This window comes from Synechococcus sp. RS9902 (genome assembly GCF_014279635.1).
In the GTDB taxonomy this organism is placed as follows: domain Bacteria; phylum Cyanobacteriota; class Cyanobacteriia; order PCC-6307; family Cyanobiaceae; genus Parasynechococcus.
In genome coordinates, this window is record NZ_CP047949.1 from 1,319,113 (window position 1) to 1,375,444 (window position 56,332).

Consider the following 56,332-nt stretch of genomic DNA (forward strand, 5'->3'; position numbering starts at 1 on the left):
TCCGGTGGACCTGTTCAGATCAACCAGCAGCATTATCAAGGCGATGTATCACTGCTGAAAGGCCAAGGTGATTGGCTGCCGGTGGTCTCGCTTGATCTGGAGACCTACGTGGCCTCAGTGGTTGGCGCCGAAATGCCCAGCAGTTGGCATGGGGAAGCTCTCAAGGCGCAAGCCGTTGCAGCCCGCTCCTATGCGATGGCCCATCTCGCCCGACCGGCAACGACGGCGTATCACCTGGGGGATACAACCCGTTGGCAGGTATTTGCAGGGGAGCAAAGCACCACCCCGGCCAGTCGTTCAGCAACACGGGAAACCCGCGGGATCATCCTGAGCTACAGCGGCGGCATTGTGGAAAGCCTTTATGCGTCAGATGCGCAGGTGAGTGCTGAAACCCATGGCCATCTCGGCGCCAGCATGAGTCAATCAGGGGCACAGCAACTTGCCCATCAGGGACTCCCCTTCAATGCCATTCTCGGCAGGTACTACGCAGGAGCTTCGCTGGCACGGTTGACATGGCATGAACAGTGAACTGCTTCGAAAAGCGATGGAGGTCACGGTTGCATCGACCGCATCCGGAGCTCTTGTTCCGCTCGACACCTCATTGAGCCATCTGGTCGGTGAAAGAGGCTGTCGCTTTGAGTTGCGCCACCTCCTCAGCGCCACACCAAAACACCTTCGAGCATCGGGTCCAAAGCCAAATCCGTTTCTTCCCTGGGACCAACGTCTGGAGGTTGACCGGATCGGTGAATCCCACGTCGTAATCCTGAACAAATATCCCGTTCAGACCTCCCACATGTTGCTCATCACCCAGGACTGGCAACCCCAGACCGGTTGGTTGTCCCTGGAGGATTGGCACTCCCTCGCCAGGATTGATGCCACGACGACGGGGCTGTGGTTCTTCAACAGCGGGCCTGATGCCGGCGCCAGTCAGCCCCATCGACATCTGCAGTTGTTACCGCGGTCAGAAGGGGAGCGGATCTGTGCTCGGGACGATTGGTTCCGTTGCTGTGCGGCTGGCACAACCACGTCTGCTCAGGATCCTCTGTTGCGCAGTGCACGGGTCGCAGCGATCAGTTCAACCCTGACGGGTGAAATGCTTCAAGCGTTGTATCTCGCCCTAGCTGAAGACCTCGGTCTGGGGCACCCCTGCACCGATGAATGTCCTCGAGGGGCTTACAACCTGCTGATCACACGGCAGTGGATGGCCATGGTTCGCCGCAGCAGGGAGGGAATTCGAGGCTTCAGTGTCAACGCCCTCGGCTTCGCCGGATCCTTATTGAGCACCGAAGTCTCCGATCGAGAGTGGATTCATCGTTCTGGACCGGAGGCCCTGCTTCAAGCTGTTGTTGACACGCAGGACTGAAAAGTTCGGTGATGGCACGGATGTCTTGACTTGCTTCTCTCTGCCAAGGCTGGAGATGCAACTCACAACCATCCATTGGACAAGACCTGCCTCAAGCGTCGGAACCGTCAAATTCAGGACAACCTGCATCTGGTTCAACCCATTGCCCGTCATTACGCCCAACAGACAGGCCTAGAAAGCGACGATCTCCTGCAAGTGGGGTGCCTTGGCCTGGATCAAGGCCTACAACCGCTACGACGCCCAGCGGGGGGCTCCCTTTCCAAGCTTCGCCAAACCGCACATTCGGGGAGCGATTCTCCACTTCCTTCGCGACAGAGTCGGATTGATACGACTCCCCAGGGCCGTTGAAGAACGGGCCATGCAGATGATGCGCAGTTCGGAGGGCTCTGCTCTGAGCCCAGCCGATGCCCTCGTGGTTGACCACTACCGCAGCAAGCAGCACTGGGTGGAATTCAACGACGACGTTCTCGACGACACAGCGCAAGGGATGGATCTGGTCGAACGCTCAGAGACCTGCAGGGTGAACAAGCTCTTCCGCAACCTTGAAAACGACGACCAATGTGCGCTGCAGATGGTCGTCATTGATGGGATGAGTCTGAGGAAGACAGCGCGACTGCTTGGGGTTTCAGCGATGACAGTTCAGAGGCGCGTGAAACGCGGCCTCAACACCATCGCAAAGCAGTTGAACGCCGCTCAGCCGGACGCCTGAGCATCGCGATCCATCTGTTCCTGAAGAGTTTTGATGGCGGCATTCAGGGCCGACAGCTGCCGTTCAGCACCATCACGCCAGAACCGCAGCATCGACAACTTCCGTTCCTGATGCTGGCGACGCAGGCTTGTGTGATCGGTGCTGGGGCTACAGCAGAACGGAGGAAGCATTTCAGCGTCGACGCTGAGCCCATGCTGACCGATTTTCAGGCACGGTGTGACTCATCAATCTGTTGGCTGTCTCAGAAGGTGGAACTACGTTGTGAATTGAGAGCATCCACATCGTGGTGTCGACGTTGCTCCGAACACCACAACAGCAAGCCGCATGAGTCTCAGGCAAATCCAAATCTTGGTCTTGACCTGCGTCTCGCTTGCGGGTTTTGAGTGCGTGCCTCAGCGCAACGCTGAGGCCTACGTCGCGCTCATGGCAGGTCAAAAGGCACGACCTCTCAACGGCACCTTCAACAATGTTCCGGTTCTTCATTCCAATCAACCGGAGATCGTCACCGGGCCCGGAATCCTGGTGAACACGGCTGCGGGCTCAGCCATCACTGCGGAGTCGAACCAGCCGCTTCGCAATGCCGCCCACACCTTCAACGGTGAGTTCGGCGTTCATATGCATCACAAGTACTACCCCAAAGACCAAGTCAAGTTGGGGGGGCGTCGATCCAGAGGCTTGATGACCCTGGCACTGATCGCGACGAATCCCGGGTCAAGCCCGATCACACTGAAGTTCGATCGAGGCTCCGTCAAAAACAGTTTTGAAGCGCCATATCACCCGGGTCGTTTGATGGGGGTCAAACCCCTTGGGAAGCGTCCTTGGAACACAGGGCCAGGCGATGCCACCGCCGTTCAACTGCTGCGCGGTGAACTGGACCGGAAATTACCCGAACAGGTCGTGATTCCGGCAGGAGGGCAGAGGGTTGTGGTGCGCACGGTGCTCCCTGCCCGTGGCATCGCCAACGGGCTGCTGAGGGGACGCAGCAATGGTCCTTTCACGATGGCTGTCGTTGCCGCCGAGCAATCAGCACAGGATGCCGATCTGTTCGCGGTGCTGCAGTCGGGGCGACTGGCACCGGGAAGGATTTATCTCAACCGGATTCGCGAGATCCAGCTGGGTCGTGTTTTTTCCAGGGTGGCCGGCGTTGCCCTGGGAGATGCCTACAAAGCTGAGATCAGCCATGACCTCAACCAGGGGCCACTCCACGTGCCCCTGACCAGCACGAAGCGGCATCACTTCGGCACCAGCGATGTTCAGGTCAATCCGTTGACCACACGGATGGTTGATTCCGCTTTGAACAACGTCGGCACCTATGGGGTTCGCTACGACGTGACCCTCAATGTGGCTGGTGCAGGGCCCCATCAACTGGTGCTCAGTCATCCGGTTGTGTCTGGCAAGAAGACGTTCACAGCCTTCCGTGGATCGCTGCAGATTCGTCAGGACCGGACCCTTCAAGAGGTTCACGTGGGCATGCGCTCAGGGGAGAGCCTGGCCCTGGCTGATCTCAACCTGGTTCCTGGAACGCGCAAGGCAGTGAAGGTGAGCTTGGTTTATCCGGCTGATGCCACCCCAGGCCATCTCCTCAGTGTGGTTCCCGTTCAGCAGCTGGCCATGCTTCATCGCCGCAAGCAACAACAGCGGGACGCCCAGGTCAAAATCGCGGACAGTAAATCCCGCATGGTGGGGCCGAAGACCGCTCCTCCTCCACCTGAAGCCAAGCCTGTTGTTGTGAAACCTGCAGCTGCGAGGCCAGCATCTGTGAGGCCGGCTCCTGTGATTCCTGCTGTGGTGCCTGTCGCCCGACCCGGTTACGGCGATGTGATTCGATCTCAGCAGCAGTGGTTGCTCCAGCTTCAGGGTCGATAACCTGCCCAAAGGTGGATTGAACTTTTGAGCGGCGAGGACTCAAAACGTCAACGCATCTCTGTGGAGATGTCGGAGCCCATGGTCGCGTTGATTGACCAGCTCAAGGGTGAATACGGAGCACGTTCCCGGGGCCGGGTGCTCGAAATGCTCCTCCAGGATCTGCTCGACCCTGGGGATGCAGCTTCGGATGCTGAGGTCACCCCTCCCAAGGACGATGCTGATCCGGCGGTCGCCAGTGGGCCCGATGAGGTCACCAGTCTCGTTCTGATCTCAACGGGGAACCAACAGCAAGGGCGTGAAGACGCTCCAACCTCGGCCTCTGGGCTTCCTTCGGGAGGTGGCTCCTCAGGCATCGACCTGCCGGGGTTCGTCAGCAAGCGCACCAGTCAGCTGAAAGCGACGCTGCGCTCTCCGCAGCAACGCGATTCCCCTCAGAACGACCCCCTTGTCTCAACGGTGGACCTCGCCGATCTAAGAGAGGCCAGTGCTGCAGCAGAAGAACACTGGAGGTCTCTCTATGGCCAACCACCGGGCCCAACCGTGATTGAAGCGGCCATGACCTGGCTGGCCCGAGATGTCTGGTCCAGCACCGATGCCAGTGATGGGCGTCCATTCACCTGGTCTGCTGCCAATGCAGCCGTTGAGACACTCTGTGCCAGCTGGGAGTCAAACGATCCATCGCTGGGTCGGGTGATGGTCGTGGCTGGCGCTCTTGAGGACCCCTTCGCCACGTCCTCATTGGCTGAACGGATGCCGACCCTGATCCGCCGCTTTGTGAACCGTTTCCGCCGCAGCAGACAGGTCACATCCTTCGAAACCCTTGAGTCGACCATGACGGTGCATGGGGCTCTCAAGCTGTTGGGTTTATCAACCCAAGCAGGGACTTCGGTCACACTGAGCTCCATTCGGGAGGCTTACAAGCAACGGGCGCTTGAAGAACATCCTGATGCGGGTGGATCCACCGATGCAATGCGCCGACTCAATGAGGCCTATCGGCTGCTGCGTGAGCTGTACAGAAACCGTTGACCGCTTGTCTCAGCTGAGACTCATTGCAAGTCCAAGTTTGTGTCTTGCCTGAGCCGGCTGCTTTGTCAACCATGACCAGCTCCGTGGCTTCGAACAATCAACCAAGCACTGAGCGCCAACATGGCCACGGAGCCACACAGCGCCAATAGATCAATGGCGTTGTTCACCTCGAAGCCGATGGTCTTTTTGAACGCCGCAACAATCAGTCCCACAACAATCACATTGGACAGATTGTTCTTCAGGCTTTGGAGGCTGTTCACCGAGAGGATGTTGGTGTGCTGTTCTTCGCCACCCTCCAGGCGTGGATCAAGGTCTGAAATCACCAGTTCATAGATGCCATAGCCAAAGATCAGCAGGGCGATGCCGATCACGAACTAATCAACCCTTCCCACCATCTGGGCGATGGTTTTGGCCGCAACGCTCTTGGCCGTGAAGGGCAGGCGCATGATCACAAGGAAAGCGTTGAAGACCTCAACCGCTCCAATTACGAAGCAGCCAACGCTTCCGAGCAGGCTCAGCACCACCGGAACGATGCTGATCAGCCGAAATTTCCAGATCAGCCGTTCAAACCGACGTTCAATTCATCGCGCCGCCATGGTGCAATCAGATCATCCGTTCGCAGTCTGATCAACAGAATCTCAGGTCTTGGTTGCGACACGCTTCAGGACCCAACAAAAGTCTTATTTGCAACGAGCACTAATTCTCAAGATTCAAAAAATGGTGGTTTTTATTTGCTGCGCAGTCGAGATTGTCGCAGCGCCCTTCCTTCTGCAAAAACCATTGTCTTGATGGCTTTGTCTGTAGTCCACGCCCAGTCCAGAGGTGGCCTGTGATCGGCAAAACCGTTTGAAAACGTGGGTTTTCAGTCCTGCGTACCTGCTTTAGACACAGGTACGCAATATTGGCTCACTCTCTTGGGCCTCGAAACCTCGCATCCCGACCAGTGTCCGGCTGTTCATGCGGAATCGCTTCACAACTTCAATCACATGTTCCTCGATCAGCCGGAAGCCAAAGACATGTACCAAGTGACTCAATATAGACTTGTCATGAGTCTTGATTAGTGTCTCATTCTCGACGAATTGACACCTCGAAGCTTCATCGGTCGGCTGCTCAAGGATGTCGACCCATGGACTAGCCAGAGGCCTCACACCCTCAATAAGGCGATCGAATCAACATGAGGATGTCTGGCGCAGCTTCAACGGATGGCTGGCAGGAAAGCGGGAAACTGATCTCCACTCCATCAATATCTTTTGAGACGCACTTCTGGTCTAGAAAGCGGTCTCACTAAAGACAAATTGACAATAAAAAACCGGGCTCGAGGACCCGGCTCTCTTGAAAGCGTTCAACGTTGAATCAGGTGGACGTCTGCATGCCCTGAATCAAGAAGTCGAAATAAGGAGACGTGAGCTTCACCTGCTGTTCCGACAACAACGACAGGGACGCTTCCTTCATGCACTTCATGGCTTCAACCATTCCGGGCATCGGAACACCGAGGCTGTTGTACATCTCGCGAGCACCCACCAGACCGATCTCCTGAATCATTTCGGTGCTGCCGGCCAGAACTCCGTAGGTGATCAGACGGAGGTACCAGCTGTAGTCGCGAAGGCACTGGGCCCGCTGGCGCTGACCGTAGGCATTGCCGCCAGGGGCGACGTACTCAGGTTTGCGACCAAACAGTTGCTTGGCGGATTCGTCGACGATCTTTTTTTCGTTCTCGGTCAGAACCTTGACCACAGAAACGCGCATGGCGCCTTGGTCGAGGAAATCCACCATGGTGCGGAGTTCTCCGCTGGTGGGATACCGCAGATCGTCATCGGCCTGGAGGATGAGATCCCGGACAACGCTCATGGAACTGGGCAGGCTTCGTGGAGTTTAGTGGTCTCGACCCGTTCACCTGACCCATCACCGCCCGGGTGTTACGCCATTGCAATGGCAGGGAATCGAGAGCATGACCAAAGTCGACAGGCCGAACAGCAGTGAACCGCGGCCCGGGCTCACAATCGAGCTCGAGGCTGTTGACCTGGATCGCGACGGCAAGGGTCTGGCCCGTTGGAACAACTGGGTAATCGTCGTTCCTGATCTCTTGCCGGGGGAGCGTGCCAAGGTCCAGCTGCAGCAACGCCAGAAGTCGCGCTGGTTGAGCCGTCGGGTGGATCAGATCACGTACTCCGCAGATCGGCGCCGCCCTCCCTGCATCCTTGCCGATGACTGCGGGGGTTGCACCCTGCAACGCCTGGATGACCCCGCCCAAACCCGTTGGAAAGCCCAGCAGATTCAACAGACCATGCAGCGCATCGGGGGAATTGACGTTGCCCCTGAGCCCACGCTTGTTGATGCGGAACGCTGCTTCGGTTACCGCAACAGGGGCTTGATCCCGCTGAAGCGAGACCAGAACGGACGCTTGAAGGCCGGCTACTACCGACCGAAGACCCACAAGATCGTCAACCTGAACCACTGCCCGGTGCTCGATCCACGCCTGGACGCGTTGGTGGAGCCTCTCAAGCAGGACCTGGATGCAGGGGGGTGGCCGGCCGACCATGACCTGCTCGAAGCCCAGGGGCTGCGCCATCTCGGCCTTCGTCTGGCCAGCGCCACCGGAGACGTGTTGATCACGCTGATCAGCAGCCATGCTCAACTTCGAGGCCTTGAGGACCTCGCACAGAGCTGGGTGGAGCGTTGGCCCGCGGTGAAAGGGGTCTGCCTCAACCTTCAACCCAAGGCCAACAACCTGGTGCTCGGTCGCACCACCCATTGTCTCGCCGGTGTTCCCACCATTGAGGAACAGTTCTGCGGCATCAAGCTCGCCCTCAGCAGCACCACTTTTGTTCAGGTGAATACGCCGCAGGCGGAACGGATCGTTCAACGCCTCACAGACTGGCTTTTGACTCAGTGCGCCGGCGCACGGGTGGTCGACGCCTATTGCGGCGTCGGAACCATTGCCCTGCCCCTGGCCAAGGCCGGTTTTGATGTTCAAGGTCTGGAACTCAACCCCGACTCGGTGGAGCAGGCCCGGCTGAATGCCATGCACAACGGCCTTTCCTCCCGCTGTGCCTTTGATGCCGGCGATGTGGCCGATCTTCTCGCTGCTCAGCTGGACGACTGTCAGGCGCTGGTGTTGGATCCCCCGCGCCGGGGGCTCGATCGACGCGTGGTGGACAGCATCCTTGAGCGGCCACCTGCCGTGCTGGCTTACCTCAGTTGTGACCCCGCGACGCAAGCACGGGATCTCAAAGCACTGCTCGCCCCATCAGGCCCCTACGAGCTGGAGATGCTCCAGCCCGTGGACTTCTTCCCCCAGACAACGCACCTCGAATCGTTGGCGCTGCTGAAACGGATCAGCTCCTGAGCTCAGCCTGAAACTGCTTGCTCAAGGCGGCACGCACCTTGTCGTGAACAGGCTGAATTTTGTCGTCTGTGAGGGTTTCGTTCTTGCCGCGGTAGCGCAGACGGAAGGCCTGGCTCACTTTGTTCTCGCCCAGCTGTTCGCCCTCAAAGCGATCCACAAGTTCCACCTGCTCCAGAAGGGGTTTGCCCGCCTTGCGGATGGCTTGGATCAGATCAGCAGCTGCACTGGATCGGTCGACGATGACGGCAAGGTCCCGCTCGCTGAAAGGCACGGTTGGGTACGGCTTGAAGGATGGCGTCCAGCGGTTGCTGCGCGTGGCGGCATCCAGCAGTCGCGCAAGGTCGAGTTCGAACAGATAGGTGGCTTCTGGGAGATCGAGCTCCTCCGCCAGGGCTGGGTGAAGCTGACCGAAACAACCCAAAGGCCGTCCTTCCAACACCAGGGTGGCGGCACGACCCGGATGCAGTCGTGCGTCGTCCGTGAGGCGACGGTCAGACAGCTCCATCTGCAGGGCCTCCATCACCCTTGTGAGTACGCCACGGGCCTGGAAATAGTCGGGCGCCTGCGGCTTGCCGCTGGTGGCCCAGGTGGAGAGGCGTCGATCTCCGCAGATCACGCCACCCAGAATTCCGGTCTGCCTGACGGCCTCCGCAGATCCGCTGTAGGTGTTGCCGATCTCGAAGACAGAGCACCCCCGCTGCGACGCCTTCAGATTGCGAACACAGATCTGCAGGTGTTCTTCCCAGAGGTTTGTGCGCAGATGGCTTGTGTCGGCCAACAACGGATTGCTGATGGCGATGCGCTGTTCCTGCTCCGAAGCCGGGACGAGGGACAGGGTGGTGACCTCCTGCAGCCCTGTGGAACAGAACAGCTGCCGCAGGCGCCGTTCCGCCTGCTGGCGCGGGGTGAGGGCACCGGGCTCCAGCGGATCCGGCAAGTGAGCCTCAAACCGATCGAAGCCCACAAGACGAGCCACCTCCTCGATCAGATCAACTTCACGCTGGAGGTCTTGCCGTCTCGAGGGCGGTGCAATCACCTGCCATCCCTGCTCATGGGCTGAGAGCTGGCAACCGAGGGCTGTCAGGCAGTTTTCGATGCTGGTGTCATCGAGATTCTCCGGGCCATCGGCAGCATCAAGGGGGCCAAGCAGTTGATGGAGGGCACTGCGCCTCAACAGCACCGGTTCCGCTTCTGCGGGACCGTTACCGCCCACCCAACGGCCGCTCTCAGAGCAGGAAAACTCCTGACTCAACAAGGCCGAGGCACGCGCCGAACAGGGCAGGGTCATTTCCACAGGCAACCCTTTTTCGAAACGGCTGCTGGCATCCGTGCGCAAGCCCAGGGCCCGGGCGGACTGGCGAACCCGCGGCGGAGCAAACAGAGCGGATTCGAGCCAGATGTTCCGGGTATTGGCAGTCACCCCACTCTCGAGACTCCCCATCACACCAGCGACGGCGACGGGCCGGTCATGGCAGGTGACGACCTGCACACGGCTGTTGAGGTTTCGCTTCTGATCATCCAGACCCACGAAGATTTCCCCATCGCGAGCGGAACGGACCGCAAAACTCTTGGCGTCCACCGGTTGCCCGGTCAGTTGTTCCAGCGCATCGGCATCAAAGGCGTGGAGGGGCTGCCCCTGCTCCAGCATCACCAGATTGGTGACGTCAACCACCGCATTGACGCTGTTCACGCCACCACGCTCAAGGCGCTGCTGCAACCAGGTGGGTGAGGGCTTGGACCCGTCCACACCCTCGATCCTGGTGATCGAATAGAAGCACCCGTCCAGTTCTGCGTTCAGCGGAGTGGTGCTGGGATTGAGATCCAGCTCGGGCAGGCTCAAGCGGCCACCGGTCAGGGCCGCCACCTCGCGAGCGATACCCACCATCGAGAGGCCGTCGGGGCGATTGGCGGTGATGCCCAGCTCAAGAACGGTGTCGTCCAGTCCCAGCAGCGGGGCCACAGGCGACCCGTTGGGCGGCAAGGATTCACCTAGTTCATCCAGGATGGCGATGCCGTCGGATTGCTCCGTCAGACCCAGCTCGGTCAGGGAGCAGATCATTCCGTTGCTGGCCACACCCCGCAATTCACCGGCTTTGATCGTCAAGCCAACGGCGGGGAGGGTGGCTCCGACCATGGCCACCGGAACATGGATCCCGGCACGCACGTTGCTGGCTCCACACACGATCTGGATGGGGTCCTGAGCTCCCACATCCACCGTGCAGACACTGAGCTTGTCGGCATTGGGGTGTTTCTCCCGTTCCAGCACGTGGCCAACCACCACGCCCTGGGCCCTAGCGCTGAGGTCATCAACGTCGTCCACCTCAAAGCCCGCCATCGACAGGCGCTCGGAGAGATCGTCCACGGACTCATTCACCTGGACCAGCTGCTTCAGCCAGGAGATGGATACCCGCATCGGATCTAAGCCAGACAGCGCGCGATCTTAGGAAGTCCCCCCGGGGGGGTGCTGCTCTGAACCTGTCGGGTCAGGGGGTAAGCTCGATGTTTGTCAATTCGCTTCGCACCTGCGGCGCAACGTCCTTTATGGCCAAGAACAAGGGCGTCCGGATCGTGATCACTCTCGAGTGCACCGAATGCCGGTCCAATCCCGCCAAGCGTTCACCCGGCGTGTCTCGTTACACGACGGAAAAGAACCGCCGGAACACCACCGAACGGCTGGAGATCAAAAAGTTCTGTCCCCACTGCAACAAGTCAACGCTCCACAAGGAGATCAAGTGACCTTGCAGGTCCGTCTTTCCTCCATCCGTTCCTGAGTCATGTCCAGCTCCTTCTTCAAGAAGCGTCTTTCGCCGATCAAGCCCGGTGATCCCATCGATTACAAGGATGTGGATCTTCTCAAGAAGTTCATCACCGAACGCGGCAAGATCCTCCCCCGTCGCCTCACCGGCCTTACCGCCAAGCAGCAGCGCGATCTCACCAACGCCGTCAAGCGTGCCCGCATCGTTGCCCTTCTGCCGTTCGTGAACCCCGAAGGTTGATCCTCGGGCGTTGAACAACTCAATCCAACCCGGAGACACCGTCGCGGTTGTTCTCAAGGGTTCCCCTCTCTTCGGCCGTCTTCTGTCCATCAAGGGCAGTAAGGCGGTTCTTTCTTTTGGTGGTCAACGTCGCGACCAGGGCCTGCCCCTACGCGATTTGATTGCCATCGATCCCGAGCATCTGTTCGATGCCAGTGAACTGCCTGCCCCTGAGCAGGTGCAGGACAGCGCTCCATCAGCGCGGGCCGTCGTGGAGGCCTGGCAGCTGCTGGAAATGGATCAACCGGGGGGCATGGCTCGACTGAGCCTCTGCGAGCTGGGGGAGTTGGTATTGACCCCGTTCAACCTCGCTGGTCTGGCAGCGCTGTGGGCCTGGCTGCATGGGGACCAACAGTTGTTCCGCTGGCGTCGTGACCGTTTGATCCAGCCACTCTCCCGCGAAGAGAGGGCCACCCTCCGGCGCCAACGCCGAGTTGAGCGGCAGGCGCAACAACATGAACAACGGCAGCTCGTATTGCTGCGGGCAGAGCGAGGCCTCAGCGACGATGAACGCCTGGAGCTGGACCCGGTTTGGGACGAGCGCTTCAGCCACTGGATTCAGTTGCTGAAAGACAATCCCGCTGCGGTGGGTTCCGACCTGGATCTCCAGCAGTGGTCGGCAGCGTTGTCGATTGGATCAGATGCCGCCGATCTGCGGCAGTGGTTGATCGTGCGTGGGTTGCTCGATCCCAATGAGCCCATTGGCCTGAGGGGCAGCGTCTGGTCCCGCTGTTTTCCCTCTGATCTGGTGGAGGAAGCGAATCGTCTTGTTGCTCTTTCGAATGAAGAGCGACCTGGGGATGAGCAACGCATCGACCTCACTCACCTGGCCACCTACAGCCTGGACGATGCGGGCACTCGAGAAATTGATGACGCGCTCTCGCTGGAGCGTCGTGATGGCGTCGATTGGATCTGGATCCACATCGCTGATCCCAGCCGTCTGATCGACATTGACTCCCCCCTTGATCAGGAAGCCAGACGTCGAGCCACCAGTTTGTATCTGGCGGAGGGTGTAATGCCCATGCTCCCTCTGGAGCTGGCGGCCGGTCCCCTCAGTCTTCGGGCTGGCCAGCGTTGTGCAGCCCTGAGTGTGGCCGTTCGCCTTGATGACGATGGTGCCGTCGCGGAACAACGGATTGCACGCAGCTGGATCCGACCCCGCTATGGCCTTACCTACACCGATGGTGATGAGCTGATCGAGTTGGCACCACCAGGGGATGAAGCTCTCTCGGATCTCTCCGGACTCTTGATGTTGCGCATGCGCTGGCGCCTATCCAAAGGAGCCGTGATGTTCGACCGGCCTGAAGGACGCTTCCGTTGCAGCGATGGGGCCTTGACGCTTCAAGTGATTGACCCTTCACCCTCTCGCCTGATGGTGAGTGAAGCGATGCTGCTGATGGGGGCTGTTGTGGCCGGCTTCGGGCAAGAGCACAGCCTGCCGTTGCCCTTCCGCAGTCAGCCTGCGGCGGAGCTGCCCTCCAGCGATGAACTCGATCGAATCCCCGAGGGACCAGCCCGTGATGCGGCGATCAAGCGCTGCTTGAGCCGAGGTATGCAGGGCACGCGAGCCATCCCCCATTTCAGCCTCGGGCTTGAGGCCTATGTGCAGGCAACGTCACCGATTCGACGCTACGCCGATCTCATCGCCCACCGGCAGATCATTGCCCAGCTCTCGGAGCTTACGCCGATGGACGAAGAACGTCTGAGGGAAGTGATCGATGACCTCTACGATCCATTGCGCCAATCCATTCAGATCAGCCGTGAGGATCAGCGCCACTGGCAGCAGGTGTGGTTCGCCGAGCATCACAACATCGTTTGGTCAGCCGTATTCCTCCGCTGGCTGCGCCCGCAGGATCGCTTGGCCCTGGTTCATGTGAGCGAGCTGGCCATGGATCTGGTCGGTTGTGTGTCTGCAGCAGACCCTGCTCCTGGCGACGCTCTTGAACTCAGGGTGGGGCGTGCTGACCCGGTACGCGGTGAGCTGCAGCTTCAGTTGGCTTGATCCAGAACTCCGGTGATCCGCACCCAGGGCCCCCAGGGATTTTTGACGCCGCGGAGGTTCAGGGTTCGGCCCGAATGATCCTCGTCGGATAGCCAGCGATGGATTGCCGGTTCCAGGGTGATCAGGGGCCAGACCCGTTCAGCGGTTCCCAATTGGTAGCCCTCCTTGAGGTTGCCGGTGAGCACGCCACTGAGGACAACCTCATGGGCCTGATTTGGCGCCTGGTTCACATCAGGTGGAATCAGCATGCTGGCGCGTGGGCCTGAAAGGCGGCCCATGGCGTCCAGGTGTTCAGGCTGAGCCAAGCCCTGCTCCTGTGCCTTGACCCAGTGCGGATGCCAGAGGGGCCAGTCCCAGATTGGGAGGACTGCTGCAGGGGCCTGCGGCTCGTGGACCAGGGCTGACTGGATGGCCTCAACTTGCAGATCAGCAGGGTTACAGCCCTGGCGAACCGCCATGGCCGCCGCCAGACCCGCCACCTGGCCCAGATTGAGGATCAAAGGCTGCAGGCGCGTGGCCCCATTGGCCATGTGGCTGACGCTGAAGCCTTTCTCGGCCATCACGAGGTTGGGGATCGAGTCTGAGATCAGGGCATCGAAGGGGATGCAGAAGGGTGTACCGCTCCAACGTCCTCCCCAACGCACACTTTTCGGCGCGAGGGGCCAGTCCTCGCCCGGGTAGTGATGGTCATTGGCATAGGTGCCCACAGCGATGCTGGTGCAGCGTCCCTTGGCATCGATGGGGAGCGGTCCTCGCAGGGCTTCTGTGGAGATCGGCAAGAGGTCGCGTTCCGTGACCGTTATGCGCCCCATCAGCCGCCGACTTTCTCGCCAGTACGGCATCAACGCCAGGCTGGGATCGGTTCCCGGGAAGGCGTTGCCGGCAGTGATCCAACCACCGCTGCATTCCTCCAGCGCCGCCAGGAAATCCTTGCTGTGCCGCTGCATCTCCTGGGCCAGTTCCGCACGAACCTCGCCATCAGTACTGAGAGCTCGATCGAGGCCGTTGTGCCAGTCGTTGCCCTCCAGGGGCCAATTGAGCATGACCAGGCCGCTGGGCAGACGGCCATAGGTGATGGTTTTCTCGAGGCCGAAGCTGGCGGTGCTCCGATCGAAAGGAATCTGCGGGATCGCTGCGGCATGGCGCGGAGCGAGTTCCCCATGCAATTGGCCCATCACCACCCAGGTGGGTGACTGAATTGGTTGCTCTTGAAAAAATGCTTCGCTCTCAAGCCGGGATTGCTCTGGGGCGCTGGGTTCATCCCAGATCTCCTTGGCTTCCCACCCCCAGCGGAAGGGGGCGGACGACAGGGCAAGCAGATCACCCAGATCGCTGCCATCCACAAACACGTCGGCGGAAAAGCTTTCGACGCCATTGGCGCTGTGCATCTCCACAGACTGGAGGCGACCCTGCTGGCCGTGAACCTGTTCCAGCCTGCAGTGGGGACGCCAGTCCAGCCTGGGCTCAGCCGCCACCCAGCGTTGCAGGATCCGTTCGGCTGTTTGCGGCCTGTATCCGAAACAACTCACCCAGTTGTGGTCGAGCCCGCTCGGCTCCTCCAACTCCAACTGCCGCAGAAAGGCGCCCCAGATCCCGGTTTGCCAACAGGTCAGTTCATGGCCATCCGGGGCACAGACTCCTGCTGAACTCACCATGCCCCCCAGCCAGGGGCCAGGGGTGAACAGTGTCGTGTCTGCTCCTGATCTTGCGCTCTGCAGCGCAGCAGCAACGCCGCCGCAGCCACCACCCCAGACCACCACGTCGCGGTGCGTCATGACGAGGGCTGTTTGGCGTGGAGCGAGATGGGCATGCTCGTTAGAGTCTGTCGTCGCTGCGGTGCAGCGGAGTTCGAACTTTTCTGATGCCTTACACCCTTACGACTCCGCTCTATTACGTCAACGATCGTCCCCATCTGGGCAGCACCTACACGACCCTGGCCTGTGATGCCTTGGCTCGCTTTGAGCGGCTGCAGCTGGAGAAGGTGACCTTCGTGACCGGTGTTGATGAGCACGGCCAGAAGATTCAGCGCACGGCAGAACGTCAGCAGCTGAGCCCCCAGGACCACTGCGACAAGGTCAGCAGCCGGTACCGCGATCTCTGGAATCAGTGGGGGATTTCTAACGATCGGTTTGTGCGCACCACCAACCCGCGCCACCTGGAATTGGTGGAACAGTTCTACGAAAGGGTCAAGGCATCCGGCGACATCGTTGTCGGCAAGCAGACCGGCTGGTACTGCGTCGATTGCGAGGAATACAAGGATGATCCGGCCGAAGCGGAATCGCCCTCCTGTTCGATCCATCGCAAGCCTCTCGAATGGCGCGATGAGGAGAATCTGTTCTTTCGGCTCTCCCGCTATCAATCCGCCATTGAGGAGTTGGTTGCTCGGGACGACTTCATCGCCCCTGCCAGCCGACGACAGGAAGTGCGCAATTTCGTCGCTCAAGGTCTGCGCGACTTCTCCATTTCGCGGGTGAATGTGTCCTGGGGACTTCCGGTCCCCGACCATCCAGGCCACACCTTCTACGTCTGGTTTGATGCCCTGCTGGGTTATCTCACAGCGCTTCTTGATGATGGCGAAGCGGTATCGCTCGATCGGCTCGCCTCCTGTGGTTGGCCCGCCTCCGTGCACGTGATCGGCAAGGACATCCTTCGCTTCCACGCTGTGTTCTGGCCTGCCATGTGCATGTCTGCAGGACTGCCGGTGCCGCAAAAGGTGTTCGGCCATGGCTTCCTGACCCGTGAGGGTCAGAAGATGGGCAAATCCCTCGGCAATGTGCTGGACCCGGAACTGTTGCTGGAGCGATGCGGCAGCGATGCCGTTCGTTGGTACCTCCTGCGCGACATCCAATTCGGAGACGACGGCGATTTCCAACAGCAACGCTTTGTTGATCTGGTCAACAACGATCTGGCCAACACCATCGGCAACCTGCTGAATCGCACCTCGTCGATGGCGCGCAAATGGTTCGATGACGGCGTTCCCCCGGCAGGAGCAGCCTCATGTGCTGACCATCCCCTGGCCCTCAAGGCTGCGGAAACCGTCAGCACGGTGATGGAGGCAATGCCGCAGCTCGCGTTCAAGACCGCGGCCGAGTCGATCCTTCAGTTGGCCATTGCCGCGAACGGTCATCTCAATGACACGGCTCCCTGGAGTCGCATGAAGGAGCCCGGTCAAGAGCAGAGCGTGGCCGAGGATTTGTTTGCTGTGCTGGAAACCACCCGCATCGTTGGACTCCTGCTTGCCCCGCTCTTGCCCGACCTCAGCGAGCGGATCCTTTCTCAACTTGGGGAAAACCTGGATCCAGACAACTGGTCGAAACAGCTGAATTGGGGCAGGCTGTGCAGCGGTTCCGCGCTGCCGAAGCCAACACCGGTGATGCAGCGGTTGGAACTGGATGAACCGCTCTGAACAAAGCATGCTGGGTCACTTGTCACGGTGTGGTCTGGCAGCAGCCCTTGTGGCGAGTGCATGGCTCACCGGTTGCACAACGCGGCGACCGATTGCGCTTGAACCCACGCCGTCCTTTGTCTTCCGGTCGCTCGATTTGAGCCAGCGAGCCGACGATGGCAACCGTGACTGGGATCTCACCAGCCCCGAGGCGCGTTACGACCTGAGCAGTCGAACCATCCGTGCACGACGTCCCGAGGGCGTTCTCTATCTGAATGATCAACCGCATTTCAAGATCACCGCCGATCTCGCCACGGTGTTGCGGGATGGAGAGCTCGTCGTTCTTGAAGGATCGGTTCAGCTGCGGCAGTTGAACCAACGGGGGCTGACGATTGAGGGAGACAATCTGATTTGGACGCCATCGCAGTCGCGAATGGTGATCAATCAACGGCCGAAGGCCAACGATGGCAAGACGCAAATCCGCTCACGCGAGCTGGTGTTCCAGCAGGACACCGAGGTGCTGCAGTTCAAGGGCCCCACCCAGCTGAACCGTGTTGATGGCACCAATGCTGCTTCCACAGTGGTGCGGGGTGGACGTGGAACCTGGAATCTGAAGAGTGGTTTGTTTCAAGCGCCTGGTCCGGTGCAGGCCATCCGCAGCGATGGCCGCACGCTCAGTGCTTCAGGACTGGATGGCAACACCCGCAAGGGTTACCTCGACTTACAACAACCGGTCACGCTGGTGCTGGAAAGCGACCGCGGTCGGATCAATGCTGGCCAGACGCGTTGGCTGTTTTCAGCGGAGCAACTTGAATCCGATCAACCCATTCAGGCTGAGTTGAAAAACAGCAAGGTGCAGGGCAGGGGGTTCAAGCTTGATCAGCGCACTGGCACCGTGATCATTCCCAACGCCTGTCGCGTTGAGCAGACGTTGGAAACATTGACGGCCCGACGCTGCGCTTGGAACTGGCGCAGTGAACGGGTTGTGGCCGATGGCGATGTGGTTCTTCGGCGGACCAAACCGGAGCAGATCACGCGAGCCTCACGCATGGAGGCCAAGATTTCGGACGATGGTGCAATCCGCTTCGGCCAAGCCGGAGCGAGGGTTGAATCGACGATCAAGCTGAGTCCGGCGGCACAGGAGAAGCCTCGCCGGCCGCAAGTGTCGTTCTGAGCCGTTGGGTCCAGCCCTCAATCCATCGCTCATCGGAGCGGGAGAAACAACGGGGCGACCATCCCCCCACGATCACGGCCCCTTCCTTCCCCATCGGGCAAACAACGATGGCGGGAAGTGACGGCAGCATCGCGTCGAATTCCGCTCGGCCCGGAAAGAGCGTTGTGTTGACCAAGGAAATGGTTTGCTCACGCTCCATGGCCCGTTGGGTGATCGCTCCTGGCTCGAAAGCCTCCTGACTGATCAGGCCCCGACGCAGCACGACCTGATGGCGCCAGAACACGAGCACGGATGCAGCTGGCGTTGCCGTCAACAGCATGTGGCTGCCCCAGGCCAGCTCCTGTTGTTGGTTTTCGCTGAACTGATCCGCCATCAAAAGTCCCTGTTCCCCCTGCAACGGAACTTTCTCTGCTGACTTGGGGTTCGCCCGTGTCCACAGCACAGCCACCAGCATCAGGCCCACCGCTGCCATCCCCGCCAGAACTTCGGCCCGTTGAAAGTCCGGTGACACGGTCTGCGCTACCCCTGCATTGGTCACGGTCAGACCCAGCAATAGAAGCGCACAGATCAGAACAGCTCGGGCGGGACCTGGCATCAACAGAGGGTGCTGTCAGAACGCAATCATCCTGCTCAAATACGGACATGTGCGTCTCTGCCATGACGACTCCCGAGGCTTTTGCTGCTGTTGCCCTCGCCGCTGTTGCCTGTGATGGAAGGCTGGGACGGGATGAGGCCCATGCCCTGCGCCGTCAGCTGGAGAACCAATCGCTGTACAGCGATAGCTCTGAAGCGGCCATGGGTGAATTGTTTGACCGCCTGCTGTTGTTGTTGCGGGAGCGGGGCGTTCAGGGCTTGATCACCTCCGCCTTGCCTCAGCTCAATCGAATTCAGCAGCAGTCCGCCCTGGCTGTGGCAGCGCATCTGGTGCATGCCGACCGCAAGATCACAGCGGAGGAAACCGATCTCCTCGACCAGCTCACCCGTCAGATGACTTTGCCCGACATCGAAGCCCGCATGGTTATTGAGGCAATTGCAGCTTTGAACCGCGACATGCTGGACAGCTAACGGCAGACTGAGGCAGTCATGACGCTTGAAGGGATGCCCCGTTCCGCCCGACGCCTGTTGGCCAGCCTGCTCAGTTTCGGGGTCTGTCTTCTCCTCTGGACCCCAGCCAGTCTGGCGATCTCACCTGCTGCCCTGGGTGAAAGCCTGCCGGATGCGTTGGTGATCGACGATGCCGATGTGTTCAGCCGCGCCAGCCGTGGTGAATTGGAATCGAAATTACGCAGCTTTGAAGATCAACGGGTCGATGCCCGCCTGATCACGCTGCGGCGTTTGGATTACGGCATCACTTTGAACAGCTTCGGTGAGGAACTCCTCGAGACGTGGAGCTCACCCAGCGGCAATCCCTTGCTGCTGATGTTGATCGAAGCCTCGAACAAGCGTTCCGCCGTGGTGGCCAATCAGGAGCTGGAGGCACAGCTTCCTCCCAGCCTGCTGAAGAGCACCGCCCGTACAACTATGACTGTGCCCCTGAGGGAGGGCGATCGTTATCGCCAGGCATCCGTTGATGGACTCACCCGACTTTCAACCGTTCTCTCGGGTGGCGAGGATCCCGGCCCTCCGAAGGAGATCGAACGGGTCACCCTGCCCACCAACATTCCCACCAAGGCTGAAACCGCTGAAAGCGATGCCACCAAGTGGGTGATCATCCTGTTGGTGCTTGGAACCATCATTCCGATGGCCACCTGGTGGGTGTTCTCGCGCTGATGACCCGACTGCGATGAGCCGACTGCAATGAGCCGCCGTAACTGGATCAACCTGTTCAGCAACAGCCAAGCGATCGAGCTCTCCAGTGATCTTGAGCGTGGCTACGAGGCGGCTCTGCTCATCCAAAGCCTGGAGTTGGAGTACTACGGCGATCGGCAGATCCGGCCGGAGCTGAAGCTCTCCGTCCCGCGCTCTGTTCAGGCCACGATTCTTCGCCGCTTCAAAACGGCGCTGGCCATCTGCCGCAATTCAGCAGCAACTCTCTCGAAACAACGGGGCCAACTGGATTCCCAGGAGTTGCGTCAACTTCAACTGATTGAATCCGTCGTGAGCCGCTATGGATCGCGACGATCCAGCAGTTCGCCGTCGATCAGCCGCTCACCGGATGCCCTCCCCCGGTCGCTTCTGGGTGTCTTCGACAGCATTCGCCTCCTGTTGGATCCCTCAACGGAAGACAGCGTCGTGGCGGGGTATCGACGCCGGCGGGACAGCACGCTGATTTCCCTGAGGGTTCTGCTTCTGCTCGTTCTGGTTCCCCTTCTTGTTCAGCAGATTGCTGGCACCTATCTGATCTCGCCTGCGGTGAATCAGTTTTCCCCCGAACTCCCTTTCCTGAGCTACCCCAAGCCTCAGCTGGAAGAGAAGGCGGCTGAAAAACTTCGGCTCTACAAGCAAGAACTGGAATTCGATGCCTTCCTCAAAGGCGTGCAGCCCCTTGATGATGGTGCGCTGCGCGACAAGCTCACCGAAAAGGCGACTGAGCTCAAGCACGATGCCGATGAGGAAAGTCTCAAGGCGATCAAGAATGTGTTTGCGGATCTGGCGGGTCTGATCGCTTTCGCCGTGATGTGTTTTCTGAGCCGCGATGAACTGCGTGTTCTGCGTGGATTTGTTGATGAGGCGGTTTACGGGCTGAGTGATTCAGCCAAGGCCTTCGCCATCATCCTGTTCACCGACATCTTCGTTGGTTACCACAGCCCGGAAGGTTGGCAGGTCTTGCTGGAAGGGATTGCCGAGCATTTCGGTCTTCCCTCCAGCCAAAGTTTCGTCAACCTCTTCATCGCGACATTCCCGGTGGTTTTGGCGACGATCTTCAAGTATTGGATTTTTAGGTACCTCAACCGTGTGTCTCCGTCTTCCGTCGCGACGCTGAAGGGAATGAATGGCAGTGGTTGACCCCTCCTCCACAGTGGAGCCCCCCGTTGCCGACCAGGCCAGCAGGCTGATCCTGGTGAGTGGGCCAACCCGCAGTGGGAAGAGCCGTTGGGCTGAGCACCTGTTGAAACACCACCCCGTTGTCACCTACATCGCCACGGCGGCTGCCCGGCCGGATGACCGTGATTGGCAAAAGCGTTTGGAGGCCCACCGGCAGCGTCGGCCCGACCATTGGAGCGTTTCTGAATGTGGGGCAGAGCTGGTGAGCGTGATCAACGGCCTGGCTCCCGGGCAATCTGTTCTGATTGATGCCCTCGGTGGCTTTGTTGCCCACCACCTGGATCTCACTGCCCAGGAGTGGGATCACCTCTGTGAACAGCTGATCGCCTCGATCAGGGCATCGCACTGCACGTTTGTTCTGGTGATCGAAGAGACAGGCTGGGGCGTCGTTCCCCCAACACGCATCGGAGGCTTGTTCCGTGATCGTCTCGGAACCCTCGCGCAGGCACTTGACCCCGTTGCTGACGCTGCCTGGCTCGTTCTCCAGGGTCGTGCACTTGATCTTCATGCCCTTGGCCAGGTGGTGCCATGACTGAGATCGCCCCCCTGCGGATTGCCCTGTTCGAACCTCAGATCCCTCCGAACACCGGCAACATCGCCCGCACCTCGGCGGCCTTCAGGGTGCCGTTGACCCTGATTGAACCCCTCGGCTTCAAGGTGGATGATCGGAGCGTTCGTCGTGCCGGTCTTGATTACTGGCCCCACGTTCAGCTTTCCATCGCTTCGAACTTTGCCGAGTTCCAAGCTGAGCTTCGTCCTGAGCAGAGGTTGATCGGCTGCAGCCGCCGTGGTGGTTCATCGCTCTCCTCATTCACGTTTCAACAGGGAGATGTTCTGCTGTTTGGGCGGGAAGACACGGGGCTAACAGAACCAGTTCGTGAAGCCTGCGACAGCATCCTCACAATCCCCATGCCTGGAGCTGCTGATGACGCAGGCCAGGGAGGTGTTCGCAGCCTCAACCTTTCCGTGGCCTGCGCCTTGGTGACCTACGTGGCTGGACAACAGTTGCGGTTGTGGTGATCCCACCACTGCTCCAAACCCCCTTGCACGGGGATGTTCGGCTCGTTACCGTCAACGCGTCTCAGTGGTTTCATGCGCGCAACGCTTGCTCTGGCAGCTGCTGTAACCCCTGTTCTGTCCCTGGGTCTGTGGAGTTCTCTGCCCGGGATTGCCGATAACGCCACTTTTGATCTTGCCGAGCTGCCCCCTCTGCCAGCTCTCTCCCCGAACAATCACGTTGCTGTTGTCAGCAAAGTTGAATCCAGCAGTCAGGTCTGGTTCCAAGTTGTTCGTGCCACGTCCCTGCGGCGTTATGCCGAACTGTTGAAGCTTGATCGTGAGCAGCTGGCCTCGTTGAACAACGTGCCAAGCTCCCACGTTTTTGAAAAAGAGAGTTGGCTTTCCCTGCCGGACTCTGCACGGGTTGTTGCCGTGACGTTGTCGTCACTCAACCGCTCCAGTGAACGTCAGACGCTTCCGTTGGTTGCCCCACCTCCGCTTCGCGCAACGGCCAAAATCAAGACCGGAGATTCTCTGGCGTCATTCCTCAAACGCCACGGCGTGACGCAACAGCAGCTGTTGAGTTGGAATCCAGGCCTTCAGCTCACTGCTTTGACGATTGGCCAGGAACTGCAGATCGCTGAAGCCACTTCGGGTCAGTCGCTCCTGGCTGTACGCCCCCTCAGCAGTGGAGGTGCTGCATGGCCTGAGCGCCCCCTGTCGTCTTCAGCCGATCAGCCCGACAGCCTGAAGCCGCCGATTGTTGGTTACCAGTGGCCCACCAAGGGGGTTTTCACCTCCGGTTATGGCTGGCGCTGGGGACGCATGCACAAAGGCATTGATATCGCCAACAACACTGGCACGCCCGTTGTTGCGGCCCGTGATGGGATCGTTTCATTTTCCGGCTGGAGAGGCGCCTACGGCTATCTGGTTGAAATCGCCCACAGTGATGGCGAATTCACGCGTTATGCCCACAACAGCCGTCTTTTGGTCAAAAAAGGGCAGATTGTTCCCCGTGGGTCTCGCATTTCACTGATGGGAAGCACCGGACGTAGCACCGGACCTCACCTTCACTTTGAAATCCGTCGTGCCGGTGGCGCTGCTCTCAATCCCCTGGTGAAACTACCGGCACGCAAGGCCTGAATCAGGCATGTTCGAACCCAACAAGGGTTCGAACGAGCTGATCAACAGCAAGATCAATGAATGTCAGAGGGGAGACTTGAACTCCCGACCTCAGGGTTATGAATCCTGTGCTCTAACCAGCTGAGCTACTCTGACGCAGGCCCTTCAGGCCAGTGCCCATAATACATCTCAGGGGTTCAGCCTCAGCGCATGTCGATGGCATTGAGGCGATCGCGGAAGGATTTCGGTTGATCGTCCTTGGTGAGTGGGGCTGCCGTCTCAACAACAGGTGTTGGAGCTGGAGCCGGGGCCGGCTCGATGCTCCGCGTTGCCGTTGAACGTCGGGTTGCGCCGCGATTCCCGCCCAGAGTCTTCAGCTGACCAGTGCGCTGGTCTCGATCCAGGGGTTTCTTGCGCAGATCGCCCTTCAGCTGGTTCAACAGACGGAAATGTCCGGTGGAACTGAACTTGCGGAGGAGCGCAGGATCCCAGCTCGTGAGTTGGTCAGTCATCAACTGAGTTTATGGCGACGGATGGCTAGGGTCGTGATAGGTTCAATCCTGAAACTGGAAGTCGAATCGACTACGTGTTACGTCGTCTGCGGCCTTCAGCTCACTCATTCACCTCCCGAACATGACCGACACCGGTTGCTTGCGTGTGGGCCATCAAGCCCCCGATTTCACTGCCACTGCAGTGGTGGACCAGGAATTCAAGGAAATCTCCCTGTCCCAGTACCGCGGCAAGTATGTGGTGCTGTTCTTCTACCCCCTCGATTTCACCTTCGTCTGCCCGACGGAAATCACCGCATTCAGCGATCGCTACACCGACTTCTCGAGCAAGAACTGCGAGATCCTCGGTGTGTCCGTCGACAGCAAGTTCAGCCACTTGGCCTGGATTCAGACCCCCCGTAACCAGGGTGGCATCGGTGATATCAACTACCCCCTCGTTGCCGACCTGAACAAGGAAATCGGCAATGCTTTCAACATCCTCGATGACGAAGGCAAGGCACTGCGTGGCCTGTACTTGATCGACCCCGACGGTGTGATCGTTCATGCCACCATCAACAACCTGCCTGTCGGCCGCAACGTGGATGAAACCCTGCGCTTGCTGCAGGCCTTCCAGTACGTGCAGTCCAACCCCGACGAGGTTTGCCCCGCCAACTGGACTCCTGGCGCCGCCACCATGCTGGAAGATCCCAAGGGTTCCAAGGAGTACTTCTCCGCCATCGGCTGATCGTTCGATCATCCCTATCGGTTACTTCGTTTTGCCCTGCCCGTCAAACGGGTGGGGCTTTTTTCATGAGTTGATCCAAAGCAAGATTGAGGTCGCGGTCCATGGCAACCAATCGGCCGTCACTCACAACAATCCTGGCCAGAGACGGCAGCCCCACCTTCTTGGTGCGCAGATACACCGGTTCCACATAGAGAAGTCCGGAGCCCACGGGAAGCACAAGAAGATTTCCCTGCAGGAGTTCCAGATCCTCCTGATCCCATAGACCGAACTGCTCGCTCACATCTGGATCCTGATGGATCAGAGCCTGAACCTGTTCCGGCCCGGGAATGTATTTGTCTTTGGGAAAGTCGATCAGTTTCAGTTCACCGTAGTGATCGCCATCATTCCGAGCCACCAACCACGCCGTGAGATTCGGTCTTGACAAAGGGGTCAGTGGTTGGAGCAGCAGAAATTCAGAGTTGTCGTTGCTTTGAAGCTGAGCCGTGATGTGATACGGAGCAACATCAACTTTGCGGCCGCCGTAGATCTCGCTTGGCACCTGCCAAACATCATCACCATTGTAGAAAATTCTGGGATTCGAAACGTGGTAACGCTTCAATTGGTTGACCTGAGCATTGAAGAAGTCCTCAGGAACTCTGCGGTGATCAAGAAAAGGCTTTGGCATTGCCTCCATCGGCTCCATCAAGCCTGGAAAAGCCTGAGCCCAGGCCATCACGATTGGATCCTCAGGCTCCGAGATGAAAAACCGAATGCTGCCGTTGTAGGCATCAACGATGGCCTTCACTGAGTTTCTTAAATAGCGATCGGGATCATCTGCTGATACCGCTGCGCTGTAGGGCAGGGTTGAACTGTGGGTGTAACCCTCGACAACCCAATACTGATTCTGGCTGCGTTGTTCTGAAGTTGCCTTGGTGGTGTTGGAGCTGTCTTGCTCAGGGTTTGGAATGGAGATCAGGTAGGGCTCACCACGAAAATCAATGAAGGGAGCGATGGCCTTAACCCGACTGCGCACATCACGCCGGATCAAAAGTTTGGAATCAGCATTGATCGTTGTGGTGATCAGCAGTCGAGGGTCACGCAGATAAACAGCCGCTGCGAATCGCTGAAGCCAGGATCCAATCGGTACTCCGCCAGAACCCTGATAGTGCGTCATCACATTGATGTCGCCTTCGGGGTAGTCGAATTCTTCAATCTGCGTTGGAGCGATGGCATAGGGCGAAGGAAGCATCCCGTAATAGATCGCTGCATCACCAACGGGGATAGCCTTCTGCACCTCCGATCGTTCAATACCCAGTCCAGGATTTCCCGCAATGACTGTTTCTGGGCCAAGACCTTTAATGAAATACGAGGGAAGGCCATCACTGCTTCGGTCATTCACCGGGCTGACGGTGAATCCATAGCCGTGGGTGAAGATGAAGTGACGGTTCTGCCAGGTTTTGGATTGACGCGGTAACGCGGATTGATCCAATTCGCGGGCCGAGAGGATCACTTGCTGCGATGAATCGCTGTTTTCATTCAGCGGGTAGCGATCAACAGCTGCATTGGAAAAGCGGTAGTAAACCCTCAGTTGCTGCAGTTGCCGGTTGGCTTCCAGCAGAGGGCTGCTGTCCCAGAGACGCACATTCTCGAGCGTGCTAACACCTTGTTCGCGATCAGCGGCACTGAACCTTGTCGGGTCGACGACCTGACTCTTGATCTGATCCAACTGGAAGCCCCATTGCGTGGCCTCAATGGCGTTGTTCAGATAGCGCTCTTGCAGTGCAAATTCCCTTGGCCGCACCACCAGCCAGCGCGTTAACGGAGTTGCCACCGTTTCCAACACCACAAGAGACACCAAGACCAGTGCAAGGCCCTGACGGAGGCGTCGCCGGCACGGGACAAGCAGTGCACATGCGATCAGCACCAATAGCAGTGTTGCGAAGCCGCGCAACGGAAGGGTCATGTGGGCTTGGAGCCAGCCCGCCCCTGCCACAAGGCCGTGTTGGGTCCACAGCAGCTGATGCCTCGATAACCACACCTGCCCCGCCGCTCCGAACAGCAGAAGCGCCGAAAGCAACCTGATCAGTTGGATCTGCCGCGCAGAGAAGGCTGGACTGGCCCAGTCAGAAATCGATTTTGAGCTCGCCAGCACCCGCCAGAGCTCAAAGGCGAGGGTGAACGCGGCAGCCAAGAGCAGCAGGTCCAGGGCCAGATGCAATCCGGCAAAACGCCCCAAGCCGAAGCTCAGATCCGCTCCCAGCAAGGGGTCTCTCGTGGATTCATCGGGAATCCATAGCGCCAGCGACCAGATGCCCCACGCCCGGCTGACGACAGCCACCAGCGAACCCGCCACGATCCGAGCCAGCCACAGCCTCAACCGCGGCCAGGCCATCGCAAGCCCTATCGCCACTGCCTGAACGAGTCCTGCAGCTGAGCTGATGCGGTGCTGGAGACCCGCAACTGGCTGCCATTCCCCAAGCTGAAACGGATCGCGGATGGCCAACGCCAACAGATCCAGCGTGAGCAATGCACTGATCAGCACCGCACCACCACTGATCAACAGCGTGAATCCGAAGGACCATCCGGTCAGGCTCATCGCCTTGGATGCACTCGACCTGGGTTGCCTGAATTGCCTCGACCAGGCCTGGGCTGCCAGCAGCGGCAGCATCGCCACACCCGCGAAGAGAAGTTGCAGAAGCCAGCGCTTAAGGAGAACGTTGCTCGAGGCGAACTGATCGAACCAGAGCCACTCGATCTGCATCCGGGCTGCAACAACAACCAGCGGCAGCAGAAGGAGGAGGCGTCTCATGGGAGGCCAGCGATGTCTCTGAATCGATCACCGTTGATCGTTTCCTCGGCAATCAAAACGTCCACCAGTTGATCCATCAACTCACGGCGAGGCTCAAGCAGGGCGATGGCCTGCGCCAGAGCACTCTTGGCGAGCTGGCGGATTTGTGCGTCAATGGCCTTACCAGTGGATTCGGCGTATCCCGGCCGTTGGTTGAACCAATCGCGCCCCAGAAAAACCTCCGTACCAGGACCCTCGAGGGCCATCGGTCCGAGGCTGGAAAAGCCAAAGCGCGTCACCATCTCCCGTGCGAGTTGCGACACCATCTGGAGATCTCCACTGGCTCCCTGGGTGATCTCGAGCGACCCGAAAACAACTTGCTCAGCTGCTCGTCCCCCCAGGGCCACCACCAGATCAGCGAGGCAGGAGGAGCGGGTGATCAACCCGGAATCAAGCACCTCCTCGTCAGGCATGAAGCGGGTGTAACCACCGGCCCCTCCCCGGGGAAGAATCGTGACCTTGTCCACCGCGTTGGCCGCTGGAAGAAGACTGGCCACCAGGGCATGACCCACCTCGTGATAGGCGATGAGCCGTTTTTTGGCGCTGTCCTGCAAGGGACGGTTGCTCAGCCCCATGGTGATCCGCTCCAAGGCCCCCTCCAGCTGGAACTGACCGATGCGGAGCATGTTCTGACGGGCCGTGAGGATGGCCGCTTCGTTGAGTAGATTGGCGAGGTCAGCCCCGGAAAAACCCGGAGTGCGGCTCGCCCAATCCGATAGCGAAACCGCGTCATCGAGGGGGCGAGTTCTCGCATGAACGGCGAGAATTGCCTCGCGACCTCGGCGATCGGGAAGGCCCACATCAATGCGCCGGTCGAAGCGTCCTGGACGCAACAGTGCGGCGTCGAGCACGTCGGCACGGTTTGTGGCCGCCAGCAGAATCACACCGGAGTTCTCCTCAAAGCCGTCCATCTCTGTCAGGAGTTGGTTGAGGGTCTGCTCCCGTTCATCGTTGCCGCCACCGATACCAGCACCCCGCTGGCGACCCACAGCGTCAATTTCGTCAATAAAAACGATGCAGGGGGACTTTTCCTTGGCTTGGCGGAACAGATCGCGAACCCTGCTCGCACCAACACCAACGAACAGCTCAACAAACTCAGAGGCCGCGATGGAGAAGAACGGCACGCCCGCCTCGCCTGCAATCGCCTTGGCAAGAAGCGTTTTCCCGGTTCCAGGGGGGCCGACAAGCAGCACTCCCCGCGGAATCTTGGCGCCCAGGCGGATGAAGGCCTCGGGCTGCTTGAGAAAGGTGACCACCTCCTCAAGTTCCAGCCGCGCATCGTTGATGCCGGCAACATCCTCAAAACGAAGCTGAAGGTCTTCCTGGGGTTTCAACCGAGGTTGACTACGCCCAAAGCCAAGAGCTCTGTTCGCCATTTGGGCTGAACGCTTCAACAGAAACGACAGGCCGACCACCACCAGCAGAACCAACATCAGGGTTCCCGCCAGTTCGCGTCCTGCTTGTTCGCGGCGGATGTCAACAACCGTCAAGGGCGTGCCGGAGCTTTCAGCGGCCCGAAGAATTTGGTTGTCGTTGGCGAAAACAGGAACGATGACCCGTCGGCCATCGTTGTATTGGACTCTTACCTCCCGACGACCGGGCACAAGATCCAACTGTTTGATCTCTTTCGCGTCGATATCTCTCAGCAGGGTGGAGTAACTCACCGTGTCCTGCTTCGTCCAAAAACCCTGAATCGAAGAAGGTTGAGCCTTCTGAGGGGCCGCGGAACCACTGGAGTCGTCCGAACCTGGTGCCACGTCTTCATTGCGCTGCACGGAGCCTAGCGATTTGACGCAAGGGGGTTCCAAACGAGACAATCTCGGTTTGGAAATTCACCAGGCGCAATGGCCGTCCCGAAGAAGAAAACATCCAAGGCCAAGCGCAACCAGCGCAGCGCCACCTGGAAGGCCAAGGCAGCCGTTGCCGCCCAGCGCGCCATGTCCATCGGCAAGTCTGTGCTGAGTGGCCGCGCCCAGGGTTTTGTTTATCCGGTGAGTGAGTCCGAAGACGGCGAATCCTGAGTCGAACTCGGGAGGTGGATCCGCCGCAGAGTTCGATCCGGATCCACCTCCACAACAACATCCGCTCGCATGGTGTGAAAACTGCTCGATGGCAGCGAGCAGATAATCATGCGGATAAAACGATGCAAGTCGGCATTCGGTAGTGACGCACCGCGTTCCGCTTCAAGGGTGGCTTCCTGTTGGCGCTTCCATCGCCAAGGCGCGTTGAAGTCGGTTGCTCGCAGTTGCCAGAGTTGATCGAAACACCTCCAGGTGGGTTCGTAGTGGGCGAGCACGGGTTGCAGCTTCAGGCGCCACTCCAACTCCTGCGCCGTTAGGGGGCTCTCGAGATGGGGCTCATCCGCAGTTGCGTCGGCATTTGGGCTGCAGCCCACAAACCAACCCTCAAAAATCAGCAAGTCGGCATCGCAACGGCGCCAACCGCTTCGATCTCCTCGGCCATGGCGTTTGGCTTTGTCGAAGCAGGGCATCAGAACGTTCTCACCCTGTCGCCATGTCTGAAGACACTCCTGCAGGAGCTCCAGGTCATGGCTGCCAGGAAGCGCGCGAGGCACACCCCAGGGGTTGCCCTGCATCGCCGCATCAAGCCGTTCGGCCTCGAAATAAAAGTCATCGAGCGAAACCACCTGGATCGAGAGGTGAAGTGCCCGTGCGGCAGCTTCAATCCACTGCCCAAGGGTGGTTTTCCCGCAACCTGGCAAAGCACTGAATCCGAGCAGTCGGCGTTGTCCCTGCCATTGCTGGCCCAGGTTCAGAAGCGGCAGACCAACAGACCAGAGCCAATCCGGTGTCGCCTGAGGATGCCAGTGATCGATGGCGACCCGATGCCACCCAGAGTTGCGCTGCAGTGCAGACCAACTCTGAAGGTCGCCCAACTCGAGATGCTGCAGCAACCGCTGCTGATCCTTGCTGGGGATGACGCGGTGGCCCTCAGGATCCAACTTTGAACGCCTCCAGAACAACGGCGTAAACGAATCCAAGACGGAGGTTGTCCAGCCAGGGAAGACGACGGCGCCCAAGAACCATTAATTCACAGGCGATGAGGGCATAGAACGCTGTGTACGTCCTGAGTTCAACAGCATCCAGGATGTAGACGGGAAGGTTGCTGCCGATGAAAAATCCGAACAGCAGCAGCAGCAACGAAGCGCTGCGACGCCACCAGGGGCCAGACCAGGACCGCCGGATCCCAGCGCCCCACGCGTTCTGAAGCCCCGCCAGACGTGTGCGCTGGATTGAGCTCATCGATCCGGCACCGACAGCAGGGACACCAGATACTTCAGCGTTACTGCTCCCTCCTGGCAAGAGGCACCGGAAAGCACGGTTGCTGGCTGTCCAGGGTCCCCCAGGTGATTCAACACCGCAGCAGCCTCGCCTCCGGACTCACGCAGAGCATCGGCATCCCAGGGGGAAGGGGTCAGAAGACAACGCAGACCTGCAGCTCTTGCCGCCGAAAGACCTGCCGCAGAATCTTCGATGGCAAGGCTGGCAGCACTGTTGGCCCCACTGCGTTCGAGAGCGAGTCGGTAGCCGTCCGGTGCTGGCTTTCCCGAAGCAACGTCATCCGATGTCACCACCCCATCGAAGCTGGGGATTTGCTTCTGGATCTGTTCCAGCAGAGCCATCACCGAGGCCGATCCGCTGGAGGTGACGATCCACTGCTGCACGCCGGCCCTGTTCAACTCCTGCAAAAGCCTCTTCACTCCGGGACGGAGATGCACATGCCCTTGGCGGACCCGTTCCAGGTAATGGACGCGTTTGCGATCACGCACCTGGTCCAGTTGGTTCTGGCTGAGATGCACCCCACATGTTTCAGCGTGGAGTTTCACCCTGCGCAGCCCGCCAGGAATCGCCAGCAGCCTGTTGTAGAGCGATTCATCCCAAACAAAGGGAAGATCCAGTTCCTGGAAGGCCAGGTTGAAGGCCGGTCGATGACCGTCCATTTCCGTGTCGGCCAAGGTGCCATCCACATCCCAGAAGACCGCTGAAAGCCTGTTCACCTTGAGGAGCAGCAACGGCACAATGCTGGGACATCACCGCCTGTTGCATTCCCTTGCCGGCTGTTCCGCTGCATTGGTCCTGGTCCCTTCCAGCCGTGGTGGAACCATCGCCATTGCAAGGGCTTGATTTGCCGCTGTCGCTGCGCTGTGTGCTGCGGCGCAGGGGATTCAGCTCAACATCCGAGGCCGAGAGTTTTCTCTCCCCTGGTGATCTACCGCCCACACGTGATCATTTCCCCGATCTCGAGCAGGCCTGTACGCGCTTGGTAGCGGCCTGCCGTTCCCGTGAACGCGTCGCCATCTGTGGTGATTACGACGCCGATGGGATGACCAGCACTGCGTTGTTACTGCGGGCGTTGGCCCCGTTGGGTGCTGAGCCGGAACCCGCTATTCCCTCGCGGATGGAGGAGGGATATGGCCTCAATCCCGCCATGGTGCAGCGGCTCTACGACGATGGCGTGCGATTACTGGTCACCGTTGATAACGGTGTTGCCGCGAGGGAAGCCCTCGAACTGGCCGCAAGTTTGTCGATGCAGGTGATCGTGACCGATCACCACACGATCCCGGCGCAACGGCCGCCCATGACTGCGCTCATTCATCCGGCCACCACCCCGGAGGACTCGCCTTACCGCGGACTCGCCGGTGTGGGGCTGGCCTATGTGCTGGCCCATGCCGTTGCCGATGTGCTGAACAAACCAGAAGCGATCCGCGTGGCCCGGGATCTGTTTTGCATCGGCACGGTGGCCGATATGGCTCCTCTGGTGGGGGCCAACCGCAGTTGGTTGCTGGAGGGGCTGAACCATCTGCATCGCTCCGAGTGCAAGGGCGTGCAAGCGCTTCAGCGCCTGGCGGGTCTCGGGGAACGTGCGCTGACGGCCGAAGACATCGGGTTTCAGCTTGCACCGCGCATCAATGCAGTGGGCCGCCTTGGGGAACCGAGGCTTGTGGTGGATCTGCTCACGGCTGAAGATCCCGATTCAGCCATGGCCCTCGCACGCCGTTGTGATGATTACAACCGCCAGCGACGGGATCTCTGCGACGCGATTGAAGCGGAGGCCGTGGCGCTGGTGGAAGCGGAGTCCAGTGACGCTCTCCCCTCATTCCTGCTGTTGGCGCAAAGCCACTGGCACCACGGGGTGATTGGCATTGTTGCTGCGCGGCTGATGGAGCGCTATCACCGCCCCACCGCTCTTCTGGCCGGTGATGGAGATGGAAGTCTGCGGGCTTCGGTACGGGGACCCATCGGCTTCGCGGTGGATCGTGCCCTCTCCAATTGCAGTAATCTACTGACCCGCTTTGGAGGCCATCCCGCTGCCGGGGGGTTCACCGTTAAAGCGGAATTCGTGCATGCCCTGCATGAGCGCCTCTGCGCCGAAGCCGATGGCTGGTTGATGACCCAGGCCCAGGGGCGTCCTGTGCAGCCTGACGCTCTGCTGCAGTTGAAAGATGTGAACTGGGATCTGTGGCGCCACCTGCAATCCCTGGCCCCCTTCGGCATCGGTCATCCCAAACCCCTGTTCTGGTCGCGGGGGGTGAGCGTCGAGGATCGGCGCGATCTCAAAGGAGGACATCTGGCCCTGACGCTGCGCCAGGGTGAAAATGAGCGTCGCGCCATCGCCTGGCGATGGGATCCAGCGGCGCCTGTTCCCGCATGCTGTGACGTGGCTTACAGCATTTCGATCAACCGTTGGCAGGGTGAACAGCGTCTTCAGCTGGAGCTCAAAGCCATCCGTGCCCATACGGCGTTGGTGTTGATCGACCGCGGCTCACGGCAGTACACCGCCCAATTAACGGAAACCTCAGGTCTGAAGCTCACCAATGGCAAGGGTGAGACGCTTCAGGCGAGCATTCAACAAGAACAATCCCTCACCAGCGACAACGATCTGGCGAGGGATCAGCGGGTGATTCAGTTGATCGAGGAAGCCTGCCTTGGGTTGGGGCTACGTCCTTAAAACGAGGCGATCAGAGTGCGCCGCGGCGGTAGAAGAGGATGAAGATGACAGCGGGACCGGCAATGGTGATCATCGCCAGGGCGGCAAAGTTGGCGATCAGGTGAATGTCAAAGCCCATGGCGATGCAGCGCTGTCCAAAATCGTTACGCCTCCCAGGCTACGAGGCTCTGTCCCAAGAGCGACGGATTGGTTCTGATCTCTGTGATGGCTTGTCACAGCTTCAATCATGAGCCGAGAGACGCCGCAATGGACCTGCATCAAACACTGTGGGGCCTGTTGCCGACTCGCTCCGGAGGAACGGGCTGATGCCCTGGCAGCCTTGGACGAAGAGCAACAACGCACCTATCTGGCCATGGTTGGCCCTGATGGCTGGTGCATCCACTACGACACGGGCAGTCAGCGCTGCAGGATTTATGAGGAGCGTCCTGATTTCTGTCGTGTCAGTGGTCTGGGCCGTCTTTTTGACGTTCCCGATGATCAGTTCGATGCCTTCGCCATCACCTGTTGCCAACAACAGATCCGCAGCACCTATGGCGGCCGCAGTGGCGTGATGCGTAGGTTCAAGCGCGCTCAGACCGCAGGAGGTTCTGTTGACGAGTGAGCAAACAAGCCCTGAGTCGCGCAGTTTTGCTGCCGTGTTGTTCAGCACCTTCACCACAGTGTTTGTGGCTGAACTGGGCGACAAAACCCAGTTGGCAACGCTGTTGCTCTCGGCCCAGTCCGGCTCTCCTGTTCTGGTGTTCATCGGTGCCGCGCTGGCATTGATTTCATCCAGCCTTGTGGGCGTTCTCGTCGGTCAATGGTTGGCCAAAACCCTTCCGCCTGAGCGTCTTGAACTGATGGCTGGGGTGCTGATGGTGGCGCTCGGCATCTGGCTCGGTCTTCAGGCCGCCAGCTCCCTTTGGCTCAATGCAGCGAGCTGACGATGGATTTTCCCCTTCTGATCTCCACGTTCTTGACCGTGTTCCTTGCCGAACTCGGTGACAAGACCCAACTGGCCACCGTTGCCATCAGTGGCACGTCCAATCGCCCCCTGGCCGTGTTTCTCGGCTCATCATCGGCGTTGGTTCTGGCCAGTTTGCTGGGGGCCTTCGCCGGTGGTTCCGTTGCAACCGTGATTCCCAGCGATCTGCTTCAACTGCTGGCTTCCGTTGGTTTCCTCGTGATCGGTGGCCGCTTGCTGGTTCCTCTCGTCCGTGATGGTGAAGCCAACTCGGACGGGGATCCAACTTCTGAGTCCTAAAGTGATCTTTGAAGGGCTGACTCTGCACGGCCTGCTGAAGAGCGTCGACCACCCCTTCCCTCTCTCCCGGCCCTGATGGTCGGTTTCTGCGCACGCCACGATGAAATTTACGGTTGCCGATCTGCTGGATCAGCTCTCAACGGGGCACTCCTCTGAGCCCGACCAACTGGCCAAGATCCTCAAGCTCAGCAACAAGACGGATAAAGCGGCGCTTGAGCTTGCCGTTTCATCACTGATGAAAATCGGTGTGATCGAAAAGACCAGTGAGGGTGGTCTCACACGGCCCCAGGAGAGTGATCTGATTGATGCTCGCCTGCGTTGCAGCAGCAAAGGCTTCTGCTTCGCCATTCGCGACGACGGCGGCGAGGACATCTACATCCGTGACCATCAGCTGAACCACGCCTGGAATGGCGATCGTGTGCTGGTGCGGGTGACGCGGGAGGGCGGACGCCGCCGCTCTCCTGAAGGAGGTGTGCAATGCATCCTGGAACGGGCCACGCAATCTCTCCTGGCTCAGGTGGAGCAGCAGAGCGACCAGCTGCTCGCCTCCCCCTTGGACGACAGAGTGCTTGCCGGCATTGAGCTGCTAGCAGAGGATTCCAAGCATCTGCCCGGTGATGAGGTCTCCAGCGTTGTCGAGGTGCGCATCGATCGCTACCCCGTGGCCCAGCATCCTGCGGCCGGCCACGTTGTGCGATCTCTCCCGCTCAATGGCGGACCAGCAGCCGACCGGGACCTGCTGCTGACCAAGGTTGGTCTCCAGGACCGTCCAACGGCACCCAGGAGCTCTGGCAAAACCCCTGCGTCCAAAGGACGGGTCGACCTCACCGCACAACCGTCGCTGCTGCTCAAAGGATGGAGTCAGGACGATGCACCGGGGTTACCTGCCGTGCACGTTGAAGCCAGGGACGGCGGTTGTCGCCTCTGGGTCCATGCGCCCAGCGTGGGCGAGCGGATCGGTCTGGGCAACAGCCTCGATGCCTGCCTGCGCGACCGCGGTGAAGCCCTTTGCCTCGGTGAAGTCTGGCAACCTCTTCTCACTCCGGCCCTCCAAAAGGCCACCAGCTTCTCGGCCGGGTCCGAGGCTGATGCCATCAGCGTTCGGCTCGACGTCTCTGCCAACGGTGAGGTGAGCGACTGGGAGTTCATGCTCAGCACGGTGCGCCCCGTCGCCGAGGTGAGCGCCGATCAGTTGGTCGCCCTTGCGGAACGCAAACCCAAGGCGCGCAGCGTCCCGACCGCCCTCAAGCCGATCAAAGACCAACTCGGTCAGCTGGAGACCCTGCGCTTCTGCAGCACGCTGTTGTTGGAGCAGGAGCGTGCCAACGGGCTTGTGCAGCTCGATCTCTGCCCTCCACAGCTGGAGGCCCTTGGTGACCTCTGCAGCGCAGATCCCTCCGGGTTGCGGCATCGCTGGGTTGATGCGTTCAACCCTGTCGACCCCCATGCGTTCCTTCAGCCTCTGTTGAGGGCCGCCGACCGTGCGTGGACCGCACAACGACTCGAGCTCCAACTGCCGGGCATCACCGTTGAGGCGGATGAACCCGATGGCAGCGTGCTCACCGATGTGGCAAAGACAGCCATTGCCCTGGATCTTCCCCTTGAACTGGATGACGACGGCTGTCCATCAGCTTCGGAGCTGGTTCAGGTGTTCAAAGACAGCAGTCAGCGCCGGGTGCTGGAACAACAACTCAGTCACGCCCTGCCACCTCTCACCCTTGTGGCATCTACAGAGGCCCCCCCTGCGGCAGCAGATTCCGATGGGGACGAGGTTGCTGCGACATGCCGGAACAGCTCACTGACGCCATGGACCTGTGCCACCCAGCACTACGCCCACCTGGTGAATCAACAGGTGATCGTTGCGCTGCTGACCGATGCCAAGGATCGTCCAACCGTCCGTCACAAGACGCGTCTGAAGCTTGGCCTCAAGGGTGCCGGTGCTGATCTCACGTGGCCCCTGTTCACCGCATCCCAGGACGAGAAGTTGAACGGATTGGTGAACGAGCGCACCGTGCAGCGGCTCAACACACGACGGCGTCAGGTGTTGGAACTGGAAAAGGATCTGCTGTCGATGATCCAGGCCCGTTCAGCCCAACCCCTGATCGGCGAACAGGTGGAAGGGCGCATCAGTGGTGTGCAGAGCTATGGCTTTTTCGTGGAAGTTGGTGAAAGTCGCGTTGAAGGACTGGTGCATGTGAGCTCCCTCAACGATGACTGGTACGAATACAGATCACGCCAGAATCGCTTGGTCGGGCGCAAGAACCGTCAGACCTATCAACTTGGCGACGCCGTACAGGTGCGCGTGATCAATGTGGATGTTCTGCGCAACCAGATCGACCTTGAGGTCATCAGCCAGGGTTCCAATGGCTCCACGGAACCTGAATCCTCAGCGCCTGAATCCTCGGAGCCGCTGCCCGTTGCCCTCAGCGAGCGCTGAGTGATGCATCCCTACGTTCTGGCAGTCACCGGTGCATCCGCTCAACCCCTGGCCGAGCGTGCCCTACAGCTGCTGCTGCAGCGCGGGCGCTCGGTGCATCTTGTGCTCAGCCATGGTGCCCATGAGGTGTTTCGTGCGGAACAGGGCCTGACGATCCCTGTTGATCCCCTGAAACAACGTGCGTTCTGGCGAGAGAGGCTATCGGTGGAGAGTGGCGAGCTCACCTGTCATCGCTGGAATGATCAGGCTGCCTGCATTGCCAGTGGCAGCTACAGAACCCGGGCGATGGTCATCGTTCCCTGCAGCATGGGAACCGTCGGGCGGATCCATGCCGGTATCGCCGCAGATCTGATCGAACGTTGTGCGGATGTGCATCTCAAGGAGCGTCGGCCCCTGGTGATTGCTCCACGGGAGATGCCTTTCAACCTGATTCACCTCCGCAACCTCACCGGCCTCGCTGAAGCTGGAGCCACCATTGCCGCTCCCATTCCAGCCTGGTATACCCGGCCCGATTCCTTGGAGGAGATGGTGGACTTTCTGGTGGTGCGCCTGTTCGACGGCCTGGAGGAGGACCTTGCACCCCTGAAGCGCTGGCAGGGCCCCCTGGAATGAGCATGTTTCAGCGGCTGCTGCTGATTCCCTGCCTGGCGCCACTGCTGGCGTTGCTGGTTCTTTCGGCCACGAATGTCGGAGACAAGACCCGGATCCGTCTGCTGGTTTGGACAACACCTCCGCTCCCCGTTGGGGCGTGGACAGCGCTGGCTGGCGTTGGTGGTGCGGCCGGAGCCGCTGTTGCAGCGGTTTTGGTCTCCCCAGTGGAGCGTCCTCTGAGTCGCCAGAGGCGTTCCCCTGTTCAACCGGAGTTTGAGGAGAGGGGTTACACCGACTACGAACCGACACCCAGATCCAGCACAAACCCAGGCCCCGAACGAGATGTGAGAGAACCGGCTCCAACGGTGTCTGTGGCCTACCGCGTGATTCAACGTTCTTCGTCAGTCCCCCCGCAGTCAGACGCTTCATCAGGCACTTCAGCCGTGGGCTCTCCTTCTCAGGAGTTCACTGATTGGGGAGATGATCCGGAGGCGAACTGGTAAGCAGCGCACCAAGCTGCTTACAGTTGCTCCAGCAATGCTGGATCGGTGAGCGAAACCCCAGTCGAGAAGCAGTCTTCAGGTCAAGAGGCCCCTGCCAAAGCGGCGCCGAAAGCGAAGCCGCCCAAGCCGGAGGACAAGCCCTTCCCTGAATTCATCGACACACTGTTTTTGCCGGCAGTCGCGAAACAGTTGGCCGAACATGACATCACCGCTGATCGGCTCGAGCGCGTGGATGGGCAGCGTCCCGTCGTCGGTGGTGAATGTCCAATGGTGGTTGGTGAGCTTCCAGGGGGCCGCCGCTTCTGGGTCTGCTTCTCCAAGGCCGACATAAATAGTTCCAAAGTGATTGCTCTTGCTGATGCCGGCAGCGAGCCAACGCTGCTGGAGAGCTTTCTGATCGATGAGAAGCGGATGTCTTTGCCCCTGCTCGTTTCCCGTCTCTTGCAACGGCTCAACGGCCAAAAGTGGCTGGGAGGTAACTAACCGCCCGCATCGGCCTCGAGGGTTGGGCTGGCACGCCTACATTGGCAGGATCGTGAACCGCATCTGATGGTCCCTCCCACCGCCGTGGCCGAAGGCAGCGCTGTAGCCATCAAGGATCCTGTCAAGGACACAATCCTGACCCCTCGCTTCTACACCACCGATTTCGAAGCGATGGCGGCAATGGACCTTCAGCCCAATGAGGCTGAACTGGAAGCCATCTGTGAAGAGTTCAGGAAGGATTACAACCGCCACCACTTCGTTCGTAATGAGGAGTTCGAGGGTGCTGCGGACAAGCTGGATCCTGAAACCCGCAAGGTGTTCATCGAATTCCTTGAGCAGAGCTGCACATCGGAATTTTCAGGATTCCTGCTCTACAAGGAACTGAGCCGCCGCATTAAGGCGAAGAACCCCCTTCTGGCCGAGTGCTTTGCTCACATGGCTCGGGATGAAGCTCGCCACGCCGGCTTCCTCAACAAGTCGATGAGTGATTTCGGCATGCAGCTGGATCTCGGCTTCCTGACCGCGAACAAGGACTACACGTTCTTCAAACCGAAATTCATCTTCTACGCCACCTACCTGTCTGAAAAGATCGGCTACTGGCGTTACATCGCCATTTACCGCCACCTCGAAAAGAACCCCGACAGCAAGATCTTCCCAATCTTCAACTTCTTTGAGAACTGGTGTCAGGACGAAAACCGTCATGGTGATTTCTTTGATGCCCTGATGAAGGCCCAACCGGACACTGTTCGTGGCCCCATCGCCAAACTCTGGTGCCGCTTCTTCCTGCTGGCGGTGTTCGCCACCATGTACGTGCGCGACGTGGCTCGCAAGGAGTTCTACGAGGCTCTCGGATTGGACGCTCGCACCTACGACAAGATGGTGATCGAGAAGACCAACGAAACGTCTGCGCGCGTTTTCCCCGTTGTTCTTGATGTGAACAACGACAAGTTCTGGACACGCCTCGAACGGCTGGTGTCCAACAACGCCGCATTGGAAAAGGCTGATGCCAGCGATGCCATCGCTCCTCTGAAAGTGCTCCGCAAGCTGCCCTTCTGGATCGGAAATGGTGCCGAAATGGCCAAGCTGTTCCTGATGCCAGCGATCGACAGCGATCGTTTCCAGCCAGCTGTGCGCTGAGGGGACTCCCCCGGCCCAATCGAGGAGATTTCTTGACCAACGCCTTTTCGAATCAGTGGCAAGGACTCTTGGAGTTTTTGCTGAACTGCAGCATATCTTTACGATCCAGTGGTGGCAGGCGATCTCAGCATTCTGTCATTTCGGAATATGCACCGAGCTATCCACTGGAAAGAGAGACCTCTTGTGTCGGAAGTGAACGACCGAGGACAGAGTCACGGATCAATGAAAGAGCTCACCAAACCATCACGGCATAACCAGTTGAGGGATACAGCAGACGCCGGAAATCACCTCATTGAGGGATGTGCTCACCCCGTCGCTGCAGGGATGGTGAATGCAGTTGCAAACCACTTATGGCTATGTGTGCGCCGGGACATTTCTCCATCAACCCCGATGACCACGAAGGGAGAGAGATGGTCACAACAGTTCGGAGTGCCCATGACGGAGAGGAGCTGAACGTTGAGTTCAAGGCGACGATTCACATGGAAATGTCGGCCTTTCAGAAGCTCGCCAAAAAGCGATTCAAGGGTGTGTATTGGCTGAGCGAGAAGCCAGTGGATGTGGAGGACTGACCAACAGACCGTCTACACCGTGGTGAGGGCTCGCTGACCCAACTTCACGCCTTTGCTTTTGGCTTGCCAACGTAATTGTTCGGATCGAGACGGAGCCCTTGCTGACGATCGCAGGGGCTCTTTTTCTTTGACGAACGGAACCACCGGCAAGTGCCAAGCGATGGTGATTCCGTTGCTCTTGCCCGGTGCAAAACAAGAGCTCCTCTGTCGTAACCCTGCATCGACAGAGCAGAGCGCATCAGCCATTACCAATGCGTATACCTAAGGAATTACCCAAGCAAGAAAAAGCCCGTAATAGTTTGTAGGTATCAGACAAAACATTTACCTCACTTTCTGTAACCCCTGTTACTTCTGAAAAGAGATTTATACCGATATCAATAACTTTATGGACAAAGTTTCACACGTCGCCAGTATTTATCCAACGGATATTTTCCGATGCTGACCACAAAGACAAGGCTGAAACTTCAAGGCATCTTGACTCGTTTATCTAAAAATGAGATTGTCAGCCTTGACGAAAGGATTCTCGTTCAGAAGTATGCAGACAGGAATTCGACTGTTTGGCATTGGTTGCGTAAAGCGAGATCGATCCAAGCAAAGGGGAACCTAGAGCAGAGTTCGATGGGTGGTTTCATGCAGCAGATGAATCTGCCAGGGCAAACAAGCGAGGATCATTTCAACGGGTCAAAAGATGACATTGGTGAATGGTTTCGGGGATCACCACAATGGGTTCGTAGAAGCTGATTTTCAGGTCGAGGCAAAAGGGTTGGTGTTTTGCACAGACCTTGGCGTGAAAAGTCGTCGGCACCGTGCATGAGAAATGGAGGTGCGTCCCTGGGATCGCGAGGTGGCTCTTCCTTCCCTTTGTTCCTCAGGGTGACAACAGTGCCGTTACGGCCATCGGACCCTTGCTGGCCTCCATTCTACCCGGTCCTGAGCGTTCCTCCGTGGAATGGTCACATCCACAAGCAGACACCCAGTGAGTGACTGCAATGGATCTGCATTGTCCACAGTTGTGCGCCGCGCCGATCCATTCTCAACAAGCCCGCTGAATCCACACCTGGTGGGTCACGGAAGAAAGAAGATCCACCCCCTGGCAGGCCTCAAGCCACACATTCCGGACACCCCCATGGGGTCGTTTGTGTCTTTGCACCCTCGACATATGACCTAACAAAATTATGTCAGAAATTTTTTGTTCTACTATTGAGCTTTTCAAGAACGAGCCAAGCAATAAAAGAACCTATATAGACGCAAGCAATTAGCAGATTGTTCAGTGGAAAAAAGATATCCCAGATAACAGACACTGCTACTGTTATTAGCCCTGACCATCCAAAACCAGAAAGCCAGTCCATTATCAGGACACAGCCCCTAAAGGGTCATCAAACTCATTAATTAAAGAAAGAGCCTCCTCAGCAAGTTCCTTGGAGAGAAGGAGTTCAGACCTTGTCTTCAACCAATTAATAGTGTGAAGGGCCTCTAACCTTGGAGCCTCATCAACAGTAAACATCTTAAGATTACTTTCCCAGGCAGACATGATAAATAAAGAATAAGGTTCCAGAAACTATCTGAGACACCCTTGGATTTCTGTTGCCTAGATAACCATTGCCAAAGGGTAATAGGCGTCACGTATCTCCAATAGCCATGAGGCCTATCCTTCATGTAGCACAACTTAGCAGCAATGAATTCACATGAATCAGATACCTACTCAAGAGCACTAAAACTGTTCACAGCATCGGTGATAAAACCTGACCATGATTTACGGAAACTAGCAAGTGACTATCATTGTTATGAGGAGTTAATGGAGATCAGATACCATTGCCTGACCTACCTACAAAGCCTGAAAGAAATTCATGAAATAGATTCTCCTGATGAAAGTGACGAACTTGAAGCAGAAAAAATAGGTCTTGAAAAAGCAGCTGCTACTGGAGACCTCTTAATAAGCCAATGAACAATGCAATCACTCCAATAGAAAAATTGTTGACGGCTCAAATATGGGAAAAAATCAGGCTGTCTTATTTTAAGTCAAAAGGCAATGAAGACAAGGTAATTGAGCTTACCAAGAAGCTGAAGGTCATCAAGAAAGAAATAGAAGATGTCAACTGGGAAAAATGATTACACAGAACTTTCCATATAACAGTAAACATCATCAATAGTTCAGACTAGCTGCTGGCGTTGAGTCCATGCCTTTGCGATCAACCATTTTCATAAGGGCAAACCTTTGTTTCATCTATTAGTTTTTCTGAGTCAATAAGGTCGAGTCCAGCTGCATTGTCATCGCCGAGGCAAGACAATCAAAAGGTTCTTTTCATTTAAACGAGATGCAAGTTAGATATTTAGACTGATAAGGCGGAGCGAAGCGTAGCCATGTTCACTAAATTCTTATAAGAAAGCTAATGACCTCCAAAGAAGCCAGAGCATCGACATTCTTCCTTTGCTAGCAAGTCTATGTATTTGAAGTGTTTATTTAGTAGCTGAGCAAAGTTGCTCCATTCGATCTGGAGTGGTCCATAAGGCCATTTGCTGCTTGTGAACTTCTCTTCTTCTGCCTTTAGAAATGATTCAAACTCAAAATCAACAGGTTCAACAATCGGCTTTACTGTCTTGTGTGGACATAAACCGTAGGGTTCTTCAAGTATCTCAAGCGATTCTCGGACACTGTCTATCTGAGAGGGGTGAATGATTTGAAATTTTCTCTTTTTCTTTCCCTTCTTGGTTGGCATGAAATGGAGTACTCGAATAAAACCATGTTTGATCAAGGTGTTAATTGCCTTCTCCGCTGTTGTATGTCCGATGTGCAGTTGTTTCGCTATGCCGTCGATACTCCAGTGTGTTGTTCCACCTGTGTCTCGCCTGTCCGACCAAAATTCTTTATCTACTCTGTCTAGGTTTTGGGACCAGTAGGCCGATTCCCAGAGATATGCATATACAGCAATGGTCTGAGCAGACACTGATTCAATGTCTTTGATGATTCATTGTATTGGTGGAGGACCATCCAAGATGACTGAGTTGATCTCCGACTTTGCCTTCTTCTTTGGAAGCTGTTTTTTCATTTGTGCTAGATACTTGTTTGATCTTCCGTATTCCCATATGTTGTTCCTGAACCGCGGATCTATCTACTAATCGCTTGTGTAGAAGGTTTCCTCCTTTGACCGCTGGGTCTTGACGCTCTTGTGTCTGCTTGTAGCCCTCTTTTTATTGGTGTATCAAATTTGAGAATTGAAAGGAGAAGTTTGCTTGATGAATTCTTAAAGCACCTTCAGCCATCCACGGATGATCTGATTGGATGCGACTTTCCATGGGCGCCAAGATTTGTTCCAGGGTGCTTCGTGTCATATCGAGTGTTATCGAAAAGGGTGGGTGAAAATTCGATGTCCGCTCTTCCGGACTCACCATATAGCTCGAACGTCTTGTGAATCATGCAACACGACACACGCAATTTGCAACGGGTTGACGACATAAAAGTCTTTTGTCCACAAGAAACCAATAGTTCCAATCAGGGACTAGATATTGATATCAAACCCACCATTCTCCGACCCACTACAAACCATGGCTGCGGGGCACCAAAAGCTGGCCTGCCATATCCCTCAGTTGAGTGATGCGGTCTCTCTTCATCGGTGATTGGATGAATGCCATGCCTGCAGTACTCGACATCACCGGGGAACGTCAGCACCCTGACTCGAAGCTCATCCCGCTACAGCGTATGCCCAAGAAAGGGTGGGCATGTCTCTGCGAGGAGTGTGGTCAGGAAACGCACCCGATCGCCCTTGGACGGCTCAGGCCAGTGAAGACGACAGGGAAGTTCCAGGTTTCATGTCGTAGGTGCGCCACCAAGCGTGTCAGTCGAGATCAACGCATTGATCACACGGGTGAGACCTACGGACGGCAGCGAGCAATCAAGCCTGATCCGAAGAGAAGTAGGCACTGGATCTTCTACTGTGCGCCTGATCTCGGTGGCTGCGGAAAAGAAAAATCCATTTATGGCCCGAACGTCTGGAGCCAGACCCTTCCGGTTCCAACAAGATCCTGCGGCTGTTACCACCGTGAATACACAAGCTCTCTTTTTAAGGAAGACCTGATGGGCTTCCAAGCAGAGGGCTCTCATCTCAAGGTCATCGCACCAGCTGCCAACCGTGGAGAGACCACGTGTTGGAAAGCCCAATGCGATCTCTTTGGCAACGTCATTGAAATTGCCAGTGTCAACCTCAAGGGAACGACCGACACGCCACCTACATACGCCTGCGGCTGCCGGAGACCAAACCAATACATGTATCTCTCGGGCCAAATCTTTGGCTGGCTCACTGCTCACGTAATGAGTGGTCGCAAGAACGGTGATTGCTACTGGGATTGCACCTGTAAATGCACGGGAAAACACGTGGAAGTCCGTGCCGACCATCTGACTCGGGGCGCGATCGTTTCCTGTGGGTGCAAACCACGTGGCTGGGACACCTACTGGGGATTCATCAAGGACCCCGAATTAGCTGAGGAACCCTGTTCGTTTTATTGGGTTGAAGTTTTCGGCGTCGCTCACAATTTCGGCATCTCCAACGACATAGAACGCCGAGGTGGTGGTGATTACACAGAACTCTTCTACGGAATCTGGGGCACCCGTGCCGAAGCAAGGACCCTTGAAGCCATCATGCTGATCCGCTCCAAGTTCGCTGAGTACCCACAGCTGCCCCCCGAAGATCCCTCGGATTGGCAAGGACAAACGGAACTTCGACAACCAATGGATTCAGACCTCACGGTTGCTGAAATCGAAAGCGTCTTGGCCGAGATCCAAAAGCATGGCTGGCGCAACACCTGGCTCAAACACCTATCGACTGACTGAACCCGTTGCCAATCCCCTCTGACCTGTAGTAGTACAAACATACTGATACAGAGAGGAGTGATGGAGGAGTGGGATTTCGTCGATGACCGCGACCTGCAGAACTGGAAAGGCGGCGTGGTCTGTATGACCTGCCAGCACTGCACCTATGGGGTCGACCAGCACTGCCACACGATGGTGGGCTGCAACCTCAGGCAGAAGCAGCTGCAGCAGGGGCAGCATCTAAAGAAGCGCTGCAAGCTTTGGGCACCGACCTGGCAGAAGGAAGTGGGCTGGGCACCAGAAGCGGGCTGATTAGCTGGGAACACTCAAGGCAGTCACGACTGACCCATGACCCGCGACACCCGCATTGCCCTGTTCTGATGGGAGAACTTGTTGCTGCCCTACGCGCCAATGAACCTGATGCCTTCAAGGCATGGCTGTATCTAGGCATCGAGCGGCTTTGGTGAGCCTGCTGTGACGGAGCTGATGCTTGAGGGGCTGAACCCAATCCTCACCACTGACGAAGCCGACAGGCTGGTGGGTTGGCACCTGGGGGTGAGCCTGTAGCGCAGTGCAGCTGGGACGCCAATGAACGACAAATTGTTTAATTGGATTTATGAATAATGGGACCCGAAACAAGTGATACTTATGAGCTAATCCTCGCTTTTGACCCTGAGTTATGTCACTGCTACCAATATCTTAGATGGATTGTCAGTAATGAGCCTCAAAGAACTTCGCGGGACACTTTTTGATTATCTTCAGCCAAGGCTTAATTCATTTCTTGGAGCGCAAGAACACACTATTGCTGCTGATAATAGTAATTCAGAGATGTGGCCTATTTATCTGGCCCACCTTGATGTCAACTTAATGGAGAGTCGTGCAGGTTTAACAAATTATGATTATGTTTGGCCGTTTAAATTGCCAGATGCCACAGCTTTGGGATCTGTAGATGACAATTTGCAACAAGTGGATCCATATATTATGCGTATATTAGGTGGGAAGCGAGGGACAGAATGTACACAAAACTATAACGGACCGTGTACTTCTGACAGGTTTTCAGAATTATTGTTTGATTATTACCCTATTGCACCCGCTTTTGAATTTGATTTAAAAGGGGAAGATCCTACATTTCTAGGCGGCTGGCTGTCAGATGATGCGCCGTTTGGTCAACACTACAATTCTCTCGTCACGGAGCGGGATGACTTTAAGGTAGAAAATCAAAGTCTCATAGCTATTAAACAACAACAAGAGGCTTCAATCCAAGCACTTCAGGCTGAAAAGCAAACATTTGAAAACGAAAAAAAAGCGTTGCAGGCTGCCTTAGCTGAGGCTCAAGACGCTAGCTCTAATTCAGATATCCAAGTCTTTCCTTTCGTGAATTGGGCTAGAGCAAATGGCAGCAAGTCTTGGTATAAAGATGTCGATTGGTCCGTAATTCCGTTCAACAGTCTTAGTGACGACGAGAAGGAAAAATTAGATTGGTCCAAAATCAATTACAAGCAAGCATCTACAAATCATTCGTTTGATGCTTCATTGATCGACTGGAGCGATATTTCTGTAGCCAAAGAATCTCTTCAAGCCAAGGCCTATGAAGCCGTTAATTGGGATTCATTGGACTTGTCTTCTTTTAGTCAAGAAGAGAAGCAACATATCAATTCTACCAAGGTCGATTACGCAAAGATTTATGTCCAATTAAAAGCACAGGATAATGTTGATTTCAATATTGACTCACTAGATTGGTCTTTCATTAATAATTTAGACCCCTATTTAAGAAAGAGATTGTACAAAAAAGTTGCGTGGGATAAAGTAGACTTTAAGGCAGTCGAAAGCTCTGTTTTTGACTGGTCCTCAGTTAATATTAAAAAGGCGATGAAGTCCGATCAATTTACACTTAATGCCATTGATATAGAAGAAATAAAGGAATCTAAAGCATTTAAGAAGCTAAAGCGCGCACTTAAAAAAAGCTCTGCCGATGATCTTCTCGTTGGTGCTAGCGACGAGACTCTCGTTGCAATTGGCTATCAGAACCTGGTCGGAAAAATTGGTGACTCGCTCATTAATAACTTCACAACTGCAAGCCATAACTACTCAATGATTCTCAAGCCCTTGTCCTACGTGCGGGCTTCTGCTGTCGCGACCGCTATGGGTGGATCACTGGCGCCACAAGCAGCAGGAGAGTCGTATGACTTTGAGCTGGTAGACGAAATTCAATTCTTAGCGTCAAACGAACAGATTGCCAGTCAGTTATCCAATAGCAAGGCAGATGATCGATCTTTGGCTTGGCTTGAGGAGAAGATTGGTGAAGACAATCAGAAGATATACTCAGCTCTGGACCTGCAAAGCTTTGATCAATACAGTGGCAATGGAGAGAGTCCTCTAAGTAGAGACAACAAATTATGGTTCATAGTTGACCTTGGAAGCAGCGGAGCAACTGCAGAGTCCAGCAACTCAATTGACATCTTCTAAGAAGCTTAAATTCAGATGAACTAGATAATAGACGATCAATTTTCTCGATACAAGTTCACCCCGTCAGCAATGGCGGGGGTATTTATTACTCATGTCATAACGCAAGCAACTCCAACGCCTTCCGCTTGGCATCCATCGTCACACTGCCATACCTGTTGGTGCTGTTTTTTGGAGTGTGACCAAGGATCGAACCAATCACGAACTCATTGACACCGTGATCTCTCAGCACCGTCGTCGCTGCATCTCTGCAGGCTTTGGGTGAGACACCAATTCTCCGGTTCCATGACATTCCATTGCCCCATCGCTTGTATTTGTCCTCGTACAACCCCGGGAAAACATATCCCTTGATTCCTTTCAGGTAAACAGCATCGATGTGCTTCCTCAGGGCTGGGATGATTGGAATATCTCTGACTCTGTATGCGTTCTTCACTGGACGAAGATCGTTCTCGCGAATGTGCAAGATGCCTTGCTCAAGATCAATATCGTCGGCTCTGATTCCTGCTGCTTCTGAGACGTGACAGCCGGTGTATTTCATCAACCAATACAACAACTGTTGATGGTCAGGCAGTTTGTGAATGTGCTTGTCAACTTCATCCAGCAGCTGGACCTCCTTTGGCTTGCTCTTGGCCTTGATCCGTTTGAGCTTGATGGCGTTGAAGGGGTTTCTTTCAATCCAGTCCTCTTCCTCTGCCACCTCAAACAGAGCCTTCACATACCTGAGCCTGGTCTTGGTGGTCGACGCTGCCACTGAATCCAACAGGTGGTCCCGGTACTTCCTTGCGTGTGCCTCGGTGACCTCAGCCACTGACTCAACACCAGCCACCTCCATCGCCTTGGAGAGATGCCTCTTCCATTCACCCAGCGTTGAAGGAGCCGGATCCTTCAGGCGTACAGCTAGGTCGATCAGATCCTGCCAACTGCGTTCGACAGGGAGTCCAGCTTCGATTCGTGACTGCCTCTCAACGACTCTGTATGCCTCTTCATCAGTGAGTTGGGGATAAAGATCAGTTGGACTCATTCCCTCCTGCTCCAGAGCCACAGAGGTGGGTGTCTCTGCACGCGGTGATCGGGAGACCACCTCCATCAGTGCATCTACGTCCCCTCGCGCCTCTGCAATTGCTCGGTCAGTCATGACCAAGAACTCAGGAACAGATCTCCTCGCCTCAGTCAGATCGTTGCCTGCTTTCCATCGCCAATGCTTCTTGCCGATCCTTGCTTGAAGGTCCTTCGGTACTGCTCTGACGAAATACAGACCGGGCTTGGTGCCGAGCCTCTGAAGGTATGGGGATATGCCCACGAATATGCACTGGGATGTCAGTAACCGTAAAGATCCCAGTCAACGGTGGCTATTGGGCCGCGTCTTTGCTGCACCGTGGCAGCTCCGCAGGAGCCGACCTGGTGGAGGTGTTTCTTGAGCGCACCGACCACATCGGTTTGCTTGCCGAACAGGATCGGATCACCACTGTGAATCCGTCGTTCGCCCGTGGAGCAGGCCTCAGGGTGTTCCGTGATGGCCGTGATGGCTTCGTCAGCACCAACGATCTCAGCGAAGCCGGCCTCCAGCGCGCCCTCGATCAGGCCCTCGCCATGCTCGGTCTCGAGGCGCAACAGCTCACGTCCCCTTCAGCTTTTGAAGGGTTGAAGAAGCTGACCGACCACGGCTTGAACAAAGCCGACTGGCTGGAACGCTGCCCCTCCCTGGATCAGGCCAGCCAGTGCCTGCTCAAAGGCACAGACCATCTCAATCGTCTTGGTCAGCACTTGCAGGTGCGCCGTGGCAGTTACGCCCGCGACTGGCAGGAAGTGCTGGTGGCTGCATCCGATGGCACCTTTGCCCGCGACATCCGCCTGCATCAGTCGACCGGTCTCTCCGTTCTTGCCGCCGACGGCGATCACCGATCCAGCATTGGCCGCCGCTATGGCAGTTCCGACAGTCCAGACGAGCTTTGGGACTGGGATTCCGAAGCCAGTGCAGCTGAAGTGTGCAACAGCGCTGGGACGATGTTGCGGGCTGACTACGTGGATGCCGGACAGATGCCGGCTGTTCTCGCCAACCGGTTCGGTGGCGTGATTTTCCACGAGGCCTGCGGCCACCTGCTCGAAACAACCCAGATTGAACGGGGCACCACGCCCTTCGCAGACCGGGTTGGTGAACTGATCGCTCACCCTGCAGTCACTGCCATCGATGAAGGGCTGAGTGGTGGATCCTTCGGTTCCATCTCGATGGATGACGAAGGGATGGAACCTGAGCGCACCGTGCTGATCAAAGACGGGGTGCTCCAACGCTTCATCAGTGACCGGGCCGGTGAACTGCGCACGGGCCACAAACGCACCGGAAGTGGCCGGCGTCAGAGCCATGCCTTTGCAGCTGCGAGCCGGATGCGAAACACCTTCATCGACGCCGGTCCGCATACCCCTGAGCAGTTGATTGAATCCGTCGATCAAGGCCTGTACTGCAAGGCCATGGGTGGAGGAAGCGTCGGCCCGACAGGTCAGTTCAATTTCTCCGTTGAAGAGGGGTATCTGATTGAGAACGGCAAACTCACCAAACCGGTGAAAGGGGCGACGTTGATCGGTGATGCAAAGGAGGTGATGCCACGCATTTCCATGTGCGCCAACGATCTGGAACTGGCTGCCGGGTTCTGCGGATCAGTGAGTGGAAGTGTGTTCGTCACCGTGGGCCAACCCCACATCAAAGTTGATTCGATCACGGTGGGGGGCCGTTGATGATGAGCAGCAACAACAGCCTTAACGCCACGGATCTCAGGGATCGCCTTCAGACCCTCGCCTCGCGTGAAGGCATTCGTCGTTGGGATCTTGGTGCCGCCTGCAGTGACGATTGCTCCGTTCAGGTGGATCGTGGTGAAGCCAAACAACTCAAGGCTTCGCAGCGGAGCTCCATCACCGTCCGGGTTTGGAACAGTGATGGCCTGGTAGGCATCACCAGCACCACCGACCTCTCCGATAGCGGCTTGGAACAAGCCCTGGTGGGAGCCCATACGGCCAGCCGTTTTGGCAATCCCGAGGACATCCCTGAGTTCTCCCCCCTGGCCACAGCTCCACTCCCCGAGCTCGATCGCCCGCTTCAACCACGCCAAGGAATCCTCCCCCTGCTCGACACCCTTCGGGATGCGGAAGCCGATCTTTTGGGTCGTCACCCTGCGATCCAGACCGTCCCCTACAACGGACTGGCGGAATCCCTATCCCAGAGCCTCTATCTCAACAGTGAGGGAGCACTGCGCCAGATGGAGCGCACCCAAGCCAGCCTGTATCTCTACGCGAGGGCGGAAGAAACAGGTCGTAAGCCCCGCAGTGGAGGAGCTGTTCGTTTGGGTCTTGGCAGCAGCGAACTGGATGTTCAAGGCTGCATCAGCGAGGCTGTTGATCGCACCGTCAGCCATCTGGATTATCGACCGATCGAAACCGGGAGCTACCGGGTTTGCTTCACCCCCGAGGCCTTCCTCTCACTGCTAGGTGCCTTCAGCAGCATGTTCAATGCGCGTTCGGTGCTCGATGGGGTGAGCTTGAGCCAGCGGGATTCGATTGGATCCGATGTGGCGGTTCCCTTCTTCAACCTCCACGATGACGGCCTCCACCCCGGACACATCAGTGCGGCAGCCTTCGATGGCGAGGGAACACCAACCCGACGTCTTTCCTTGATTGAGGGCGGAACCCTGCGGAATTTCCTTCACTCGGAAGCCACGGCCCGAGCCTTTGGTGTTCAACCCACCGGCCACGCTGGACTTGGCGCCAAGGTTTCGGTGGGTCCAGACTGGTTCGTGGTTGGTTCCAACCCGCAGGTGAGCAGCGGTAACACCCTCAACCACCGCACCGAGTCAGGCTCCTTCGTGCTGATTGAGGATCTGTCAGCGCTTCACGCTGGTGTGAAAGCCACCCAGGGATCCTTCTCCTTGCCCTTCGATGGATGGTTGGTGAACAACGGCGAACGGGTTTCCGTTGAAGCGGCAACGGTTGCCGGTGACATCCGCTCTGTTCTCAACGGCATTTCTCATCTGGAAGCTGATTCTGAAATCACCCACCGAGGCGTTTCCCCTCATGTTTGGGTGGATGGACTCTCCATCACCGGCGAAGCCTGACGTTGAAGATTCTGTTCTGGGGGACACCGGTCTATGCGGTGCCAACCCTTAATGCACTGCATGATGCGGGCCACACCATCGTTGGGGTCGTCACGCAGCCGGATCGTCGGCGGGGTCGAGGCAAACAGCTGGTTCCATCACCGGTGAAGGCGAGGGCGGAAGAACTCGGTCTTCCTGTGTTCACCCCTGAACGGATCCGACGGGATGACGATTGCAAAGCCAAGCTCGCTGCACTCGGTGCTGATGCCTCTGTGGTCGTGGCCTTCGGACAGATCCTTCCCAAGGATGTGTTGGAGCAGCCTCCCCTGGGCTGCTGGAACGGCCACGGATCACTACTACCGCGTTGGCGCGGTGCTGGTCCCATCCAGTGGTCCCTGCTCGAAGGGGATCAGGAAACGGGTGTGGGGATCATGGCCATGGAAGAAGGGCTCGATACTGGTCCGGTTCTGCTCGAGCAACGCACCCCGATCCAGCTGCTGGAACCTTCCATCGCCTTGGCCGAACGGCTCAGTGCTCTCACTGCAGAGCTGATGGTTCAGGCGATGCCACTGATTGAAGCGGCGGGACCGGGTCCAGAAGACGAGAGATTGGCAAGGCTCAACGTGCGGGTTCAGGCCGAGGGGTCGACCTATGCCCGCATGCTGGAGAAGCAGGATTTCCAATTGGATTGGTCTGCCCCTGCCCTCAGCATTCATCGCAAGGTGATGGGGCTTCATCCCGGAGCGTTCACCCAGTGGCAGGGCAAACGCTTGAAGGTGTTGCGCACGGAGCCGTTGATCGAGCGCCTGCAGGATCAACTCAGTCCTGAGGGAAGCAGCCTCGTGGGCCAATGGCCCACCGGCGGGCATCCCCCAGGGACGATCCTTGCAGTGATCGAAGATCTGGGGCTTGTGGTGAGCAGTTCAGGCTGCCCCCTTCTGATCCGGGAGGCACAGCTGGAAGGGAAAGCACGCAGCACAGCCCCCGTTCTGTTGCAGCAACTCAACGCCACTCCCGGAGATCGATTGGGCGAAGGTTGATTCAGGATTCCGTGTACAACATCCGCGCTTGAGACCAAACCCGATCGAGATCCTGCTCGGAGAGCTGAAGAGCTTCTGGGAACATCGCCGAGAGCCATTGTTGGCGCTTCAACAGGGTGTCAGCTTCAAAAAATGTTTGCTGCGAGGCCAGAACTCTGAATTTGAGAAATTCCAGCAACCTTGCGCGCAAGCGAACCGTATCGATGAGTTTGATCCGTTGGCGTTGATCACAGAGATGAATGGTGCCGCCTGTTTCCACTCCGCATAATCGCGGTGCAAGCAATTCCAACGTTGTCGGCGGTTGCCAATGGCGCAACTTTGTCTCGGGGTGGGGGTAATAAATCCAGCCGTTCACAACCTCACTTTGGGGCGTCTTGATCTGAACACTCCAGAACGAGAACGTTTCGGGGGGGTGGAGGTCGGTCCATCGCACCTTTTCAAACAGGTGATCTGGATTTGAAAGTGAAACCTCGAGGGGGGCAAAGTCGAGATTCAGCGTGCCGAAGTAACAGTCCGAAAGGTCCAGCCCTAAGGACTGGAACACGGGGAATTGCATTCGAATCGTGCCATCCGGATACGGTGAATCGTTGCTTGTTCCGGAGGCGACGCCATGGCCAGCACAGAGTCGCCCAGTGAGCCAGTCCGGTTTCATCAATCAGCGAAGTTCACGGTGGCTGCAGTTCTCGCAGGGGCCTTCCGGCCACACAGCACAGCGGAGCAAAGGACTACGGGCATTGAAACGGCAATTGGGATCACCGATCACCCAGCCATGTCTCCAGGGTGTTGCATCGGCGGGACGCGTCTGGGGTTTCACCAACAGGGCCACTGAGGCCATCACATAGCGACCGTTGCGAAGGGCGTAACGGTGACGACGTTGCATCACGAGGAAGGATTGCTGTTCCACAACAAGCCATCGCCCCGGTTGTGGCGGATCCTCAAGATCAACGCGATGGAGCAAACGGTCTCCACTGATATGGCGAAGTTCAACAAGCATGGCCTTCGTCCTGATCGAGTTCCTTGCTGCGGATCGACATTCCCCAGGCAAACAGCAACAGCACCACCACCAAGGTGAGCCAATCGGGTTGATTCAGGCTGGGCACGACAACATGAACAATCAAGCGCAGCGCCACGAAAGCAACGGCGAGAAACCCAGCCGTTTCAAGCCGTGGATACAGATCAAGCCAGCGAATGAACAGGGCGGATGTAAAACGCAGTGCCACGATGCCGATGAAGGCACCTGTGCTGATCAACACAATCTGATCACTGATGGCCACGGCTGCGGCGACGCTATCGATGGAGAAGGCCAGATCTGTGAAGGCCAGCAGCAAAACCGTGTTCAGAAACGGGCGTGACAGACCGTTGGATTCATGTCCTTCGCTGGACTCGGCATCATCGCCTGATCGGTTGTTGAAGTGATCAACCACCAGCCACACCAGATAGGCCGCAGCGATGAGTTGCACCCAGTCGTTTTGCAACACCCACTGGGCCACAACGATCAAGGCGATCCGCAAGACCAGTGCAATGCCAATGCCCAGGTTGAGGGCAAGGCCTTCCCGCTCCGGTTGGCGGCTGCTGCGGGCGATGGCCGCGAGGGCCACGGCATTGTCAGCCGACAGGATCAGCTCTAGCAGTACAAGAACAGGCAGCAGCGCCAAAACCTCACCCCATTGATCGGCACCTTCGAAGAAATCCGACAGTGAGGGAAGCGAAGTGATGTCCATCGCGGCAGCCTAGAAAGTGCAAGCGCTGTTCCATTGCGATGCAGATCCGGGCCGAGCTGTGTCACGTCGACACCCTGAGATGCATCGTGCGGGTCGAGGCCTGGCTTGACGGTTCTCTGCAGGGCAGCGCCCTCGGTGAAGCCGCCACTGCTGAAGAGGCTGAGGAGAGAGCGTTGCAACGCCTGAACTCCAGGCTGGTTTCCACTGAGGGGCCACAACAGTCCCTGAATTCAGCTCGCGCTGAAGTCCCCCAGGTGGATGAGCCAAATCCGAAGCAGTTGCCCGTGGAGCGGCCGAGAAAAATTGATCAGACCCAGCCCTCGTCTGCTCCACACCCCCCTGCCACCCTTCAGGTCCCCGTCACCCCTGCTGACAACACCCCCTCTGAAACACCAACGGATCCCGACGACTGGAGTGATGAGCTGACCGCCATCGATATGGAAATCAGACGCATTGGTTGGTCTCGAGAGCAGGAGCAGGAGTATTTGACCCGGGCCTTCGGGCTCGGCAGCCGCCACAAGCTCACCCGCTATGCCGATCTGGTGGCCTATCTGCGTCAGTTGAAGTTGATCCAAGCCAACGACGACGCGTCCACCGCACCAGCACCCATCCGTCGTGGTGATCTACTTCAACAAGGAGATGCAATGTTGAAGCAGCTGGGCTGGAGCTCCGATCAAGCCAGGACCTTTCTCCAACAACAACTGGGGGCGACCAGTCGTCAACAACTCAGTGATGAACAGCTACTGCAGTTCAACATGCTGTTGGAGGAGCAGACACTAAAAGACTCATCAGTCGGCTCTAAATCCGCGTAAATACAGTCCCAGCCTTTGATCTGCGCTAAAGAGGCCACTAGCCTTGCGCACAAATGTGGTCACTTGTTGTTGCTTGTTTCCACGTTTTTGCGCACACTGATGCGCACATGGCAGCACCTAGGAGATGCCAAAGCTTCGGTCTGGTGAGGAGTGGGCCAAGAGCCTGCGGCAAGACATCAAGACTGAAATCGGCCTGGGCTGGAACGTCTGCGGCCACAAGCGCAGCGATGGCACCCTGTCTGGCAGCTGCAAGCTGACCCACAGAACAGAAGACGGCCGTCGCAGCAGCGTGATGCTGCCGATCCGTTGGGAGGCATCCAGCAAGCGCCAGATCCTCAACAGGGTCATCGCCATAGCCAAGGCGCTGCAGGCTGATCCTCAAAAAGAGCTGAATGAGGTCGCCAGGATCAACAGCGACACCATTGATGAGCAAGAGGCCGCCCTGTCTCAGCCGGGTAGGTCAAAGGACAAAGGCTGGGAAGCCGTCCTGGAGAGATTTCTGCAGTCCAAATCCAGCTGTAGGTGGAAGACCCTTCGGGACTATCACTACAGGCTTGGGAGGGCGCTCGAGCTGCTAAATCACCACAACCCAAAGCCAAGATCAGGCTTAGGGCTGATGCAGGCTTACAAGAAGGTCCACTTCCTTGGCCCCAATGGTGAAGAAAACAAACCAGGTGCTCAGCTTGAGGCAGGTGCATCCGGTCGAAAAAAGGCCCTGGATGACATCGCCCGATTTTTAAGGTTTGCCGTTGATGTCTGCGGGATGCCCAAAAGGTATCTGCCACCGGACACAAAAGTGATTGAAGAGCTGGTGGGGTTCAAGACAGTTTCAACAACACATGCACTCACACCGGCCATCAAGCCAGACATGTTCGTTGAACTCCTGGATGACCTGCTGGAAGAAGGCAGGGTCCGTGAATATGTTGCCGTTGCGATCGTTGGATATTGCGGCATCCGGCCAAGCGAACTTGCAACCCTGCACCAAGTTGATGGTCAGGCCAGGGTTGTCAGCACTAAGCGAAACACGAAACAGATGAAGCACCCGCCTGAAGCCAGGGACATCTTTCCACTGGAGATCAAAGGGCGAAACCATGAAGGTGCAGGGGTTCTGCAGCAGTTTTTTGAAGGAAAGGTGCAGCTGCCAGCAGCACTACAGGTTCAAATTGACAGGATGAACCCAGACCATCCGAACCACATCAATTCATACAGTTACGTTGGAATGGAGTTCCGGCAAATGCTTTGCGTTAGATGCAAAGCGTGGAAGAACCTGAAATCCAACCCTGGAACGGAAGACATCACGCCATACAGTTTGCGGCACGGATTTGCATGGCGCGCAACCTACGGAGATACGCAGATGTCTCACCGTGCTGCAGCAAAACTGATGGGCCACGATTTAGTGACGCATCAA

Annotated in this window: 55 protein-coding genes, 1 tRNA gene and 1 pseudogene (2 of these 57 running past the window's edge); 38 read left to right on the forward strand and 19 right to left on the reverse strand. The window is 57.4% G+C overall.

Going from position 1 to position 56,332, the window contains the following annotated elements:
* From SynRS9902_RS07255 to SynRS9902_RS07265, 3 genes are all read left to right on the forward strand, one after another.
* A protein-coding gene (locus SynRS9902_RS07255; protein WP_255446061.1) for a SpoIID/LytB domain-containing protein crosses the window boundary here: on the forward strand, positions 1-528 show its 3' portion. Its footprint begins 372 nt before the window's first position; 528 of the gene's 900 nt are visible here — the last part of the coding sequence; its start codon lies off the left edge, out of view; the stop codon is at positions 526-528.
* A gap of 16 nt (positions 529-544) precedes the next feature.
* Positions 545-1,363, forward strand: a complete 819-nt coding sequence (locus tag SynRS9902_RS07260; RefSeq protein ID WP_255446062.1) for a DUF4922 domain-containing protein — start codon at positions 545-547, stop codon at positions 1,361-1,363.
* Between the two features lie 205 nt (positions 1,364-1,568).
* Complete coding sequence (locus tag SynRS9902_RS07265) at positions 1,569-2,072, forward strand: sigma-70 family RNA polymerase sigma factor (protein ID WP_186508547.1); 504 nt, start codon at positions 1,569-1,571, stop codon at positions 2,070-2,072.
* Here the strand turns inward: SynRS9902_RS07265 and SynRS9902_RS07270 are convergent.
* Positions 2,057-2,242, reverse strand: coding sequence for a hypothetical protein (locus SynRS9902_RS07270; RefSeq protein ID WP_114989156.1), 186 nt, complete (start codon positions 2,240-2,242; stop codon positions 2,057-2,059). The two genes, SynRS9902_RS07265 and SynRS9902_RS07270, sit on opposite strands and share 16 nt — an antisense overlap.
* A gap of 154 nt (positions 2,243-2,396) precedes the next feature.
* Between SynRS9902_RS07270 and SynRS9902_RS07275 the strand changes: the two genes are divergently transcribed.
* Together SynRS9902_RS07275 and SynRS9902_RS07280 are read left to right on the forward strand one after the other, a co-directional pair.
* Positions 2,397-3,938, forward strand: coding sequence for a DUF3370 family protein (locus tag SynRS9902_RS07275; protein WP_186508549.1), 1,542 nt, complete (start codon positions 2,397-2,399; stop codon positions 3,936-3,938).
* 78 nt (positions 3,939-4,016) lie between these two features.
* Positions 4,017-4,964, forward strand: a complete 948-nt coding sequence (locus SynRS9902_RS07280; RefSeq protein ID WP_186508551.1) for a molecular chaperone DnaJ — start codon at positions 4,017-4,019, stop codon at positions 4,962-4,964.
* Between the two features lie 65 nt (positions 4,965-5,029).
* Here the strand turns inward: SynRS9902_RS07280 and SynRS9902_RS07285 are convergent.
* Together SynRS9902_RS07285 and SynRS9902_RS07290 are read right to left on the reverse strand one after the other, a co-directional pair.
* A pseudogene (locus SynRS9902_RS07285) lies at positions 5,030-5,545 on the reverse strand (YqhA family protein).
* Between the two features lie 772 nt (positions 5,546-6,317).
* Positions 6,318-6,812 (reverse strand): allophycocyanin subunit alpha-B, encoded by a 495-nt coding sequence (locus tag SynRS9902_RS07290; protein ID WP_114989152.1) that lies wholly within the window; start codon positions 6,810-6,812, stop codon positions 6,318-6,320.
* Between the two features lie 100 nt (positions 6,813-6,912).
* Between SynRS9902_RS07290 and rlmD the strand changes: the two genes are divergently transcribed.
* Positions 6,913-8,310: a 23S rRNA (uracil(1939)-C(5))-methyltransferase RlmD gene (gene rlmD / locus SynRS9902_RS07295; RefSeq protein ID WP_186508553.1), complete on the forward strand. Its 1,398-nt coding sequence runs from the start codon at positions 6,913-6,915 to the stop codon at positions 8,308-8,310.
* Here rlmD and pheT read toward each other — a convergent pair.
* Positions 8,300-10,723: a phenylalanine--tRNA ligase subunit beta gene (gene pheT / locus SynRS9902_RS07300; protein WP_186508555.1), complete on the reverse strand. Its 2,424-nt coding sequence runs from the start codon at positions 10,721-10,723 to the stop codon at positions 8,300-8,302. The two genes, rlmD and pheT, sit on opposite strands and share 11 nt — an antisense overlap.
* 128 nt (positions 10,724-10,851) lie before the next feature.
* On the opposite strand from pheT, the gene rpmG reads away from it, so the two are divergent.
* Genes rpmG through SynRS9902_RS07315 form a run of 3 tightly spaced genes read left to right on the forward strand, consistent with a single transcriptional unit; the run spans position 10,852 to position 13,347 of the window.
* Entirely contained in the window at positions 10,852-11,046 is a 195-nt protein-coding gene (rpmG, locus tag SynRS9902_RS07305) for a 50S ribosomal protein L33 (protein ID WP_006851071.1), read from the forward strand.
* A gap of 38 nt (positions 11,047-11,084) precedes the next feature.
* Complete coding sequence (gene rpsR, locus SynRS9902_RS07310; RefSeq protein ID WP_006041316.1) at positions 11,085-11,306, forward strand: 30S ribosomal protein S18; 222 nt, start codon at positions 11,085-11,087, stop codon at positions 11,304-11,306.
* Positions 11,307-11,316: 10 nt separating this feature from the next.
* On the forward strand, positions 11,317-13,347 hold the full coding sequence (locus tag SynRS9902_RS07315) for a ribonuclease catalytic domain-containing protein (RefSeq protein ID WP_186508557.1): 2,031 nt from the start codon (positions 11,317-11,319) through the stop codon (positions 13,345-13,347).
* Here SynRS9902_RS07315 and SynRS9902_RS07320 read toward each other — a convergent pair.
* Positions 13,335-15,122, reverse strand: a complete 1,788-nt coding sequence (locus tag SynRS9902_RS07320) for an FAD-dependent oxidoreductase (RefSeq protein ID WP_186508559.1) — start codon at positions 15,120-15,122, stop codon at positions 13,335-13,337. The genes SynRS9902_RS07315 and SynRS9902_RS07320 overlap by 13 nt on opposite strands.
* Before the next feature lie 86 nt (positions 15,123-15,208).
* Here SynRS9902_RS07320 and metG point away from each other — a divergent pair, with 86 nt between their 5' ends.
* Together metG and lptC are read left to right on the forward strand one after the other, a co-directional pair.
* On the forward strand, positions 15,209-16,753 hold the full coding sequence (metG, locus tag SynRS9902_RS07325; RefSeq protein WP_186508561.1) for a methionine--tRNA ligase: 1,545 nt from the start codon (positions 15,209-15,211) through the stop codon (positions 16,751-16,753).
* Positions 16,754-16,760: 7 nt separating this feature from the next.
* The gene (gene lptC / locus SynRS9902_RS07330) at positions 16,761-17,906 is read left to right on the forward strand and encodes an LPS export ABC transporter periplasmic protein LptC (RefSeq protein ID WP_255446063.1); all 1,146 of its coding nucleotides are present in this window, start codon (positions 16,761-16,763) and stop codon (positions 17,904-17,906) included.
* On the opposite strand, the gene SynRS9902_RS07335 is transcribed toward lptC, so the two are convergent.
* Complete coding sequence (locus SynRS9902_RS07335; RefSeq protein ID WP_186508565.1) at positions 17,851-18,501, reverse strand: cofactor assembly of complex C subunit B; 651 nt, start codon at positions 18,499-18,501, stop codon at positions 17,851-17,853. The two genes, lptC and SynRS9902_RS07335, sit on opposite strands and share 56 nt — an antisense overlap.
* Before the next feature lie 47 nt (positions 18,502-18,548).
* Here SynRS9902_RS07335 and SynRS9902_RS07340 point away from each other — a divergent pair, with 47 nt between their 5' ends.
* The 6 genes from SynRS9902_RS07340 (at position 18,549) to SynRS9902_RS07365 (ending at position 23,033) form a co-directional block, all read left to right on the forward strand.
* Positions 18,549-18,971 (forward strand): hypothetical protein, encoded by a 423-nt coding sequence (locus SynRS9902_RS07340; protein ID WP_255446064.1) that lies wholly within the window; start codon positions 18,549-18,551, stop codon positions 18,969-18,971.
* 33 nt (positions 18,972-19,004) lie between these two features.
* Positions 19,005-19,676 carry a photosystem II repair protein Psb32 gene (gene psb32, locus SynRS9902_RS07345; protein WP_186508569.1) on the forward strand — a complete coding sequence of 224 codons (672 nt, stop codon included), beginning with the start codon at positions 19,005-19,007 and terminating at the stop codon, positions 19,674-19,676.
* Positions 19,677-19,703: 27 nt separating this feature from the next.
* Positions 19,704-20,852, forward strand: coding sequence for a proton extrusion protein PcxA (pxcA, locus tag SynRS9902_RS07350; protein ID WP_186508571.1), 1,149 nt, complete (start codon positions 19,704-19,706; stop codon positions 20,850-20,852).
* The gene (cobU, locus tag SynRS9902_RS07355) at positions 20,839-21,423 is read left to right on the forward strand and encodes a bifunctional adenosylcobinamide kinase/adenosylcobinamide-phosphate guanylyltransferase (RefSeq protein WP_186508573.1); all 585 of its coding nucleotides are present in this window, start codon (positions 20,839-20,841) and stop codon (positions 21,421-21,423) included. The genes pxcA and cobU overlap by 14 nt, the downstream gene beginning before the upstream one ends.
* Positions 21,420-21,911, forward strand: coding sequence for a tRNA (cytidine(34)-2'-O)-methyltransferase (locus SynRS9902_RS07360; RefSeq protein WP_186508575.1), 492 nt, complete (start codon positions 21,420-21,422; stop codon positions 21,909-21,911). The genes cobU and SynRS9902_RS07360 overlap by 4 nt, the downstream gene beginning before the upstream one ends.
* A 72-nt stretch (positions 21,912-21,983) precedes the next feature.
* On the forward strand, positions 21,984-23,033 hold the full coding sequence (locus SynRS9902_RS07365; RefSeq protein WP_186508576.1) for a M23 family metallopeptidase: 1,050 nt from the start codon (positions 21,984-21,986) through the stop codon (positions 23,031-23,033).
* 61 nt (positions 23,034-23,094) lie between these two features.
* On the opposite strand, the gene SynRS9902_RS07370 is transcribed toward SynRS9902_RS07365, so the two are convergent.
* Positions 23,095-23,168, reverse strand: a tRNA-Met gene (locus SynRS9902_RS07370).
* 47 nt (positions 23,169-23,215) lie between these two features.
* Positions 23,216-23,524, reverse strand: coding sequence for a hypothetical protein (locus SynRS9902_RS07375; protein WP_186508578.1), 309 nt, complete (start codon positions 23,522-23,524; stop codon positions 23,216-23,218).
* A gap of 121 nt (positions 23,525-23,645) precedes the next feature.
* On the opposite strand from SynRS9902_RS07375, the gene SynRS9902_RS07380 reads away from it, so the two are divergent.
* The gene (locus SynRS9902_RS07380) at positions 23,646-24,245 is read left to right on the forward strand and encodes a peroxiredoxin (protein ID WP_186508581.1); all 600 of its coding nucleotides are present in this window, start codon (positions 23,646-23,648) and stop codon (positions 24,243-24,245) included.
* Positions 24,246-24,288: 43 nt separating this feature from the next.
* On the opposite strand, the gene SynRS9902_RS07385 is transcribed toward SynRS9902_RS07380, so the two are convergent.
* Both SynRS9902_RS07385 and ftsH read right to left on the reverse strand, forming a co-directional pair.
* Positions 24,289-27,033, reverse strand: a complete 2,745-nt coding sequence (locus SynRS9902_RS07385) for a UPF0182 family protein (RefSeq protein ID WP_186508583.1) — start codon at positions 27,031-27,033, stop codon at positions 24,289-24,291.
* Complete coding sequence (gene ftsH, locus SynRS9902_RS07390) at positions 27,030-28,829, reverse strand: ATP-dependent zinc metalloprotease FtsH (protein WP_186508585.1); 1,800 nt, start codon at positions 28,827-28,829, stop codon at positions 27,030-27,032. Before ftsH ends, SynRS9902_RS07385 begins: the two co-directional genes overlap by 4 nt.
* Positions 28,830-28,916: 87 nt before the next feature.
* Between ftsH and rpmF the strand changes: the two genes are divergently transcribed.
* Complete coding sequence (gene rpmF, locus SynRS9902_RS07395; RefSeq protein ID WP_006851068.1) at positions 28,917-29,093, forward strand: 50S ribosomal protein L32; 177 nt, start codon at positions 28,917-28,919, stop codon at positions 29,091-29,093.
* Here rpmF and SynRS9902_RS07400 read toward each other — a convergent pair.
* From SynRS9902_RS07400 to SynRS9902_RS07410, 3 genes are read right to left on the reverse strand one after another with little or no spacing between them, the layout of a single operon-like run.
* Positions 29,057-30,034, reverse strand: coding sequence for a phosphoribulokinase (locus tag SynRS9902_RS07400; protein WP_186508587.1), 978 nt, complete (start codon positions 30,032-30,034; stop codon positions 29,057-29,059). The genes rpmF and SynRS9902_RS07400 overlap by 37 nt on opposite strands.
* Positions 30,024-30,335 carry a DUF565 domain-containing protein gene (locus tag SynRS9902_RS07405; RefSeq protein ID WP_115082266.1) on the reverse strand — a complete coding sequence of 104 codons (312 nt, stop codon included), beginning with the start codon at positions 30,333-30,335 and terminating at the stop codon, positions 30,024-30,026. The genes SynRS9902_RS07400 and SynRS9902_RS07405 overlap by 11 nt, the downstream gene beginning before the upstream one ends.
* A complete protein-coding gene (locus SynRS9902_RS07410; RefSeq protein WP_186508589.1) occupies positions 30,332-31,111 on the reverse strand; it encodes an HAD-IA family hydrolase in 780 nt (259 codons plus the stop codon). Before SynRS9902_RS07410 ends, SynRS9902_RS07405 begins: the two co-directional genes overlap by 4 nt.
* Before the next feature lie 32 nt (positions 31,112-31,143).
* On the opposite strand from SynRS9902_RS07410, the gene recJ reads away from it, so the two are divergent.
* On the forward strand, positions 31,144-33,042 hold the full coding sequence (recJ, locus tag SynRS9902_RS07415) for a single-stranded-DNA-specific exonuclease RecJ (RefSeq protein ID WP_186508591.1): 1,899 nt from the start codon (positions 31,144-31,146) through the stop codon (positions 33,040-33,042).
* 10 nt (positions 33,043-33,052) lie between these two features.
* Here the strand turns inward: recJ and psb30 are convergent, their stop codons facing one another.
* Positions 33,053-33,160 carry a photosystem II reaction center protein Ycf12/Psb30 gene (gene psb30, locus SynRS9902_RS07420; RefSeq protein WP_025362280.1) on the reverse strand — a complete coding sequence of 36 codons (108 nt, stop codon included), beginning with the start codon at positions 33,158-33,160 and terminating at the stop codon, positions 33,053-33,055.
* Between the two features lie 108 nt (positions 33,161-33,268).
* Here psb30 and SynRS9902_RS07425 point away from each other — a divergent pair, with 108 nt between their 5' ends.
* The 10 genes from SynRS9902_RS07425 to SynRS9902_RS07470 all read left to right on the forward strand — a co-directional run bounded on the left by SynRS9902_RS07425 (position 33,269) and on the right by SynRS9902_RS07470 (position 41,950).
* Positions 33,269-33,643, forward strand: a complete 375-nt coding sequence (locus SynRS9902_RS07425; RefSeq protein WP_186508592.1) for a YkgJ family cysteine cluster protein — start codon at positions 33,269-33,271, stop codon at positions 33,641-33,643.
* Complete coding sequence (locus SynRS9902_RS07430) at positions 33,633-33,965, forward strand: TMEM165/GDT1 family protein (RefSeq protein ID WP_115009029.1); 333 nt, start codon at positions 33,633-33,635, stop codon at positions 33,963-33,965. Before SynRS9902_RS07425 ends, SynRS9902_RS07430 begins: the two co-directional genes overlap by 11 nt.
* A 2-nt stretch (positions 33,966-33,967) precedes the next feature.
* The gene (locus SynRS9902_RS07435; RefSeq protein ID WP_186508594.1) at positions 33,968-34,285 is read left to right on the forward strand and encodes a TMEM165/GDT1 family protein; all 318 of its coding nucleotides are present in this window, start codon (positions 33,968-33,970) and stop codon (positions 34,283-34,285) included.
* A gap of 100 nt (positions 34,286-34,385) precedes the next feature.
* Entirely contained in the window at positions 34,386-36,722 is a 2,337-nt protein-coding gene (locus SynRS9902_RS07440; RefSeq protein WP_186508596.1) for an RNB domain-containing ribonuclease, read from the forward strand.
* Positions 36,723-36,725: 3 nt separating this feature from the next.
* Positions 36,726-37,334, forward strand: coding sequence for a flavin prenyltransferase UbiX (locus SynRS9902_RS07445; protein ID WP_115132609.1), 609 nt, complete (start codon positions 36,726-36,728; stop codon positions 37,332-37,334).
* Positions 37,331-37,816, forward strand: coding sequence for a hypothetical protein (locus tag SynRS9902_RS07450; RefSeq protein WP_186508598.1), 486 nt, complete (start codon positions 37,331-37,333; stop codon positions 37,814-37,816). Before SynRS9902_RS07445 ends, SynRS9902_RS07450 begins: the two co-directional genes overlap by 4 nt.
* A gap of 45 nt (positions 37,817-37,861) precedes the next feature.
* A complete protein-coding gene (locus SynRS9902_RS07455) occupies positions 37,862-38,299 on the forward strand; it encodes a DUF2996 domain-containing protein (RefSeq protein ID WP_186508600.1) in 438 nt (145 codons plus the stop codon).
* A gap of 66 nt (positions 38,300-38,365) precedes the next feature.
* A complete protein-coding gene (acsF, locus tag SynRS9902_RS07460; protein ID WP_186508601.1) occupies positions 38,366-39,436 on the forward strand; it encodes a magnesium-protoporphyrin IX monomethyl ester (oxidative) cyclase in 1,071 nt (356 codons plus the stop codon).
* Positions 39,437-39,846: 410 nt separating this feature from the next.
* On the forward strand, positions 39,847-40,005 hold the full coding sequence (locus tag SynRS9902_RS07465; RefSeq protein WP_186508603.1) for a hypothetical protein: 159 nt from the start codon (positions 39,847-39,849) through the stop codon (positions 40,003-40,005).
* 1,675 nt (positions 40,006-41,680) lie between these two features.
* A complete protein-coding gene (locus tag SynRS9902_RS07470; RefSeq protein WP_186508605.1) occupies positions 41,681-41,950 on the forward strand; it encodes a hypothetical protein in 270 nt (89 codons plus the stop codon).
* A 442-nt stretch (positions 41,951-42,392) separates the two neighbouring features.
* On the opposite strand, the gene SynRS9902_RS07480 is transcribed toward SynRS9902_RS07470, so the two are convergent.
* A complete protein-coding gene (locus SynRS9902_RS07480; RefSeq protein WP_186508609.1) occupies positions 42,393-42,950 on the reverse strand; it encodes a hypothetical protein in 558 nt (185 codons plus the stop codon).
* 647 nt (positions 42,951-43,597) lie between these two features.
* Here SynRS9902_RS07480 and SynRS9902_RS07485 point away from each other — a divergent pair.
* From SynRS9902_RS07485 to SynRS9902_RS07500, 3 genes are all read left to right on the forward strand, one after another.
* Positions 43,598-44,830: a hypothetical protein gene (locus tag SynRS9902_RS07485; protein WP_186508611.1), complete on the forward strand. Its 1,233-nt coding sequence runs from the start codon at positions 43,598-43,600 to the stop codon at positions 44,828-44,830.
* Positions 44,831-44,890: 60 nt separating this feature from the next.
* Complete coding sequence (locus SynRS9902_RS07490; RefSeq protein WP_186508613.1) at positions 44,891-45,121, forward strand: hypothetical protein; 231 nt, start codon at positions 44,891-44,893, stop codon at positions 45,119-45,121.
* A gap of 354 nt (positions 45,122-45,475) precedes the next feature.
* The gene (locus SynRS9902_RS07500) at positions 45,476-47,275 is read left to right on the forward strand and encodes a hypothetical protein (RefSeq protein ID WP_186508615.1); all 1,800 of its coding nucleotides are present in this window, start codon (positions 45,476-45,478) and stop codon (positions 47,273-47,275) included.
* A gap of 94 nt (positions 47,276-47,369) precedes the next feature.
* Here the strand turns inward: SynRS9902_RS07500 and SynRS9902_RS07505 are convergent, their stop codons facing one another.
* Positions 47,370-48,407, reverse strand: coding sequence for a site-specific integrase (locus SynRS9902_RS07505; protein WP_222929447.1), 1,038 nt, complete (start codon positions 48,405-48,407; stop codon positions 47,370-47,372).
* A gap of 179 nt (positions 48,408-48,586) precedes the next feature.
* On the opposite strand from SynRS9902_RS07505, the gene SynRS9902_RS07510 reads away from it, so the two are divergent.
* The 3 genes from SynRS9902_RS07510 to fmt are packed head-to-tail and all read left to right on the forward strand — an operon-like array spanning position 48,587 to position 52,391.
* Positions 48,587-50,002, forward strand: a complete 1,416-nt coding sequence (locus SynRS9902_RS07510) for a TldD/PmbA family protein (RefSeq protein WP_186508619.1) — start codon at positions 48,587-48,589, stop codon at positions 50,000-50,002.
* A complete protein-coding gene (locus tag SynRS9902_RS07515; protein WP_186508621.1) occupies positions 50,002-51,372 on the forward strand; it encodes a TldD/PmbA family protein in 1,371 nt (456 codons plus the stop codon). The genes SynRS9902_RS07510 and SynRS9902_RS07515 overlap by 1 nt, the downstream gene beginning before the upstream one ends.
* Positions 51,373-51,374: 2 nt before the next feature.
* Entirely contained in the window at positions 51,375-52,391 is a 1,017-nt protein-coding gene (fmt, locus tag SynRS9902_RS07520) for a methionyl-tRNA formyltransferase (protein ID WP_186508623.1), read from the forward strand.
* 1 nt (position 52,392) lies between these two features.
* Here fmt and SynRS9902_RS07525 read toward each other — a convergent pair whose 3' ends face one another.
* From SynRS9902_RS07525 to SynRS9902_RS07535, 3 genes are read right to left on the reverse strand one after another with little or no spacing between them, the layout of a single operon-like run.
* Positions 52,393-53,043: a hypothetical protein gene (locus tag SynRS9902_RS07525; protein WP_186508625.1), complete on the reverse strand. Its 651-nt coding sequence runs from the start codon at positions 53,041-53,043 to the stop codon at positions 52,393-52,395.
* Between the two features lie 3 nt (positions 53,044-53,046).
* Positions 53,047-53,385, reverse strand: a complete 339-nt coding sequence (locus SynRS9902_RS07530) for a DUF6464 family protein (protein WP_115082253.1) — start codon at positions 53,383-53,385, stop codon at positions 53,047-53,049.
* The gene (locus SynRS9902_RS07535) at positions 53,375-54,112 is read right to left on the reverse strand and encodes a DUF475 domain-containing protein (protein ID WP_186508627.1); all 738 of its coding nucleotides are present in this window, start codon (positions 54,110-54,112) and stop codon (positions 53,375-53,377) included. Before SynRS9902_RS07535 ends, SynRS9902_RS07530 begins: the two co-directional genes overlap by 11 nt.
* Before the next feature lie 38 nt (positions 54,113-54,150).
* Here SynRS9902_RS07535 and SynRS9902_RS07540 point away from each other — a divergent pair, with 38 nt between their 5' ends.
* Both SynRS9902_RS07540 and SynRS9902_RS07545 read left to right on the forward strand, forming a co-directional pair.
* Positions 54,151-54,924 (forward strand): hypothetical protein, encoded by a 774-nt coding sequence (locus tag SynRS9902_RS07540; protein WP_186508629.1) that lies wholly within the window; start codon positions 54,151-54,153, stop codon positions 54,922-54,924.
* A gap of 124 nt (positions 54,925-55,048) precedes the next feature.
* Positions 55,049-56,332, forward strand: the 5' portion of a protein-coding gene (locus SynRS9902_RS07545; protein ID WP_186508631.1) for a site-specific integrase. 72 nt of this gene lie beyond the right edge of the window; the window shows 1,284 of its 1,356 coding nt (coding positions 1-1,284); it begins with the start codon at positions 55,049-55,051; its stop codon lies off the right edge, out of view.

Bases quoted from the DNA above. Each gene is read 5' to 3' on its own strand.
- SynRS9902_RS07525 (WP_186508625.1), bottom strand. From the start codon at position 53,043: ATGAAACCGGACTGGCTCACTGGGCGACTCTGTGCTGGCCATGGCGTC.
- SynRS9902_RS07340 (WP_255446064.1), top strand. From the start codon at position 18,549: ATGTGCGTCTCTGCCATGACGACTCCCGAGGCTTTTGCTGCTGTTGCC.
- SynRS9902_RS07435 (WP_186508594.1), top strand. From the start codon at position 33,968: ATGGATTTTCCCCTTCTGATCTCCACGTTCTTGACCGTGTTCCTTGCC.
- rpmF (WP_006851068.1), top strand. From the start codon at position 28,917: ATGGCCGTCCCGAAGAAGAAAACATCCAAGGCCAAGCGCAACCAGCGC.
- rlmD (WP_186508553.1), top strand. From the start codon at position 6,913: ATGACCAAAGTCGACAGGCCGAACAGCAGTGAACCGCGGCCCGGGCTC.
- SynRS9902_RS07375 (WP_186508578.1), bottom strand. From the start codon at position 23,524: ATGACTGACCAACTCACGAGCTGGGATCCTGCGCTCCTCCGCAAGTTC.
- SynRS9902_RS07485 (WP_186508611.1), top strand. From the start codon at position 43,598: ATGCGGTCTCTCTTCATCGGTGATTGGATGAATGCCATGCCTGCAGTA.
- psb32 (WP_186508569.1), top strand. From the start codon at position 19,005: ATGCCCCGTTCCGCCCGACGCCTGTTGGCCAGCCTGCTCAGTTTCGGG.
- metG (WP_186508561.1), top strand. From the start codon at position 15,209: ATGCCTTACACCCTTACGACTCCGCTCTATTACGTCAACGATCGTCCC.
- SynRS9902_RS07465 (WP_186508603.1), top strand. From the start codon at position 39,847: ATGGTCACAACAGTTCGGAGTGCCCATGACGGAGAGGAGCTGAACGTT.
- SynRS9902_RS07505 (WP_222929447.1), bottom strand. From the start codon at position 48,407: ATGACTGACCGAGCAATTGCAGAGGCGCGAGGGGACGTAGATGCACTG.
- SynRS9902_RS07440 (WP_186508596.1), top strand. From the start codon at position 34,386: ATGAAATTTACGGTTGCCGATCTGCTGGATCAGCTCTCAACGGGGCAC.
- SynRS9902_RS07445 (WP_115132609.1), top strand. From the start codon at position 36,726: ATGCATCCCTACGTTCTGGCAGTCACCGGTGCATCCGCTCAACCCCTG.
- pxcA (WP_186508571.1), top strand. From the start codon at position 19,704: ATGAGCCGCCGTAACTGGATCAACCTGTTCAGCAACAGCCAAGCGATC.
- SynRS9902_RS07275 (WP_186508549.1), top strand. From the start codon at position 2,397: ATGAGTCTCAGGCAAATCCAAATCTTGGTCTTGACCTGCGTCTCGCTT.
- SynRS9902_RS07510 (WP_186508619.1), top strand. From the start codon at position 48,587: ATGTCAGTAACCGTAAAGATCCCAGTCAACGGTGGCTATTGGGCCGCG.
- SynRS9902_RS07290 (WP_114989152.1), bottom strand. From the start codon at position 6,812: ATGAGCGTTGTCCGGGATCTCATCCTCCAGGCCGATGACGATCTGCGG.
- SynRS9902_RS07320 (WP_186508559.1), bottom strand. From the start codon at position 15,122: ATGACGCACCGCGACGTGGTGGTCTGGGGTGGTGGCTGCGGCGGCGTT.
- SynRS9902_RS07280 (WP_186508551.1), top strand. From the start codon at position 4,017: ATGGTCGCGTTGATTGACCAGCTCAAGGGTGAATACGGAGCACGTTCC.
- SynRS9902_RS07260 (WP_255446062.1), top strand. From the start codon at position 545: ATGGAGGTCACGGTTGCATCGACCGCATCCGGAGCTCTTGTTCCGCTC.
- rpmG (WP_006851071.1), top strand. From the start codon at position 10,852: ATGGCCAAGAACAAGGGCGTCCGGATCGTGATCACTCTCGAGTGCACC.
- SynRS9902_RS07270 (WP_114989156.1), bottom strand. From the start codon at position 2,242: ATGCTTCCTCCGTTCTGCTGTAGCCCCAGCACCGATCACACAAGCCTG.
- SynRS9902_RS07425 (WP_186508592.1), top strand. From the start codon at position 33,269: ATGAGCCGAGAGACGCCGCAATGGACCTGCATCAAACACTGTGGGGCC.
- psb30 (WP_025362280.1), bottom strand. From the start codon at position 33,160: ATGGGCTTTGACATTCACCTGATCGCCAACTTTGCCGCCCTGGCGATG.
- SynRS9902_RS07530 (WP_115082253.1), bottom strand. From the start codon at position 53,385: ATGCTTGTTGAACTTCGCCATATCAGTGGAGACCGTTTGCTCCATCGC.
- rpsR (WP_006041316.1), top strand. From the start codon at position 11,085: ATGTCCAGCTCCTTCTTCAAGAAGCGTCTTTCGCCGATCAAGCCCGGT.
- SynRS9902_RS07470 (WP_186508605.1), top strand. From the start codon at position 41,681: ATGAATTCACATGAATCAGATACCTACTCAAGAGCACTAAAACTGTTC.
- SynRS9902_RS07335 (WP_186508565.1), bottom strand. From the start codon at position 18,501: ATGCCAGGTCCCGCCCGAGCTGTTCTGATCTGTGCGCTTCTATTGCTG.
- SynRS9902_RS07450 (WP_186508598.1), top strand. From the start codon at position 37,331: ATGAGCATGTTTCAGCGGCTGCTGCTGATTCCCTGCCTGGCGCCACTG.
- SynRS9902_RS07540 (WP_186508629.1), top strand. From the start codon at position 54,151: ATGCAGATCCGGGCCGAGCTGTGTCACGTCGACACCCTGAGATGCATC.
- SynRS9902_RS07515 (WP_186508621.1), top strand. From the start codon at position 50,002: ATGATGAGCAGCAACAACAGCCTTAACGCCACGGATCTCAGGGATCGC.
- SynRS9902_RS07535 (WP_186508627.1), bottom strand. From the start codon at position 54,112: ATGGACATCACTTCGCTTCCCTCACTGTCGGATTTCTTCGAAGGTGCC.
- pheT (WP_186508555.1), bottom strand. From the start codon at position 10,723: ATGCGGGTATCCATCTCCTGGCTGAAGCAGCTGGTCCAGGTGAATGAG.
- SynRS9902_RS07405 (WP_115082266.1), bottom strand. From the start codon at position 30,335: ATGAGCTCAATCCAGCGCACACGTCTGGCGGGGCTTCAGAACGCGTGG.
- SynRS9902_RS07385 (WP_186508583.1), bottom strand. From the start codon at position 27,033: ATGAGACGCCTCCTCCTTCTGCTGCCGCTGGTTGTTGTTGCAGCCCGG.
- SynRS9902_RS07380 (WP_186508581.1), top strand. From the start codon at position 23,646: ATGACCGACACCGGTTGCTTGCGTGTGGGCCATCAAGCCCCCGATTTC.
- cobU (WP_186508573.1), top strand. From the start codon at position 20,839: ATGGCAGTGGTTGACCCCTCCTCCACAGTGGAGCCCCCCGTTGCCGAC.
- SynRS9902_RS07360 (WP_186508575.1), top strand. From the start codon at position 21,420: ATGACTGAGATCGCCCCCCTGCGGATTGCCCTGTTCGAACCTCAGATC.
- SynRS9902_RS07490 (WP_186508613.1), top strand. From the start codon at position 44,891: ATGGAGGAGTGGGATTTCGTCGATGACCGCGACCTGCAGAACTGGAAA.
- acsF (WP_186508601.1), top strand. From the start codon at position 38,366: ATGGTCCCTCCCACCGCCGTGGCCGAAGGCAGCGCTGTAGCCATCAAG.
- SynRS9902_RS07365 (WP_186508576.1), top strand. From the start codon at position 21,984: ATGCGCGCAACGCTTGCTCTGGCAGCTGCTGTAACCCCTGTTCTGTCC.
- lptC (WP_255446063.1), top strand. From the start codon at position 16,761: ATGCTGGGTCACTTGTCACGGTGTGGTCTGGCAGCAGCCCTTGTGGCG.